43 protein-coding genes, 1 pseudogene and 1 riboswitch are annotated in these 57190 nt (G+C 59.6%); of the genes and pseudogenes, 10 read left to right on the forward strand and 34 right to left on the reverse strand.

The window, feature by feature from the left end; translation table 11 throughout:
* From CLV89_RS15665 to CLV89_RS15680, 4 genes and pseudogenes are all read left to right on the forward strand, one after another.
* A partial coding sequence (locus tag CLV89_RS15665) for an IS3 family transposase (protein WP_110684133.1) occupies nucleotides 1-509 on the forward strand: 509 nt, incomplete at its 5' end.
* A 155-nt stretch (nucleotides 510-664) separates the two neighbouring features.
* The gene (locus CLV89_RS15670; RefSeq protein WP_106164612.1) at nucleotides 665-1069 is read left to right on the forward strand and encodes a hypothetical protein; all 405 of its coding nucleotides are present in this window, start codon (nucleotides 665-667) and stop codon (nucleotides 1067-1069) included.
* Complete coding sequence (gene tnpB, locus CLV89_RS15675; RefSeq protein ID WP_106164613.1) at nucleotides 1066-1416, forward strand: IS66 family insertion sequence element accessory protein TnpB; 351 nt, start codon at nucleotides 1066-1068, stop codon at nucleotides 1414-1416. Before CLV89_RS15670 ends, tnpB begins: the two co-directional genes overlap by 4 nt.
* 472 nt (nucleotides 1417-1888) lie before the next feature.
* Nucleotides 1889-2260, forward strand: a pseudogene (locus tag CLV89_RS15680) (transposase); the annotation flags it as partial.
* A gap of 278 nt (nucleotides 2261-2538) precedes the next feature.
* On the opposite strand, the gene CLV89_RS15685 reads toward CLV89_RS15680, so the two are convergent.
* The 4 genes from CLV89_RS15685 to CLV89_RS15700 form a co-directional block, all read right to left on the reverse strand.
* On the reverse strand, nucleotides 2539-3636 hold the full coding sequence (locus CLV89_RS15685; protein WP_106164614.1) for a sensor histidine kinase: 1098 nt from the start codon (nucleotides 3634-3636) through the stop codon (nucleotides 2539-2541).
* On the reverse strand, nucleotides 3629-4096 hold the full coding sequence (locus tag CLV89_RS15690) for a response regulator (protein ID WP_106164615.1): 468 nt from the start codon (nucleotides 4094-4096) through the stop codon (nucleotides 3629-3631). The genes CLV89_RS15685 and CLV89_RS15690 overlap by 8 nt, the downstream gene beginning before the upstream one ends.
* A 2-nt stretch (nucleotides 4097-4098) precedes the next feature.
* Nucleotides 4099-6375 (reverse strand): sensor histidine kinase, encoded by a 2277-nt coding sequence (locus CLV89_RS15695; RefSeq protein ID WP_243395035.1) that lies wholly within the window; start codon nucleotides 6373-6375, stop codon nucleotides 4099-4101.
* A gap of 79 nt (nucleotides 6376-6454) precedes the next feature.
* Nucleotides 6455-7186: a response regulator gene (locus CLV89_RS15700; protein WP_106164617.1), complete on the reverse strand. Its 732-nt coding sequence runs from the start codon at nucleotides 7184-7186 to the stop codon at nucleotides 6455-6457.
* A gap of 512 nt (nucleotides 7187-7698) precedes the next feature.
* Nucleotides 7699-7904, forward strand: a riboswitch (cobalamin riboswitch).
* Between the two features lie 138 nt (nucleotides 7905-8042).
* Between CLV89_RS15700 and CLV89_RS15705 the strand changes: the two genes are divergently transcribed.
* Both CLV89_RS15705 and CLV89_RS15710 read left to right on the forward strand, forming a co-directional pair.
* Nucleotides 8043-9269, forward strand: a complete 1227-nt coding sequence (locus CLV89_RS15705; RefSeq protein ID WP_106164618.1) for an aromatic ring-hydroxylating oxygenase subunit alpha — start codon at nucleotides 8043-8045, stop codon at nucleotides 9267-9269.
* 6 nt (nucleotides 9270-9275) lie between these two features.
* Nucleotides 9276-10343 carry an FAD-binding oxidoreductase gene (locus tag CLV89_RS15710; RefSeq protein WP_106164619.1) on the forward strand — a complete coding sequence of 356 codons (1068 nt, stop codon included), beginning with the start codon at nucleotides 9276-9278 and terminating at the stop codon, nucleotides 10341-10343.
* A gap of 134 nt (nucleotides 10344-10477) precedes the next feature.
* On the opposite strand, the gene CLV89_RS15715 is transcribed toward CLV89_RS15710, so the two are convergent.
* From CLV89_RS15715 to CLV89_RS15770, 12 genes are all read right to left on the reverse strand, one after another.
* The gene (locus tag CLV89_RS15715; RefSeq protein WP_106164620.1) at nucleotides 10478-12067 is read right to left on the reverse strand and encodes a 5-guanidino-2-oxopentanoate decarboxylase; all 1590 of its coding nucleotides are present in this window, start codon (nucleotides 12065-12067) and stop codon (nucleotides 10478-10480) included.
* 30 nt (nucleotides 12068-12097) lie between these two features.
* Nucleotides 12098-12811, reverse strand: coding sequence for a TetR/AcrR family transcriptional regulator (locus CLV89_RS15720; protein ID WP_243395036.1), 714 nt, complete (start codon nucleotides 12809-12811; stop codon nucleotides 12098-12100).
* Nucleotides 12812-12909: 98 nt separating this feature from the next.
* Nucleotides 12910-13443, reverse strand: coding sequence for a biotin transporter BioY (locus CLV89_RS15725; RefSeq protein WP_106164622.1), 534 nt, complete (start codon nucleotides 13441-13443; stop codon nucleotides 12910-12912).
* A gap of 39 nt (nucleotides 13444-13482) precedes the next feature.
* Nucleotides 13483-14073 (reverse strand): energy-coupling factor transporter transmembrane component T family protein, encoded by a 591-nt coding sequence (locus tag CLV89_RS15730; protein WP_106164623.1) that lies wholly within the window; start codon nucleotides 14071-14073, stop codon nucleotides 13483-13485.
* On the reverse strand, nucleotides 14066-14746 hold the full coding sequence (locus tag CLV89_RS15735) for an energy-coupling factor ABC transporter ATP-binding protein (RefSeq protein ID WP_106164624.1): 681 nt from the start codon (nucleotides 14744-14746) through the stop codon (nucleotides 14066-14068). Before CLV89_RS15735 ends, CLV89_RS15730 begins: the two co-directional genes overlap by 8 nt.
* A gap of 88 nt (nucleotides 14747-14834) precedes the next feature.
* Entirely contained in the window at nucleotides 14835-15947 is a 1113-nt protein-coding gene (modC, locus tag CLV89_RS15740; protein ID WP_106164625.1) for a molybdenum ABC transporter ATP-binding protein, read from the reverse strand.
* The gene (modB, locus tag CLV89_RS15745) at nucleotides 15944-16651 is read right to left on the reverse strand and encodes a molybdate ABC transporter permease subunit (protein ID WP_106164626.1); all 708 of its coding nucleotides are present in this window, start codon (nucleotides 16649-16651) and stop codon (nucleotides 15944-15946) included. The genes modC and modB overlap by 4 nt, the downstream gene beginning before the upstream one ends.
* Complete coding sequence (modA, locus tag CLV89_RS15750; RefSeq protein WP_106164627.1) at nucleotides 16648-17424, reverse strand: molybdate ABC transporter substrate-binding protein; 777 nt, start codon at nucleotides 17422-17424, stop codon at nucleotides 16648-16650. The genes modB and modA overlap by 4 nt, the downstream gene beginning before the upstream one ends.
* 531 nt (nucleotides 17425-17955) lie before the next feature.
* Nucleotides 17956-18465: a hypothetical protein gene (locus CLV89_RS22410; RefSeq protein ID WP_133166730.1), complete on the reverse strand. Its 510-nt coding sequence runs from the start codon at nucleotides 18463-18465 to the stop codon at nucleotides 17956-17958.
* Between the two features lie 902 nt (nucleotides 18466-19367).
* On the reverse strand, nucleotides 19368-19787 hold the full coding sequence (locus CLV89_RS15760) for an ExbD/TolR family protein (protein WP_133166731.1): 420 nt from the start codon (nucleotides 19785-19787) through the stop codon (nucleotides 19368-19370).
* Nucleotides 19788-20243 (reverse strand): ExbD/TolR family protein, encoded by a 456-nt coding sequence (locus CLV89_RS15765; protein ID WP_106164630.1) that lies wholly within the window; start codon nucleotides 20241-20243, stop codon nucleotides 19788-19790.
* Nucleotides 20244-20256: 13 nt separating this feature from the next.
* The gene (locus CLV89_RS15770) at nucleotides 20257-20916 is read right to left on the reverse strand and encodes a MotA/TolQ/ExbB proton channel family protein (protein WP_243395037.1); all 660 of its coding nucleotides are present in this window, start codon (nucleotides 20914-20916) and stop codon (nucleotides 20257-20259) included.
* Nucleotides 20917-21813: 897 nt separating this feature from the next.
* On the opposite strand from CLV89_RS15770, the gene CLV89_RS15775 reads away from it, so the two are divergent.
* From CLV89_RS15775 to CLV89_RS15785, 3 genes are all read left to right on the forward strand, one after another.
* On the forward strand, nucleotides 21814-22281 hold the full coding sequence (locus tag CLV89_RS15775) for a DUF1036 domain-containing protein (RefSeq protein ID WP_106164631.1): 468 nt from the start codon (nucleotides 21814-21816) through the stop codon (nucleotides 22279-22281).
* Nucleotides 22271-23566 carry a hypothetical protein gene (locus CLV89_RS15780; RefSeq protein WP_133166732.1) on the forward strand — a complete coding sequence of 432 codons (1296 nt, stop codon included), beginning with the start codon at nucleotides 22271-22273 and terminating at the stop codon, nucleotides 23564-23566. The genes CLV89_RS15775 and CLV89_RS15780 overlap by 11 nt, the downstream gene beginning before the upstream one ends.
* A 392-nt stretch (nucleotides 23567-23958) precedes the next feature.
* Nucleotides 23959-25383 (forward strand): lysozyme family protein, encoded by a 1425-nt coding sequence (locus CLV89_RS15785; protein WP_133166733.1) that lies wholly within the window; start codon nucleotides 23959-23961, stop codon nucleotides 25381-25383.
* A gap of 41 nt (nucleotides 25384-25424) precedes the next feature.
* Here the strand turns inward: CLV89_RS15785 and CLV89_RS15790 are convergent, their stop codons facing one another.
* From CLV89_RS15790 to CLV89_RS15840, 11 genes are all read right to left on the reverse strand, one after another.
* Nucleotides 25425-26495 carry a hypothetical protein gene (locus CLV89_RS15790; RefSeq protein ID WP_106164634.1) on the reverse strand — a complete coding sequence of 357 codons (1071 nt, stop codon included), beginning with the start codon at nucleotides 26493-26495 and terminating at the stop codon, nucleotides 25425-25427.
* Nucleotides 26492-29149, reverse strand: a complete 2658-nt coding sequence (gene tssH, locus CLV89_RS15795; protein ID WP_106164635.1) for a type VI secretion system ATPase TssH — start codon at nucleotides 29147-29149, stop codon at nucleotides 26492-26494. The genes CLV89_RS15790 and tssH overlap by 4 nt, the downstream gene beginning before the upstream one ends.
* 27 nt (nucleotides 29150-29176) lie before the next feature.
* Complete coding sequence (gene tssG, locus CLV89_RS15800; RefSeq protein WP_106164636.1) at nucleotides 29177-30274, reverse strand: type VI secretion system baseplate subunit TssG; 1098 nt, start codon at nucleotides 30272-30274, stop codon at nucleotides 29177-29179.
* Nucleotides 30271-32196, reverse strand: a complete 1926-nt coding sequence (gene tssF / locus CLV89_RS15805) for a type VI secretion system baseplate subunit TssF (RefSeq protein WP_106164637.1) — start codon at nucleotides 32194-32196, stop codon at nucleotides 30271-30273. The genes tssG and tssF overlap by 4 nt, the downstream gene beginning before the upstream one ends.
* A complete protein-coding gene (gene tssE / locus CLV89_RS15810; protein ID WP_133166734.1) occupies nucleotides 32193-32840 on the reverse strand; it encodes a type VI secretion system baseplate subunit TssE in 648 nt (215 codons plus the stop codon). Before tssE ends, tssF begins: the two co-directional genes overlap by 4 nt.
* Before the next feature lie 65 nt (nucleotides 32841-32905).
* On the reverse strand, nucleotides 32906-33403 hold the full coding sequence (locus CLV89_RS15815) for an Hcp family type VI secretion system effector (RefSeq protein ID WP_106164639.1): 498 nt from the start codon (nucleotides 33401-33403) through the stop codon (nucleotides 32906-32908).
* Nucleotides 33404-33459: 56 nt separating this feature from the next.
* A complete protein-coding gene (gene tssC / locus CLV89_RS15820; protein ID WP_106164640.1) occupies nucleotides 33460-34953 on the reverse strand; it encodes a type VI secretion system contractile sheath large subunit in 1494 nt (497 codons plus the stop codon).
* A 15-nt stretch (nucleotides 34954-34968) separates the two neighbouring features.
* Nucleotides 34969-35493 (reverse strand): type VI secretion system contractile sheath small subunit, encoded by a 525-nt coding sequence (gene tssB, locus CLV89_RS15825; protein ID WP_106164641.1) that lies wholly within the window; start codon nucleotides 35491-35493, stop codon nucleotides 34969-34971.
* A gap of 118 nt (nucleotides 35494-35611) precedes the next feature.
* Nucleotides 35612-36958 carry a type VI secretion system protein TssA gene (locus CLV89_RS15830; protein ID WP_106164642.1) on the reverse strand — a complete coding sequence of 449 codons (1347 nt, stop codon included), beginning with the start codon at nucleotides 36956-36958 and terminating at the stop codon, nucleotides 35612-35614.
* An 18-nt stretch (nucleotides 36959-36976) separates the two neighbouring features.
* A complete protein-coding gene (tagH, locus tag CLV89_RS15835) occupies nucleotides 36977-38311 on the reverse strand; it encodes a type VI secretion system-associated FHA domain protein TagH (protein ID WP_106164643.1) in 1335 nt (444 codons plus the stop codon).
* A gap of 44 nt (nucleotides 38312-38355) precedes the next feature.
* On the reverse strand, nucleotides 38356-38979 hold the full coding sequence (locus CLV89_RS15840; RefSeq protein ID WP_243395038.1) for a DUF6931 family protein: 624 nt from the start codon (nucleotides 38977-38979) through the stop codon (nucleotides 38356-38358).
* Nucleotides 38980-39208: 229 nt separating this feature from the next.
* Between CLV89_RS15840 and CLV89_RS22660 the strand changes: the two genes are divergently transcribed.
* Complete coding sequence (locus tag CLV89_RS22660) at nucleotides 39209-39781, forward strand: invasion associated locus B family protein (RefSeq protein ID WP_243395045.1); 573 nt, start codon at nucleotides 39209-39211, stop codon at nucleotides 39779-39781.
* Between the two features lie 121 nt (nucleotides 39782-39902).
* Here CLV89_RS22660 and CLV89_RS15850 read toward each other — a convergent pair whose 3' ends face one another.
* The 7 genes from CLV89_RS15850 to CLV89_RS15880 form a co-directional block, all read right to left on the reverse strand.
* Nucleotides 39903-41804: a serine/threonine protein kinase gene (locus tag CLV89_RS15850; RefSeq protein ID WP_106164646.1), complete on the reverse strand. Its 1902-nt coding sequence runs from the start codon at nucleotides 41802-41804 to the stop codon at nucleotides 39903-39905.
* Nucleotides 41801-42586 carry a PP2C family protein-serine/threonine phosphatase gene (locus tag CLV89_RS15855; RefSeq protein WP_106164647.1) on the reverse strand — a complete coding sequence of 262 codons (786 nt, stop codon included), beginning with the start codon at nucleotides 42584-42586 and terminating at the stop codon, nucleotides 41801-41803. Before CLV89_RS15855 ends, CLV89_RS15850 begins: the two co-directional genes overlap by 4 nt.
* Nucleotides 42583-43311 carry a type VI secretion system-associated protein TagF gene (gene tagF / locus CLV89_RS15860; protein ID WP_106164648.1) on the reverse strand — a complete coding sequence of 243 codons (729 nt, stop codon included), beginning with the start codon at nucleotides 43309-43311 and terminating at the stop codon, nucleotides 42583-42585. The genes CLV89_RS15855 and tagF overlap by 4 nt, the downstream gene beginning before the upstream one ends.
* A 3-nt stretch (nucleotides 43312-43314) precedes the next feature.
* Nucleotides 43315-46914, reverse strand: coding sequence for a type VI secretion system membrane subunit TssM (gene tssM / locus CLV89_RS15865; protein WP_106164649.1), 3600 nt, complete (start codon nucleotides 46912-46914; stop codon nucleotides 43315-43317).
* Between the two features lie 64 nt (nucleotides 46915-46978).
* The gene (gene icmH, locus CLV89_RS15870; RefSeq protein ID WP_243395039.1) at nucleotides 46979-48658 is read right to left on the reverse strand and encodes a type IVB secretion system protein IcmH/DotU; all 1680 of its coding nucleotides are present in this window, start codon (nucleotides 48656-48658) and stop codon (nucleotides 46979-46981) included.
* Nucleotides 48658-49989, reverse strand: coding sequence for a type VI secretion system baseplate subunit TssK (gene tssK, locus CLV89_RS15875; protein WP_106164650.1), 1332 nt, complete (start codon nucleotides 49987-49989; stop codon nucleotides 48658-48660). Before tssK ends, icmH begins: the two co-directional genes overlap by 1 nt.
* Before the next feature lie 152 nt (nucleotides 49990-50141).
* Nucleotides 50142-57167, reverse strand: a complete 7026-nt coding sequence (locus CLV89_RS15880; protein WP_207796952.1) for a hypothetical protein — start codon at nucleotides 57165-57167, stop codon at nucleotides 50142-50144.
* Between the last annotated feature and the right edge of the window lie 23 nt (nucleotides 57168-57190).

A 57190-nucleotide genomic window follows, 5' to 3' on the forward strand; every position in this document is an offset into this window, starting at 1 on the left:
AAGGACCCAACCAGCGATGGTCCTTGGACTTCGTCTCAGACAGCCTCTCGGACGGTCGCCGCTTCCGTGTGCTTTGCGTCATCGACGACTTCAGCCGGGAATGCCTGGCAACGGTCGTGGACACTTCCCTGTCCGGGCAGCGCGTTGGTCGTGAGCTCGACAACATCGCCCGGGTGCGTGGCTATCCCTGCATGGTGGTCAGCGACAACGGAACGGAGCTGACATCGAACGCCATCCTGAGATGGCAGGAGGACCGGAAGGTCGAGTGGCACTACATCGCACCAGGCAAACCCATGCAGAACGGCTTCGTGGAAAGCTTCAACGGCCGTCTGCGCGACGAGTGCCTCAACGAGCATTTGTTCGCCAACTTGCGCCACGCCCGGGATCTGATCTCTGCTTGGCGCGACGACTACAATCACCACCGCCCACACATGAGCCTCGACGGGCTTACACCGTGGGAGTATCACCAACGGTCAATAGTGGACCAAAAACTGAACAGAGCGAACTAAAGAACGCGGACTCCACGGGGAGCAGGTCATTAGCAGACCTCCGAAGACGACATACAAGACGACCAACTGGAAGAGCGTAAGCGGTGTAAACACCCCATGTTTCAATAAAATAAAGGGTTTGCGATACTGGCGCCACCTAATGCAAGGAGGTGGCAATGCTGGATGGAATGGCTCCGGAAGAGGCGAAAGTTTGGGGGATCAGGGTCCCGGTGTCCTCGTCCGGGCGGCGTAAATGGCCTGATGAACTGCGCTCGATGGCCGTGCAGAAGGTCTTGGCGGGCGCTGGGATCCGGGAGACAGTCGAGGAGATCGGTGCCAACAAATCCTTGGTGGCGCTCTGGGTCAAGAAGGCAGAGCCGCAAGCGGATGGGCCCGCTTTTGTAGAAGTCATTACTCCTAGGACCTCAGCGGCAACCCAGCCACCGATGCCTGTCGCTGCCTCGCGGGAGAATGACGCCTCCTGCAAGATCAGCGTCGGCTCCGCAACGATCGAGATACCCCAAGGCTATCCCGCCGATCACCTTGTGGAGATTTTGCGGGCTGTGAGGGCAGCGCAATGATTTCTCCAGCCAGCAATTTCAGAATTTATCTGGCCTCGCAGCCTGTAGATTTCAGAAAAGGATTGGACGGGCTTGCTGCCTGTGTCGCGAACAATTTCCAGCTCGACCCCTATTCCGGTGCGATTTACGTGTTTCGGTCCCGGCGCGCTGATCGTCTGAAGATCCTTGTCTGGGATGGCTCCGGTCTAGTCCTGATCATTAAACGGCTGCAGGGCAAGCAGTTCACCTGTCCAAAGCCTCAAACCGGCCCGGTTACATTGACCAAAGTTCAGTTCGACGCGCTTTTTGACGGCATTGATTGGACCAAAGTGGTGGCCTCACCCAGCCGCAAACCCGTGTTTCTGTAGTTCAACAAACATTGCAACGACGGGATGACCGGAGCGCGACCATTCGTCGGCTCCGTGACGTCCAGACTCGCGAGAGTTCGATCTTTGAAGAACTCCGTGTGCTACATTCGGAAAATGAAAAATGACCAAGATCAAGTTTATCGATGCCCGCTTTCCCGACGGAGACCTGGACGAGATGGGTATAAAGCGCCGTTTCGAGGGACACCTTCGAAAGCTCAGAGCTCTGCGCGATGGGGTGAAGCCCCAGGCACCAGGTGATTTCGCGGACGCGCTTCGCTGGGAAGGTGATTTGAGCGAGGTGCGGATTTCCAGCGATGACCGACACAAGATCCTTCGCAGGGCGCAGTACCTTGTGCAGCGTCGAGACGCTTTGTCTGGGACCAGCTATCTCTCCAGTGACGGCAAGCGCAAATTGGCATTGCTGCGCAATGGGGTAGAACTCGTCGAGATCAAAACCGAACACTGCGCCGATGAGATCGCCACCGTCACCGCCGACGGTGCCTATGACACCAGCGCTTGCCATGATGCCATCGCGGCCCGCGGCGCGGCGGCGGTCATTCCGCCGAGGCGGACTGCGAGGCGTTGGAAGCCGGACACGGCTGGAGCCCGGGCGCGAAACGAGATCCTGCGAGCATCGAAGCACTTGGGTCGGGCGCTGTGGCGAAACTGGAGCGGGTATCACCGCCGTAGCAGGGTGGAGACGAAAATGAACTGCGTGAAGCTGCTCGGCCAGAGGTTAATATCACGGGACTTCGACCGCCAGGTCGCCGAAGTTCAGATCCGTGCGGCGGTCATGAACCGCTTCACCGCCCTCGGCATCCCTGTCACCGTGGCCCTAGGATAAGTGTCTCCGGGGAAAGGGGAACTCTGGCTGTTAGCTGATTTGTGCGACAGCGCCTATGAAAAGGCCTGAAGTCTTATCCCCCTAGGAGGCTCTATCGCATAAATCCCGCACGCGATCTTTGCGCAACAAAGCGCCGGGAAGCGGGAAGTGCGCTCACATAACGATTTGTGCAACAAATCTGTCGCGAGGTGGTGTAATATAAATTGAGCTCGATAAGTGACGTTTGCAGCTGGAGTTTCGGACAAAGGCAACCCGCTACACCGAGGGTGCGTCAAAAATCACCTGTCGTGCGCTGCATTCCTGTAATTATTACGCAAATTGAGAGTGAAATTGATTCTTGTGCCTCTCGATACATCGGGGTCACACCATATTGCGCCGTCGTGGCGTTTCGCGATCTTGGCACATGTTGCCAACCCCAGACCGCTCCCCGGAAGGTCGCTGCTGCGCTGAAGACGCTTGAAGGGCTCGAAAATCCGGGTGCGATATTCCTCCGGCACGCCCATCCCGTTGTCCCTGATCGAGAATTGTACGCCGGAGCCGTGCGCCTGCGTCGAGACAACGATATGAGGAGGCGGGTCACTGCGGTACTTGATCGAATTGCCGATCAGGTTTTGCAGAAGCTGCGAGATGTCTGGCGGGAAACAGAAAACTTCGGGTTCCTGCAAATCCAGTTCGATACTGGCGTCGGAACTGGCAATATCCTGCGCGACGGCCATACAGGCGGCTTCGACCAGGCTTTCAGTTGGCACTAGCTCAGGAGTGCCCTCGCTGTGCGGGTTTATATGGCTCGCCAAACGCTCAATCAGATCAGACATCTTGGTTACGGAACGTTTCATGAGGTCGAATTCTCGTTTTACCTCGTCGAGATCTCCGGCTTCAAAATCCTCAATGATCTGATCGCTCAGGAACTTGATGGCGCGAATTGGTGCCCGCAAATCATGAACGAGAACATCGGAGAACTGCTGGAGCTCCTTCTGGTGTTCTTCGATGCGCCACCGCATGCGAGCAATCTGCAGTCCGTTGCCGATCATTCGATGCAAGGCGCCTGGCGTGATCGCCGATTTTGCTATGTAGTCAGCGGCACCGCTCAGAATTGCGCTCTTGGCAATGTCTTCGTCGCCCTGTCCTGTCATTATAAAAATAGCGCAATGGGGCCAGCGCCGAAAGAAGACCGACATGAGATCCAGGCCGGATTCCCCTGGCAGCAGGTAATCCAGGAAGATTACCTCAACCTCTTCGTCAGCGAGAGTTCGGGCTTCATCACCGTTTTCAGCTTCCAGTATCATCACGGTAGGGTATAGCGCCGCGAGGTGTCGCCGGATCAGCTTGCGATCACCACTGTCGTCATCAACGATAAGTATGCTCTTTTCAACCATGTGGTGAGCTCCGCGTCTCTATCACCGGCAGCTCTACGATCCGCCAAAAGTTGTCCATCACCGCCATGAGTTCGATAAACATATAGCCTGCGCGAGATTTTAAGATGTAGCCGGCAACGTGATTGGAATAGGCGGCAGTGATGTCCCGCTCGTCGTCGGATGTCGTTAGAACGAAAAAGAGGGTCCTTTGGAGGCGGGGGTCGTCTCTCAGCGCTTCCAGAAGTTCCAAACCGGACATGCAGGGCATGTTGATATCGCTCAAGACAACGAACTGAACGGGGGGATCCTGATCGCCTTCCCCCTTGAGGAAGGCGAGGGCCTCTTCACCGTTCCTGAAACGTTGAATCTTGTTCGCGATGCGCGCTTTTGAAAAGGCTCGGCGAATGGCCTTGGCATCTCCATCATCGTCTTCGACGAGAATAATCTGAACGTCACGGGAGTCGGAGTGGTGGGATTGCATAGCTACGCTGCCTGATCCTGTTGAGGTTTTTCGAACGGCCAGAAGAATTCGAAGATGGTACCGCGTTCGCCATCAGATAATATTTTGATATCTCCGCCGGCTACCTCGATGTACTTTTTTACAAATGCGAGGCCCATGCCGCTGCTTTCAAGCTGATCTCTGGATTTCAAGGTCTGAAATACCTTGAAAATTCGCTGATGGTAGACGGGTTCTATACCTGGGCCGTCATCTTCGACGCGGAAACGCCAACCTGCCCCGCATTGCTCCACATTGACAGTTATTTGCCCGACATTGCGATCATGGTGCTTGATACCGTTTCCGATGAGGTTGACGAAGATCGTTTCCAGGGGAAACTTCCGCATATGCAGGTCAAGAAATCCATCGGAGAAAGAAATGCTCATGCCTTCAGGTACTTCAAGCAATTGTAGAAGTTCCTCCGCCATGGTCTTGCCGGGTATTCTGGTCTCCGGTTCCGCGACTCTGCCAATCCTTGAGTGTTGCAGCAGGTCATTCAACAAGCGTTCCATCCTGCTGGTGCGACTTTTCAGCAGGTTCATGCTCTCGCGCGTGTCATCCGTCAAATAGGGTTCCAGATCTTCTTCGAGCCAGACCACCGCGTTGCTGATAACCCTGAGTGGGGCCTTCAGGTCATGCGAAGCGACATAGGCGAATTGATCGAGTTCGGCGTTGGATCTCTGCAAGGCCGCGATCAACGCCTCTGAGCGTTCGGTGGCGGCTGCCCGTCTCGTCACATCCCTAATCATGGCGACAAAGCGCCCCTCACCTGCATATGTGGCGTGCTGCAATGTCAGATTGAGCACGATGCGGGAGCCATCTGATCGAGTCATCGTGAGTTCGCGCATTCCAGCCTCCTCGGCGGCATGCGCATGTGCAGCATCTTCGAGCAACCCTTGCGTAGCCTCTGCGTCAAAACCCAAAAGTTCCAAGAGGCGTGCGCCGCGTAATTCCGGTTCAGAGTTCCCGAGGATACGGCTGGCGGCGGGGTTTGCATCTTCGATGCGCCCGTCCTCGGATAAGGTCAGGATACCTTCAGAGATATTGCTCAGAACCATGTCGAGGCGCTGTGTTTCGCGGATCAAATCATTGGTCAGGCGTGTGAAATTCTGCGCTATGTCGGAGATTTCATCGTTGCCGCGGTACCTGTTGCTCAGTGGGTGAAGAGTCTGGCTGCTCTCGTTGATCTCAGACAGCAACACTTGCAGGGGGCAGAGCAATTTTGCAGAGAAGAGGTACCCGAGACCCGAGGCAAGGATGGTCAGCCAGAGCGCGTTGCCAACGTTCCGCCAAAGCTCATCCCGTGCCGCAGAGTACAAGTCATGCAGGTCGACCGTGGTTGCGATTCTGAACGTAAATGGGACCTTCTCATTTCCGGTGTCGACCCGGCTGATGTACACGCCAATTTGGTCTTCAAAGTGAACCAATCTACGTTCTGGAAAACTGGCAAGTTGTTCTAAACTTATCGTGTCTGGTTTGCCTTCGATATTGGCGTAGAAGTTTCTGTCGCCATCAGCGACAGGAATGCCCGCGATTTCAGAATTTTCAACCGAATAAAAGGTTCGTCCCAAGTCTTCGGAGCTGGAAGGGACAGTAAGCAGACTCGCAATATCTGCGTTTACCACGATCGCCCCGAGCAGGTTTCCGTGTTCGTCAACAACGCGTTTCATCGACCGCAGCATCGGAGGCCCCGATACCCTTTGGTGCTCCCGGTTGCGGGTAACGTTCGAAAACAGAATGTCTGAAGTGGGATCGGCCTGCAGAGCTTTGATATATGGTTCTTCGCCCTTGGACTGAAGGTCGTCTTGAGGAACGACTTGGACATCTCCATTGTCTTGATCTACGCGGGCGAATTCAGACCAGTTGTTTTCTGCCAGGATCAGCCGAATCTGACTGTATCCACTGCGATTGCCGATGATGCTGATGAAAAGCGTTTCAAGCCGAGCGCGCCAATCGGCGAGTGTTGACCCATCCAGCGGATCGCGGTTGTCGATCGCTTCGCGGGTCCGGATGATTCCCGAAATTGGCGGGAAGCCAACGATCATCTCCGAATCCTGGCGCATTTTTGTCAGCGTATCAACGATGTAGCGCGTGTGTGTTTCGTGATTGCGCAATATCAGCTCTTCTGCGTGAGCGTGAATACGTTGAATGGTGTTTTGATAATTGATGGCGAAGAAGACACTGAAAGACGCTCCGGAAACAAGGCATACCACCAGCGCGACTTTTAGCTTTATCGAGATCCACCTTGGCGACACGATAGTCACCTCTCCGGATAAGGAATTCAAACCTGCGCTACAGTAAAACCGCTGCGCCTAACTCATGTGTATGCCGGGGCGGGTACCCCTACTGAAGGCGTTTTCGCAACTCGGTGACCGTAAGGCGACGACCCTCGCCCACGACGCTTTCAAGATCGTCCATAAAGGCGACCAGATCCTTTGCACCGCGTTCAAACATCGACAGGTTCGAGAGCAGCGTCGGGTCGATGGCATCATCGCTGCGCGCTTGCATCTTGACCGCTCGCACGCCCATCATGCTTCGGCGCAGTAGCTCGCGCATTTCTGGCCCACAGCTCACCATGAAACGTTCGAAAATCGACTTTAGCTCTGACTCTGACGCGCGCGCATCCGTGAGCGCCCCGTAAAGCGCACGTCGTTCGATGGCCGACGTCACCGATTTTATCAGCGCATCAACCGTGAGCTCGTCCTTGACGATATAGTCGGCACACCCTCTGCGCATGGCTTCGACTGCAACATGGTAGTCGACCGAGGACGTGAGCATGATCGGAACCGCGCCGACCTGATCTTCGTGCGACAGCAGGATGCCGAGCGCGTCGAGACCTGTATCCATGCCCAGATCGTGGTCGATGAAGACCAGATCGAACGCGTCCACATCGAGGCATTCACGCATTTCAGCCAAGTTTGCAGCTTCGGTAAAATCCACCATGAGCCCGGCTTTGCGACAGATCTTCAGCAATCGCATACGATCAATTTCGTCATCATCAATGGACAGGACGTTCAGGAGAACCGGTTTCGCTCCGGACATCAGTGCGTAGTCTTGTACGTTCATTTTTGACATGTTTTGACCTTTTACTCACAACAAGTTGCGGTTGAAGCCGTACTGCTCCTTGCACCGCACCTGAATGTTATCCCCAAAGATAACGTGTTTTCAAAAGAAAGACTTGTCGAATTGAATTAATGAACTCCTGCTTAAATGCGGAAAGCCGTCTCATTTAATTCGCCAAACCATCGCATATGTTGCTTTTATTGGAGCGTTTGCGCCCACTTGATGATGGTAAAACGGACGAAAGCACGTCTCGATGTTCTGAACACCGACATCAGGTGCGGCATGGATACGCGGTGCGCCCTTACCATCTGCGGCATGCGGTCAGGACCATCGAAGATCCCTGTGCGACCCCCGTGTTCGCCACGCCAAATGCATCGGCGCGTATTGAGTGCTCCGTTGCGGTCATGTCCGTCTTGGGGGGCAGTGTGGACGACGCCGAGCAAGAATTGTGGCGTGGGCGTCGCGCTTGTCTCGAACTCAATAAACAATGTCGCAATTCGCGGATCTGGTTTTTCGAATCTCGGTACAACTCAGTCTCAAGAGGTGCTGCGCGGAGCGATCCGTGTGGAGAATTTGGGAAGCCGGTGAAACTCCGGCGCTGCCCCCGCAACGGTCATGGAACCCGTGCGCGCGACATCAGCCACTGGGTGGAGGACCCCGGGAAGGCGTTGCGCTCCGACCAATTGGTCAGTTCCTGAGCCCGGAAACCAGCCTCAACAGATATCGTCAACCGCGGGCGGCGGTTTGGGCATCTTGCAGGGCGCGGCTTCCTCCGCCGCGGCCTAACGGGTTCCCTGTGCCGTCCGAACAACCAACCAACCGCAGTCGCGCCGCACATGTCGGACGCAGGCGGCAGGGGAGTCAGGAAATGAGCAGCAATATCAATGCGCTGATCGCAAACCACCAGCCAGGACACGGGCTGGCGCAGGCATTTTACAACAATGCTGATGTGTTCCAGACCGATCTGCAGGAGATTTTCTACAAGGAGTGGCTGTTTGCCATTCCCGCCTGCGAGCTGGAAAAATCAGGCAGCTACGTCACCCAGCAGATTGGCACGTACAACGTGATCATCGTGCGCGGTTCCGACGACGTAATCCGTGCGTTTCACAACTCCTGCCGTCACCGGGGATCGGTGATCTGCAAGGCGAAGAAGGGCAACAACCCAAAGCTGGTCTGCCCCTATCACCAGTGGACCTATGAGCTGGATGGCCGCCTGCTGTGGGCCCGAGACATGGGACCGGATTTTGATGCCAGCAAACACGGTTTGAAGACAGTGCACTGTCGTGAACTTGCCGGGCTCGTCTACATTTGCCTTGCGGATGAGGCGCCGGACTTTGAGCATTTTGCAGAGATCACACGCCCCTACCTAGAGGTGCACGACCTGTCGAATGCCAAGGTGGCATATGAGAGCTCGATCGTCGAGCAGGGCAACTGGAAACTGGTCTGGGAAAACAACCGTGAGTGTTATCACTGTGGCGGCAACCACCCGTCGCTGTGCCGGACATTCCCGGATGATCCATCGATCACCGGTATCGAAGGCGGCGAAACGCCCGCAACTCTGCAGGCGCATTTCAACCGTTGCGAGCAGGCAGGGATGCCGGCGGAATTCTATCTGAACGCTGATGGTCAGTTCCGCGTGGCTCGCATGCCGCTGAAAGAGGGCGCCGAGAGCTATACGCTCAACGGTAAGACCGCTGTGCGCCGCTGGTTGGGGCGGGCGCCGTTCGCCGATGCCGGATCGCTGTTGAAGTTCCACTACCCGACCACCTGGAACCACTTCCTGTCGGACCATTCCATTGTGTTCCGGGTCACTCCGATCAGTGCGACCGAAACCGAAGTCACCACCAAATGGCTGGTCCATAAGGATGCTGTTGAAGGGGTGGACTATGACCTCAACCGACTGACCGAGGTCTGGATCGCAACCAACGACGAAGACCGCGAAGTGGTCGAGTACAATCAGATGGGCATCAATTCACCTGCCTACGAGCCCGGTCCCTATTCCCAGGTTCAGGAAAGCGGCGTGCTGCAGTTCGTGCAGTGGTACCTCGATACCCTCAAGCGCAATTGCGCCCCTCAGACCTTGGCGGCGGAGTAACAGAACATGCCGAAAATCAGTGAACGCACAATCTGGAAAGATACTGAGATGCTGGAATGCGTCTCCATCATTCCAGAGATGGAGAACACCGCCTCATTCACCTTCAAGGCGCCATCCGGGGCGTTGTTCGACTTTGATCCCGGTCAGTTCATGACGTTGGAAATCCCGGTTCCGGGTGGTCCGTTGCACCGGACATACACAATCTCCTCGTCGCCGTCGCGGCCACGCAATGTCACGATTACAGCCAAGGCCCAGTCCAACAGTATCGGCACCCGCTGGATGCTCGACAACCTGCGCCCCGGCAGCCGGATCAAGGCGATCGGTCCCGCCGGCCTGTTTACCAATGCAAACAGTTCAGCAAAGAAGTTCCTCTTTATTTCTGCGGGCTCCGGCATCACCCCGATGATGTCGATGACCACCAATATGTGGGATGATGGCGATAATCTGGACATCGTGTTTGTGAACTGTGCCAAACGCCCGTCGGAGATCATATTCCGTCAGCGACTGGAGCAGATGGCGAGCCGCTCAGAAAAGCTGGACCTGAAGTTTGTAGTTGAAGAGCCGGACCTCTATCGGCCCTGGACCGGATATCAGGGTGTGTTCAATCAGCTGATGCTGGGCCTGATGGCCCCGGATTATCTTGAGCGCGAGGTCTATTGCTGCGGGCCGGAGCCTTTCATGCAGGCGGTGCGGGATGCGTTGGCCGGTCTCGGTTTCGATATGGACAACTACCATCAGGAGAGTTTCCACGCGCCGGTTGCAAATGAAGCCGAACAGCCTGATCTTGATGATGTTGTTCTCGATGACGAGACCTCGGCAGAAATCACCTTCGCAACATCCGGGGTGACCGCCAAAGTTGCGGAAACGGACACGGTTCTGGCCGCAGCGCGAGCCAACGGGCTGAACATTCCGTCCGGCTGCACATTCGGGGTCTGCGGCACCTGCAAAGTAAAGAAAACCGCTGGCGATGTGCACATGGTCCACAATGGCGGCATTTCGGATGACGACATCGAGGCCGGCTATATTCTGGCGTGTTGCTCCAACCCGATCGGCAAGGTTTCTGTCGAAATCTGAGCCTGCGGACGGTCAAGAGAATCCCCCGTCGCGCCTAGGTGCAGGGCGCGACGGGATTTATGACGCGGGAAACAGCCAGCTCACAGCCGAGCGCGAAAGCCGCATTGGGCGCGACGCAGTCGCCGCAGACGTTCTCAAGCGGTTGGCGAAGAGTGGCCCTGCATGTCGATTTCAAGAAGCAGAGGGCCCTCAAGCGGCAGGATCTGCGTCAGTGCATCACGCAAGTCGTCTGGAGATGTGCGCTTGAAACCAAGGCGATAAGACGCAGCGACGGCCTCAAAGTCCGGTGCGCCCGGATGGCAACCTGTGGCGGTGATGCCTGCACCTTCCATAGCATTTGCGATCTCGAGAAAGGCGTTGTTATTCCAGACAACAAAGAGGATCGGCAGGTTCTCATCGCTTGCCACGCCAAGTTCCGGAAGGGTGAATTGCGCGCCACCATCTCCCATCATCGCCACGATTGGAGCAGTGGGATCCGCCAGGGCCGCACCGATGGCTGCGGGAATCGCGTATCCCAGCGCGCCAAATCCGGTGGCGCCATTGAACCAACCGCCAGGGCGATCATGATCATAGGCCAGATTGGCAGCATATATTGCTTGGGTTGAATCCCCCACCATAATGGAGCCGGGCAGGGCGTCTCGGAGTGTCTCCACCTGGCCAATAAGCGCACCGTAGCTTGGCGCAAGGGCCTCGACTTCGGCCAAAGCTTCGGCACGGGTTTTGTGGGCACGCTCCGCGCCGTCGCCGGGCACGCGCGCTGGAATTGTGCTGGCAAGCTGCGTCAAACAAGGGCCCACATCGCCCACCGCAGTAGCCTCTGCCGGATGACGGGCGAGCTGTTCTGCGCAGATGTCGATGCGGAGCAGGGACGCCATGTCGGGATAGGTCCCGGTGGCATACATATCGTAGTCCGTCGGGCCGAGCTCGGTTCCAAGGGCTAGCACGCAGTCGGCCTCCTCGATCAGGTTGCGGACGGTTTGCAACGAGGGGCTTGCCGCCACCGTAAGCGCATGACCGTGCATCAAGCCGCGCGCGTTCACGGTCTGGATGACCGGGGCGTCGAGCTTCTCGGCAAGTTCGGCCAGGGCTGCGTCCGCGGTACGGCAGCCCCCGCCAGCGAGGATCACAGGGCGTTCGCTTTGCGCAAGCCGTTGCACGATGGCGGAGAGGTCAGGCACAGCGGCTGTCGTGGGAGCAGAGATTTTGAGCGCATCTGGCCCTTCAAGGTCCATGACATCGGTTGGAACCTCGATATGAACCGGGGCAGGGCGCCCGCTCAGTGCATCGAATGTACGATCCAGCGCGCCTTCGAGGTCATTGGCGGCGCAAACCTGTTCGGCATGTTTTGCAACAGTTTGGGAGAGCTTAAGCTGATCAGGCAGTTCATGCAGCAGTCCCAGCCCCTTGCCAAGGCTATCGCGCCGGTTGACGCCGGTCACCACGACCATCGGAATACTGTCGGCCCTCGCCTGAGCCATTGGGGTCAGCGTATTGACGAGACCGGGCCCGGTGATGACAAAAACCACGCCGGGCTTGCCCGAAATGCGCGCGTATCCGTCCGCCATGAACCCGGCGCCCTGTTCGTGGCGGGGGGTGATGTGCCGGATGTCGGCGCCCTCGATCCCGCGATAAAGCTCGATCGTATGGACGCCGGGAATGCCAAACACAACGTCGACACCGCGATCCACAAGGTTCTGTGCTAAGGCTTGGCCGATCGTTTGCATGAGTTCTTCCTTGTCGTAGTGGTGCTTGGTTCAGTCTGTTGGAGAGAGACCAAGAATTGCAAAAAGTGTCGTTTCGGCGACGTCGGTCAGCCGGTGCGCGGGCAGCATCTCAGGCAGCATCGACCCTTCAAGCCAGAGACCGTCGAGGACCGCGTTGCAGGCGATGGCCTTTTCTTCCACGGTTTTGGGGTCTGCAGGCGCGCCTTGTGCTCGCAGGGCCTCGGTGATCAGAGGTTCCAGCGCATCACGGAAGCCGAGATAGGTGTCGATGTGAATTTGCTTCATGCGCGCGTCATGCGGGACCATCTGGATAAAGCCGGCCCAAATCTGCAACCCTTCACCGCTTGCAACGGGCGCTGAGAGCGTGTCGCGGACACATTGGCGCACACGGTCTGCAATCGGACGCGACACATCAGTCGCCGACGAAAGAGACAAATGCGCCATTTTGCGCATATGGTAGGAATACGCCGCGTACATCAGATCTTCTTTGGTACGGAAGTGATGACGGATCAGGCTGAAGGCAACGCCAGCTTCGGCCGAGATTTCGCGAACGGTCGCCGCAGAAACGCCTTTACGGGCAATGACCCGCAAGGTCGCCTCGATCAGCTGCTCGCGACGATGTTCGGGGCTTTCCCGGCGAAACTTCGGTTTACTGTCTGACATATCATGCCCTGCTGTTTGTTGCACAATCGTGCAGCAAACATGGGAGATCAAGTATAATTTTAGTTTTGTGTCCGGATGCACGTCCAGGCAGGGGATCTTCACCCCCTGCCTGACGTATATCTCGTAATATGAATTATGTTAACTATATGCCTGCGCGATGCGAGCGCGCTTTGGCACCACTACAGATTTGGAATGGCCTTGCGCACCTCGCGCAGGATCAGGCTGGCGAGCACGGCTTTGATGACATCGCCCGGCAGGAAGGCCGCGGATGCGGCAAGCGCCTGCCAGACCGAGAGTTCGGCGATGACAGCCAACCAAGGCACCCCAAACAAGTACACGACGCCAACGCCGCCCAGGAGCATGAACAATATCGACGGGAAGAGCGGTGGGCGACCTGCATATCTGTCGAACAAATAGCCAATCATAAAGGCCCCGACCGGAAAGCCGATGAGAAACCCGCCGGAGGCTCCGAAAAAGACGCCTAGTCCGCCACGACCGCCGGCCAGAAGTGGCAATCCGACCGCCAGGAGCGCGAGAAACAGAATGATTGCCAAACCGCCCCGCTTGGCCCCCAAGAAGGCACCTGCCAGCATCACCCCCATGGATTGGGCGGTGATTGGCACGCCCATCGGTAGGGTGATTTGAGGTATGACACCAAGCGCGGCTGTCAGCGCAGCGAACAGGGCGATCAGTACGATGTCCTTCGTGGTCATGAATGGGGCTCCTAACTTCATGATTAGACGTATTTTTCGTCAGAATCCGCGCGCGTCTATGGCATCCGAAATGTCTTCGGACATCTTCAAAGTACGCACGATAGCGGGAATTGTGAGGGCGAGGATATTGCGCTCAAGGCCGCGTGCGTATTGCGCTTCGCGTACCTCTCGAACGACAGATGCCAGGACTGGAATAAACCGCAACGTCAGCGAAATCGCCAAGCTGATCCCGCGCGTCCGCAGGCCGAGGCGGCTGAGTGGACGCAGGCCAGCCTCTATGCCGTCTATCATCTCGCTGGATCGCGTCGTGAGCGTGAGCAGACCTGCCAACATCAGTAGGACTGCAAATCGTATGATGACGAACAGGCCCACCCACCAGCTGTTGAACAAGGCCTGCGCGATCATAATCAGCACAAAAATCCAAATCACAGGTCGGATTTGCGCCCACGCGCGTCTGAGCGGCAGGCCTGCGGCGGCGAAAAGGGCAAGTGTGACGGCAAGAAATGCTATCGAGAACAGTATGTTATCTACCGCAAAAAGAAGACTTCCGGATATGGCCAGGCCAAGAATTTTCCATCCAGGCTTCATGGTATGCAGGCGCGAGTTCCCCTCCGAATACAGGTCAAGCATCCAGCATTGCCTCGACATAGCGGTTCAGTGCCGCATTCGGGACATCGTCTGCCAACACTCGACCGTTTTCGAAAACAAGCACGCGATCAAAATCTTTCACGAGATCAAGGTCATGCGTGACAACGATGGCGGCTTGCTCAAGCGCGTCGATGGCATTGCTAATGCGCAGCTTGTTGCGCAGGTCAAGCAATGTGGTCGGCTCGTCCAAGACAACATAGTCCGGTTTCATCACCAATACGCCAGCAATGGCGAGAAGCTGCTTCTGCCCTCCACTTAGATTATGCGCTGGGTGTTTGGAGTGCGCGCTCAACCCGTATCGCTGCAGAATGTCACGCGCCATCTCGGTGCGTGTGTCCGGCGGAATTCCGAGATTCTTCAGGCCAAAGGCCACGTCTTCTTCAACGATCGGAAAGACGATTTGGTTGTCGGGGTTCTGAAAGACGAACCCAACCTTGCGGCGAATGTCTCGCGCCTGCTTTCGGGTGTCGAGCCCGTCGACTCGGACACTCCCCTCTGTGGGTGTGCGCAGCCCATTCAGTAGACGAGCAAAGCTGCTCTTGCCGCTGCCATTGCTACCGACGATCGCGATACGCTGTTCTGACAGCGACAGCGAAATATTCCGAAGCACCGGACGGTCATCCAAAGTCAGGCTAACGTTCTGGATTTCGATCATGTGGCGCGCGTCCCATTTGTCCGGCACGATGCTCGGCTGCTGATCTGCGCTATACGGGATGAAGGCGGACTTGAAAAGTATAGATTATCTATGAAATTCCATCTGGCGTGCGCTGTTGAGCTCCGCCGATATCCTGCTGGGCGATCGCGACAGACTTCATAATCGCATAGGCCTCTACGCCCGGTTGCAGGCCAAGCGCCGAGACGGAGCGCTGGGTGACACGTGCCAAGATCGGACCGGCGGCGGTTGCAAGCGTGACCAGTGCGCCGGGCCCGTCCCCAGCCCGGATTGCCGATATCGTTCCGGACAAGACGTTGAGCGCCGAAAGCCCGACTGGTGGCGTGACAGAAAGAATGATCTCATGCGCAGAGATCCGCAGCCGCAATGACGCACCAATTGGCTTATTCACTTTTGGCACGAACAGCTGAATTCCGTTGGACTGCAACTCGCTCAACCCGTCGGCGTGATGACTGACCAACTTGGCCACGATGATTGAGCCGACGCTGCGAACGCCTGTCGGGACCACGCGGGGGTCAGACAGAACCTCGGCGGCGGAACCAAGGTGCGTGACCTGACCGCTATCGAGAACCACAACGGTTGTCGCAAGCCGCGCGACCTCGGCTGCAGAGTGGCTGACATACAGGACAGGAAGTTTCAATTCATCTCGGATGCGTTCAAAATATGGGAGTATTTCGAGCTTTCGGGTCTGATCCAGGGCGGTGAGCGGTTCATCCGCAAGCAGAAGTTCAGGGGCTGCCAAGAGCGCGCGTCCAATGGACACACGCTGCTTCTCGCCACCGGATAGATATGCCGGCATGCGGTGCAGAAGCTTCTCCAGCCCGAGAAGATCAACGATCTGTTCGACCTCCCTGCCCTTGCGCAGCTTTGGCGCAAAGCGTTGACCGTAAAGCAAATTCTTTTGCACGCTCATATGCGGAAAAAGGCGGGCGTCTTGAAATATATACCCCAGCCGCCGCTTGCGCGGCGGGAGTGCAATCTTGCGGTCAGAGTCGAACAGGACACGCTCGCCGATCTTGATACGTCCATGGTCTGGCCGGATCAGACCCGCCACGGCGTTGATGAGGGTTGATTTTCCAGAACCGGACCGCCCGAACAGCACTGTTAGCCCGCTTGGCGCCGCAAACTTCGCCTGTAGCTGGAACGCCCCCTGCCGGACAGAGAGATCAATTTCAAAACTCATGCGTGTCTCAGTTTCTGTGCCAATCGGCGGCTTAAGACTTCTGACACGATCAGGGCGGCGAAGGAAATCACGATGGAGATCACCACCAACCGCAGGGCCGAGGCTTCACCGCCCGGCACCTGCAGGAAAGCATAGATGGCGGATGGCAGGGTCTGCGTTTCACCGGGAATATTGGCGACGAAGGTGATCGTCGCGCCGAACTCTCCCATCGCCTTGGCAAAGGCCAAGACGGCTCCGGCGATGACGCCAGGCAGGGCCAGCGGCAGTGTTACCGTAAGAAATACCATCACCGGATGGGCGCCGAGTGTGGCTGCCGCATGCTCTAGCCCGGGGTCGACAAGCTCGAAGGAAAGGCGCAGCGCGCGCACCATGAGCGGAAACCCCATGAGCCCTGCGGCAAGAGACGCGCCTGTCCAACGGAAGGCGACACTGAGACCGACAGGGTCCAGCAATCGACCGATCGGCCCATATGGTCCAAAGGCCAAGAGCAGCAGATAGCCTGTCACCACTGGCGGTAGAATGAGCGGCAGATGCACAAGCCCATTCAGGAGGTGTTTGCCGGGAAATTGCCACCGCGCAAGGGCGTAAGCAACTGCGATGCCAAACGGCAAGCTGATCACCATCGCCCAAAACGCCACTTTGAGTGACAGGCGCACGGCCAGCCACTCCTCTGGCCCGAGCCAATAAGGGACGGTTCCACTCAACGGTGTTCCACCGGGGTGAACCCTTGCGCCTCAAACACCTGGTCTGCGGTTTGGGATGTCAGAAACTCGATGAACGCACGGCTTCTATCATTGGTGTTGATTGCGGCGACGGGATAGATAATCGGCGGATGCATGCTGTCTGGTATGGGAAATGCGACGGTCACGCGGTTCTCGGCACGGGCATCTGTTTGATAAACGATCCCGTATGGGGCGGCACCGCTGGCGACAAGTGCAAGCGCAGAACGCACATTGTCCGTCTGAGCGACTTGAGCTTGTAGATCTTGCCAAATATTGGCGGAATTCAGTGCAGACTTGCCGTAAATTCCCGCGGGTACGGCGTTGGTCTGAGCCATCGCCAGTTTGCCGGTGCCGAGGGCCGTTTGCAGATCAGCCAAGCTGCTCAGCGCCGGTTTGTCCCGCGCTGCGATCACACTCAAACTGTTGCGTAGCAAATCCAGACGTGTCGTCTCGTCGATACGCCCTTGCCGCGCCAGGTCATCCATCCATCCGACGTTTGCCGAAATGAAGACGTCAGCCGGCGCGCCGGCGCCAATCTGGCGCGCAAGGAGCGATGAACCTCCATAAGAAATTGAAACTTCGGTCGCGGTGTCCGTTTCGTACATTGCCGCGATCTCATCCAGTGCGGTCTTCAAACTCGCAGCCGCAAACACTCTTAGCGGTTCAGCTGTCGCGACACTGGGCAAAACAATCATCGGGATGAGGCATAAAACCCGCATCCAGCGCACCAAGTTTTTGGGTTTGAAAGGTGTCATACGCGCGACCGTTTAGTGTTTGCTCGCGAGACTCTAGGGAGAGGTTCCAGTCGGCGCAACACCCAGGCAGTACGCATTGTCCTGCCCCCCACTGATCCCGCATTCATCAAGAGCACGGCCCATGAATACGTTAGAGGTAAGGCCAATGGAATGTGCGGAGGTCCAGCAGATTGCCACCGGTTGGCTGTGGTTCTATGAAAACTGACTCTCGAGAATGGGCAGCGGCGGGAGGACACCCGATCGAAAACTGAAGCGGGGTCCGTTAGAATCTAAGACTAGGCACCGCAAGAACGGAACGATTACCCTTTGATAGCCTCGGGTGCAGCAAACACATAAATGCAATTGGATTTTCCGATGCCGATCTCAAGAGCACTACGCCTCTCATCATGGGGCAAATGTCAGCTTGTCTTCTTAGCGGTGATTTGATGACGAGGAAGCCTTGCGACATCATTCTGCGCTTCTGAGCTCCGCAGAAGATCGGGGTTTTTCCCAGTGGCCCAACCTGATCGGGCTGCCTTGGAACGGTGCCGTTCATTGCAGTACGAACCCTGTCAAGGCCATCGCAATATCCGGTCCGAGCTGGTCCTGGGCGCGCTGGAGTGTCTCATGGGCAAGTCCGCCTATGCCACTGCGCAGATCGTCAAAGGGGGTCGATGAGGCGAGCGCCAGAATCAGCTGTGATGTATCGCGCCTTGGGCCAGCACGGGTGACCGGCACTGCGAAATCTACGCGATTGTCACCAAACCGGCTGAATCGCTGAAGGTCCTGAACAACGCCATTGTTATCAATGACCAGCAGCATGACATAACGCCCACCGGTGCCGCGCACACCTCCGCGCAGCCAGCCACTGGAGGCGGGCGCCGGGTTCTCAAGCCCCAGTCCGAGCCGTGTTGCAGGATAATTCGGCCCCTTGGCCACGAGATCAAGTCCGGCACATTGGCGTGGATCGATCAACTGGCGCGTCTGCACGAGATCCGCGTCTTCGGGTCCGAGAAGCGCTTTGGCGTAGTCTTGCATCACCCGCTCAGATGCGCCGATCATCTCAAGCCCCAGGCCACCCGTAGACGTTCGGCGAGGCAAGGCCACAAGGCAATCAGGATGAGCCTGCTCGCGAATACGCCTGATCAAGTCGCCTGCTGCCAAATCAACCGCACGGGCCACGGTGGCGCGCGTCTCAGTGTCGTTGCCTTCACCCTCGGGGAGGCTGGCTGTGTCACCGGCCTCTGATGCGTCGGTCGACGCATGGTCGCTTTCGCCGGCATTGGGTGTCGTGTCCCCGTCAAGGGAAGGGGCTTCGGGCGGTGGGGCCGGCCAGTCAGGGCTTTGGTCTTCTGCCGCAGCACCTGGCGGTTGCAAGATGGCGAGCTGAGGTCCGCTGCGTGGTGCGCCGCCTGTGCTTTGCCCTCGATCAAGCGGAATGATGGGGGAGCTCGCCTCTGGTGTTTGAGTGGACGCAAGCGGGAGCGGCGCCGCACTCACCGGAGGTTGGGCAAGATCAAGGGAAGTGGGGGCGTCGGGAACGACCGGGGCGTCGGGAGGTGTTATCTCTGCAACGTCCCGTCCCAGCTGCGGAACCGACGCCAGGCGCGCGGGCTGCCTGTCCGGAGCGGGAAGCAATGGGGCCCGTTGGTCTGTATCCGATGGAAGGTCGGGCACTTCAGGGGATGGGGCCGACACCCCTTCGGGCTGGTCATCTGGCGCGTCGGTGCCGGGGGTGTCTGCCGCATTTGCGATGCCCTCTGACACTTGCGTCCCCGCGAGGCTATCGGTGTCAAGGCGCTGCAACGACACGGTAAAGCTGATTTCTGGCGGTGTGGCGGCTGGATCTGGATGCCAGGCCATAACGCCAATGCCTGCCGCTGCGACCAGGGCATGCGCAGAAAACGCAATGAGGGCAACGCCCCACCAATCTCGCGCAGACTCTTGGGCAAATGGAAGCGCGCTCATGGCATCGCACTCTGCGTATCGCGCTGACGGATCGTGACAAGCACAACTTCGATATCCTGAAACACCGGATCTGCCAGAAGCGACGTCAGCTGCCGTCCCGGTGCGGTGCGATCCATCAGGAGATACACCCGGTCAAGCTCTGCAAGTCGGACGCCAAGCTCTGCCTCTGGGAACGGATCCCCATCAAGGGACATCTTATCATCCAGATCAATTTGCAACATTGGCGTCGGCAGTTGGGATATCGGCAAAGCTCGCGTTTGCGACAACCTGATTTCCGTCGGTGCAGACTGGTTCCACAATGCGTTCGTGGCCAGAAAGAACATGATCAGCAACAGGACGACATTGACGATGGCCAATGCCATATCGGGCCTGACGCGCTTTGGCGAAGGGGGCAGCAAAGAGTGTTGTTTGGTCACTCATCCCTCCTGCGGCGAAATGCCAAGCTGTACGGTCTCAACCCCGGCGGCGTTCAGGGCGGCCATAACAGAGACAATGTCCTGAATGCGCGCAGCCGCTTCGGGTATCAGAACCACCGAGACCGGGTCCGCGCGGCTCGAAAGCCCCGCACTCAGTGTCTCAAGTTCTGAGAACTCAAAGTGCTGTGCGTTGAAACTCAACCCGCCTGCGGTGATCCGCCAGAGCACGCGATCTTCAAGTGACCCGGCAGCACTTGCGGGCTCTGAACCGTTCCCCGCGCCATGCGCTTCGGGGCCCGCCGGCACCTGTCCGAAGCCGAGAAGCGAATACGGGGTCAATCCCGACGACAGCATGAAGAAGATCAGCAACTGAAACATCGTATCGGCGAGCGGGATTAACGAAAATCGCCGGGTTCGCCGAGCGGGCGGCAGAAGCGTGGCGCGATGGCGCGGCATTTCAAAGCTCCCGTTACGCCGCGTCTGCGATGCTGCCCGCGCGCCCGAAGATTGCCGCGGAAATCATGGTCTCGGCCAGGACACGTTCGCGTTCGATGCGCGCTTCGAACCAGGAGGTAATGAAATCGGCAACAAGCGCCAGGACAAGGCCGGCCGCTGTGGTTGTCAGGGCCGTCCAGATCCCCTGCGCGAGGCTGGCCGGATCAGCGGCGCCCTGTACGGCAGAGAGTTCGGCGAACGCGTCAATCATCCCCAAAACCGTGCCAAGAAGGCCGAGCATCGGGGCGGAGGAAACACAGATTTCGAGGAACCGCATATAGCGCCCCATCTGTGCAAGCTCGACGAGCGCGGTCTGGCGGCCCAACTCCTCTGCATATTCGCTTTCTCCGGGGCGGGCCTGCACGCCTGACATCACGGCCGTGAGAATGCGTCCAAGAACGGAATTTTGCGCGCGGGCCCGTTCCATCGCGTCCTGCGAGTGTCCCGCTAGCCAAAGTTTGAGCGCAGCTTCGGCGCCATCCCGCCCCCCGGTGCGCAGTTTTCGAAACTGGCCGATCTTGCGCAAGGTCACTGCAATCATGGCAATCGACAGAAGGCCCAGGGAGATGAAGATTGGCAGCGAAATAGGAGAAATAATATCCGACATTGCAAAGTCACCGATCAGAAAATTCATAAAATCACCGTCCTGAAGTCCCTTGGACGATAAGGGCAACATATGCACCAATTCATGTATGGCGCATCGACTTTTTTACAGGAGATGCGTGTAAAGATGCATCTGCAGATCGCTCTACCGATAGACCCCGATCAGATAGTCCGTGGCATGTGTCTTGGGCTCTGCGTCGCCCACGACCCATTGCGGTTGAGGCGTGCTGGATGCATGAGAGCTGGTCTCCAACGGCACAACCGGAAGCCTATCGCGCGCAATCGGACGCGGGTAAGTCATCGAGGCCGTGTGGTCGTCCGGTAACGGCACTGATAGCGGCACTGAGTCGCTGCGCACTGACATGGTGCCCGTGGGCAAGAGATCTTTGGTCGCCGGAGCCGGCGCAGTGTCTTGAACGGGCGCGATGCTGCTACGTGTGCTGCGTCTGAAGAGTGGTTTTACCCCTTCAGAAACTGTTGCATCCGCTGGCTGCGGCGCCCGTTTCACAACGGAAGAGCCATGGTAGGCAGCAAAACCCACCCCCCCTGCAACACAGAGGACGCAAAGACTGGCTGTGATAGCGACGACCTTAAACATACCGCCAAGTATATCGCCTATGACGTGTAAGAGACAGGGGAAATCGCCTCTGTGAGCATCACCCGCGATTATTCGCGCAATGCTCACGCTATGCTTGGCATGCCGCCCGGCGTTCCGCTTTCGATGTTCTGAAACACCACCGCCTGCTGCATCCTTAGGTTTAACTCCCGTCCGACATCACGACGTCTTTATTTTTGGTGGCGTCAGTATCTCAAACCTCTTATTTCATCAGGATATAAGGTCATTGCGCCGCGTAGTTTGTTACTTTTGGCAAAAACAGGCGGTCACACTGAGATTTCAAACGCGCATTGTCCGAAGGAGGTGCCTGACATGTTCTCTGCCTTCGCAGCCCGGTTCGTTCTGGCCACCAGGGCCTTGTGTCTGGGCGCAATGGTTGTCTTCGCGGACGCGCAAGTAGCGGTTGCAGAGGAGAGCCCAGGGTTTCATCTGTGCAACAAGACGCCGGATGTGATCAACGTTGCGCTTGGCCGGTACAAAGATGGCACTTTTGTCAGCAACGGGTGGTGGGTTATCGCGCCCGAGCAATGCGCGGACCTGATCAACCGTGCGCTGAGTGCGCGATTCCTCTATGTGTTGGCGACGGACCCCTTTGGGCAGGTTATCCTTGATGGCGCCACTCCGATCTGCGTCAAGCCGGAGTATTTTGAGATCAGAGGCGATAGTGAGTGTCTGACCCGCGGCTACCTCCAAGGGAACTCCCGTGAAATTGACACCGGCACTGCCGATGGTTTCACGCTCTCAGTCTATCCCGACGGTGCTGTTACCGATGAGATGTAGTCCTTTGCTTCAGGTGCTGACTTTTCTGCGTGCGCGGGGGGCGTCACCCTGTGGCGCGCTGCTTCTTCTGGCCTGCACTTTCTGGGCGGCACCCGCAGATGCGCAATGGAGCGGGCTTATCTATACGACAGAAGAGGGAACCGACACCCAAGAGAGCGCAGAAAGCGCCGCTGAAGACGTCGCACGCTTGGGGCTCTCGGAGGTGCGCTATGTGCAAGACATTGCGCCATACACACGTCGCCAGGCGCTCGAGGAGATGGCCGTGCGGGCACCGGGCGGGCTGGTCATCCTGCGTATCGGTGCGGCATCGGGTGCCGGGGAGGGCGATCTTGAAGACCTGATCGAACAGGCCGGGGCCGCTGGGATGTCCCCTGTGGTCGTTCTTCTGGCCCATTGTGCCTCGGCAGATCCGGGGCCGTTGCGCCAACCGGTCGCCGCCCAGTATTCGCTCGTCGCCTCCATATCGCCTTCAGAAACCTGTCCGGCCGGCCCCGATCCGGTGCTTCAGGCCTTGGCACGCGGGGCGGAGCGCGTCGAAGAGGGGCAAGTGCAACCCCTCTCTGATGTGTTGGCTGGCCTATGGCAGCAGGGCTTGGCTCTGCCAGATCGCGCGGTTTCATCAGCGCGGCCTGCACAGCTGACAATTTCGGCGCCATCACGCGATGAAGGGTTTGAACAGATCTTGCCTGCAGTTTTTCGCTACGTTCCTCCACCAACAGCGGACCTGAGCGAGATTCCGAGTGAGACGCTCGTTGCCATTCCGCCTGCGCCGGGCGCGCCGCAGCCTTCCGTCATTCTTGGCCTAATCGGACCAGACTACAACAGCCCCGATGCCCAAGACGCTCCAGACGATTATAGAGATCTCGCGGCCAGAACCGCGCTCAGGCGGCAAAACCCGATCACGTTTGCCAGTTTGGTGTCCGAGGGCGCCTTTGACCCGCCAGCAGAAGAGACAGCCCGCGCGATTCAGACAGAACTTGCAAGAATGGGGTGTTACCGTGCTGGCATTGACGGCATCTGGGGCAATGGGTCGCGCGGTGCCGTAACCGCATATTTCAACGAGCGCTCCGATGACGCGCGGGCCGTGACGACAGAGCCAGACACCGCACTCTATCGGCAGATCATCTTGGCCGCCGATGTTGCCTGCCCTGCCCCACGCGCCCGCGTGACCTCAACGCCGTCGGCTCCGGCTCCGACCCAGCGTGCGCCGTCAAGCCAGCCCTCTGCTCCTGCATCGGAGCGCCAGATCCGGACCATCACGCCATCGCTTGGAGTGTTCAGGTGAGCAACAGAACGGATCCCGACCTTCGGATTGATCCGGCGTTCAGTGCAGCAGGGCGCCGTGCCCGCGCGCGGCGTCGGCGGCGTATTTTTCTCCGTGCGGGGGCGGCTCTTGGGCTTTTCGTAGGTATTGGACTTGCCGCCGGAGTGATATGGCAGTGGCGCTCGACCCCCAATGCTGGGCCAAGTCAGGTGACGCGCGCGCCGGAGCCCGCGCCTGTTTCACCCTCCCAGATCGCGCCGCCACCGGATCCGTTTCGCGCCCTCGTCAACTTGCCTCGTGATCCGCTTCGGCTGAGGTTGGCGCAACCGGAGCTTCAGGAGGATCAGAGCCTTCCGGGACCCGCCGATTTCGCGCCGGAGCGGGCGGGCCCACTGCGACCGGATCGGCTGAGATTGATCAATGCGGACCTGTCACATCAGTCCTCAAAACTCGCGCTTCATGCCGCGTCGCGACTTGAGGATTTTGCTCTCTACCAGGCTCAGCGCAGCCGAGCATTAAGCGGAGCGCAGGCCGCCACCCCAGCGCGTGACCACAAGATCTACACGCGGGCGCCGGGCCAGAGCTACGCCCTTGCCGAAGATCAGATCTTGTGGCTTGCCACGCCGCGTTCAGGGGTTGAGGTCCTGACCGAAAACGGGGTGTCCCAAGAAGAGGCACAAGCGGCAATCCGGGCCCTGCAACCGCTGCTGCCAGAGCCAACGGAGGACAACGACACAGCCCCCCTGACGCTGCCGCAAAACAGCATCCTGGCCTTGCGGTTTGCGAGAGGATCTGAACACACCTCCGCTCTTGCACAGCTCACGCTTTATACGGATGACCTGTACTGTTGCAGTCTTGCCCGCGACGCTGCTGGGCAGTGGGTGCGCGCTGCCGACCCCTGGGGGCAAGAGGACCTTGCCGTGCGGGCGCGCGCCGCAAGGCGCGATTTGCCGCCGCCCCAAAGCTATCTTGATGCGCTATACACAAGCGCCCTTCAAAGTGGCCTTTCGGACCATGCGGCGGGTAATCTTGTGGTGATGGTCGCACAGCGTTTCGCGCTTGATCGCAAAGTTGGGGCCGGCGATCACATCACTCTGCTCTTGGCGGGACATGACGCCACAGAGGAAGAAGATGACCTGGCACAGGTGCTTTTTGTTGGCCTTGGCGGACCTGCCGGACGAGAACAGAGCTGCTATGTCATGGCAGGGCCAGACGGCAAGTATCTTTGCGCGGGCACGATGTTTACTCCGCGCGCTTCAACGGATGATAGCGCCACCGACGACGAGGCGGTTCGCAACCTGGTGTCCAGGATTGTCCACGTTGAAAGTGGCGGAAGATCTGATGCGAAGAACCCGCTCTCAAGCGCGCTCGGGCCGGGCCAATTCATTATCTCTACCTGGCTGCACATGATCAAAACCTACCACCCCGAGCTGATGCAGAACCTGAGTCGGCAGGAGGTCCTGGATCTGCGCATGGACCCTGCGCTGTCGGTCGAGATGGTGTTCAACCTAACCCGGCAGAACCGAGCCTATCTGGTGAAGAAAGGATTTGGCGTGACCAGTGGGCGTCTGTATCTGGCGCATTTCTTGGGGCCGGAGGGCGCGGTGCGCGCATTGGGAACAGATCCCGACCTGTCGGTCGAGGCGACGCTCGGCTCCCAAGTCGTTGATGCAAATCCATTTCTAAGGGGCAAATCCGTTGCCGACCTTATCGCTTGGGCAGAAACCAAGATGACCGGCAAGGCCCCGACCCAAGCAGCGATTTCGCTGCCTGGAAGCGCGGCCTATACGCGGGACGTTGATCTGATACTCGACACGGCCGGGCTGACGGATGGCTAGGTTCAACACCTATCCATCCTAGATCTTCAGCTGCGCGCCTTTCAGATCCGGCTCAACACGTGCCGCATGATATAGGCCTCGGCTTCGTCACGCGGGCTGCGCAGGGCACCGACGGGACTGTCATTTGCCATCCCGCGGCCCGCCATCCTCACCCCACCGGCAGCCATGGCGTTTGCACGTTGCGACGCGGGAGAGACTTTCAGGCTTTCCCCTACAAGCTTGCCGCCCATTTGCGAGATCAACGGCCAGGCGCGGTTTGACATCTGCTGCCCGTGACTATCGACGATGCGGATCGCACCGCGCAACCGTTGCCCCATCCAGCGTGTATTGGCCGCTGCGACATTGCCGATCCCGAACCCCATCAGCTGATTGGTCAATGCCGCGCCAAAGGCTTTGTCGAGATCGGCATCATTCACATAGACCCCTTCAAACGTCTCAGCTCCGGTGTCGATGGCAAGGCTCATTGCGGTTGTGACGGTGGTGCTTGCGCCAGCAGCGCCGGCCGCGAGCGAGATCTGTTTGGTGCCAAGGGGCAGCATGAACAGGGCGCCTTTGACGGCGGCTTTGCTGACCGACCCGGTGTCCTGATAGGTCGCTGTCGCCTGAAGCCCGACGCCGGTCCCCGAAGCCACGGCGAGCGTCAGGCCGCCGGTCGAAACCGTGGCAATGACACCCAGCGTCAAGATGGATCCATCACGCACGCCCTTGGTGATCTTGATCGCGGTTTCCGCATGGTCGATTGCAGCCTGATTGATATCCTGTGCGCGGCGATAGACCGATTGGTTGGCCGTCGTCAGCCGATTGACATCACGACGCAGGCCAAAAAGATAGGACTGCGCGTCATCGGCAGCACCGAGCATCAGCGTGGCAAAACGCCGGCCTGTGACGGCTTCGACCTCAGCTTTGCGTTGCAACATCCGGTTCACGTCGGTGTCGACCTGCGCCAGCTCGTTTGCCAGATATAGCTTTTGTATCAGGCTCTCGCGCGTGGTCACCACGCGGGTTGTCTCGTTCATCGCCTTGAGACGGGCGTAGTGACCGATCAGCCGCAGCGCGGCGCCCTCATCATAACTCCAACGTTGCCCGGAATCGTCTGTAAATTGCTTTCTCATTGTTCGGCCTCGTCAAACCAATAGGTGAAATTACGTTCCTCGACCCCGATGCGTACGCGTGAAAACTGGTCGCCTGCGACCATGCGTGCGAGGATCTCTCGTGAAAGGCGGGGTAGAATTGTGTTGGTGATAATATTGTCGATCATGCGCCCCCCGGAATCCGGATCGTGACACTGCGAGAAAATATGATCGATCACCGCCTCATCATAGGTCAGCCCCGCATCATGGGCCGACGCGATACGTGTGGCCACCGCACCAAGTTTCAGCTTTGCAATGCCACCGAGCACATCCGCGGCCAGCGGCAGGTAGGGGATGGTCACGATCCGTCCCAGAAGAGCGGGCGGGAAGACGTCAAGCTGGAACGGCCGCAGCGCATGCGTCACCTCGTCAAGATCCGGCATCTGCCTGCCCTGATCCGCCATATCCATAATGACGTCGGTGCCGACGTTTGATGTCATCAGGATGAGCGTGTTGCGGAAATTGATCTCACGCCCGTTGCCGTCCTCCATGACGCCCTTGTCAAACACTTGGAAAAACAGCTCGTGCACATCAGGGTGTGCCTTTTCGATCTCGTCCAGCAGTACGACCGAATAGGGCTTGCGCCGCACAGCCTCGGTCAGCCGGCCGCCCTCGCCGTAGCCCACGTATCCCGGGGGGGCGCCCTTCAGCAGGCTGACCGTATGGGCTTCCTGAAACTCAGACATGTTGATGGTGATCATATTCTGAGCACCGCCATAGAGCACCTCTGCGAGCGCAAGCGCGGTCTCGGTCTTGCCCACGCCAGAGGGACCGGCGAGCATAAAGACACCCAGCGGTTTGTCGGGGTTCGCCAGCCCGGCCCGCGCGGTCTCGATCCGTCGTGCGATCGCCGAAAGCGCATGATCCTGACCGATGACCCGCTCTGAAAGAGCCTCCGACAGACCCAGCACCGCCTCGAGCTGATCCCGCACCATACGACCGGTCGGAATGCCCGTCCAATCGGACACCACCTGCGCCACCGTCTGCGCATCAACATGCGCAAACACCATGCGGTTTTCCGTTTCGCCGTTTTCAAGCGTAGCCAGCTTGGTGAGCATGGCCTCGCGCATCTCGTCGCGCGAGATTTCATCGTCTTCTTCCGCGTTGTCCGAGGCAAGTGATGCGCGCAAGTCTATGATCTGATCGACCAGCCCTTTTTGAACCTCATATTCACTTTGCAACGCGACGCGTTCGGCCTCGGCGGCCTCCTGCTCCGCCGTGGCTTCCTGGATGCGTGCATCCGCGTCTTCGCCGAGATCGCCCGAGGCCACTTTGGCGGCAATCTCGGTCGTCAGGGCGGCGATCTTCGCTTCAAGATTGGCAATGCGCGCCGGGAGAGAGGATTGCGATACCGCCACCCGCGCGCAGGCCGTATCCAGAAGCGACACCGCCTTGTCAGGCAGCTGGCGCGACGGGATGTAGCGTTGAGACAGCTCGACCGCCGCGACAAGTGCCTCGTCGGAGATACGCACAGTGTGATGGCTTTGCATCGGCCCAAGGATCCCGCGCAACATGGTGCAACAGGTCGCAACATCAGGCTCCTCGACGCTGACCGGCTGGAAACGCCGCGTCAACGCGGGATCTTTTTCGAAGTACTGACGATATTCGGACCAGGTGGTTGCAGCGATCGTACGCAATGTGCCCCGCGCCAAGGCAGGTTTCAGCAGATTTGCGGCGTCGCCCGTCCCGGCCTGACCGCCCGCACCGATGAGCGTATGGGCCTCATCAATGAAGAGAATGATCGGGTCCGGGGAGGATTGAACCTCGTCAATCACCGATTTGAGGCGCTGTTCGAACTCACCCTTCATCGACGCCCCAGCCTGCATCGCTTGGATATCAAGCATATAGAGCACGGTTCCCTCAAGCGCGGGCGGCACGTCTCCCGCCGCAAGCGCCTGCGCAAACCCTTCCACCACAGCGGTTTTGCCAACCCCTGCCTCGCCGGTCAGGATCGGGTTGTTCTGACGCCGCCGCAAAAGCGTATCAATGATCTGGCGGATTTCCTCATCCCGACCGACAACCGGGTCGAGCCGCCCGGACTTTGCCTCTGCGGTCAGATCCTGAGCGAAACGGCCAAGCGCGGTTTGACCTGTTGCGCCGGGGGCCGTGCTGTCGCGCGCCGCACCAAGCCCTGCGCCATCCATCGGGCGCATATCGTCCTCATCAGACCCGGCCCAGAGGGTACGGGCATCCTGTGCAAGCTGATCGGCGCTGATTTTTCCGAAAACCGCCGAAAGGGCGCATAGTTGCCGGCGCAACCCCGCGTCCGACACCAAGGCCGTCAACACATGGCCAGTGCGGATCTGCGCTTCGCCATAAAACAGCGTTGCATAGGTCCAGGCGTGATTAAGCGCATCGGCAAGATATTCCGAAATCCCGGGAATGGTGGTGACATTGCGATCCATCCCACTCACGACCTGATCGAGATCCTTGAGAACGCGCCCGCGATCAAGATCAAGCGCTGTCAGAGTAAGCGAGACATCACTTTTCTGCTCCGACAGCAGCGCAAACAACCAATGCGCCAAATCTACATGGCGATGGCCTTCGGAACGGGCATGACGCATGCCTTGCAAGAACGCCTCATAGCCAAGGCGATTCATCTTTCCGGCGTAGGACTCAATTGTGATCTCGGTCATAAAAAGGCTTTCGGTTAATCGTCGTATTCAGTGTGGGCGCGGTGTTTGCATCATGTCGTCGTCGTCATCGGATAAAAGCGCGAAGCGGCAGCCCCGCACCATCTGCCCCCGCTTCTCCGCATCGGGGGCGATACAGGCCATCCAACCAAGCTGCGTTGTCTCGCCCAGCACGGCGGGTGCCAGCTTTGGCTCTGGCAACCAAAGCGCCACATCGACTTCAAATGTCCGGCCAAGATACCAAAGACAGAGATCCGACAGCTCCTGGTGGCCCTCCGCCCCTGGCAAGGAACGATGATACTGTTCCATGTCCGGCAGATGCAGGTGAATGCAGATCTTCGACGTGATCGTACGCACTTGCGCGCCCAGATGAATATCCGCTCCCAAGCGAGAACAGCCCAATCCCATCCGAGTTTGCGCGCCGTCCTCCAGGCGTAGCCAGGTCGGCACCATTTCCTCGATTTGAACGCCAATACCTGCGCCGAAGCAAAGCTCCAGCATCTGCCGCAGTTTGACCGGGCTCTTGACCCGCCCCGCCGACAGCGGCGCCAGCCACGCCCTGGTGAGCGCAGGCACGTCGCTAGTCTTGGCCCCCTCCGGGGTGCCGGTGCCGCTAAAGGCCTGCAACCAGATGCTAAATCGGTCATCCCTATGGTCAAACTGCGTTATCGGGCGCGCATTCGACCAGACGCGAAAGAACAGCTCTTGAAAGCGCGCTGCAAAAATATCGGCAAAGGCGGTGAAACTGTCATCTCCACTCTCAAACCACCGGGCGACCTCTTCAGTCCAACTGAGCGGTAGCGCCCCAAATGCCCCGAAGAACCCCATAAACTGCGCGCGCACCGAGGGGATCGACCCCGCGCCTCTGGTTTTCCGCAGGCCCACCCGCGCCAGATCTTGCAGCGGAAAGGAGAGGAACGGATCCTGCCCAAGCCGCACCAGTGATTGCGCGAGCCGGGCATTCCGTCCGATGCGCGGGCTCCCGTCTGGCGCCTCACGTTCAATGCGGCGCAAAAGCGCAAGAAACCCATGCCCTTGCGCCGCTGCGGCTTCCCGCTCGCGGATGTCAGACCAGCCCGGCTCTGCAGAGGCCTTCGGGGGTGAGCGATCAGCCGTCTCGACAGTCATAACAGGGGTCCCTGCCCCGTTCGTGCCGGCCAGGTCTTGATATGGCCGCGCTGGCGGGTTTCGATCACCACCTGCGTAAAGCTGTTTACGGCCGCATATTCGGACAGGAACCGATCTAGGACCGCGCCGATGACGATCACGCCTGAGCTTTCATAGTCCTCCTCGTTAAACGTCAACGTCACTTCCAGCCCGCGCGCCGCGTGAAAGCCATCTGCCATCTCGATCGTGCGGGTGATCGGACGGCTTCGGACGCCAATCAGCCCCCCAACGGCTGCGCGGGCCATAGAATCGCTGTGATCCGCAAACAACGACAACATCTCGCGCAGCGCACCGGCGGAGTTGTCGCCGCCGCGTCCTTCAAGCCCGAGCTGATTGAGCGACAGATAAGAGATCAATCTCCAATAGGCGTGCCCCTCCTGTCCACGCGGGCCAACGGCGGCCGTGTCTTGACCCATCGGATAGCGAGGGGGCGTCGGAGCCACCCGCACCGCAAAGCCAATACCCTGATCGTCGTTGAGGTAGAAATCATTCCTGTCTTCGGAAAGCGGCAGCTGTTCTGGCAAGTGGCGATTTGAGGCCAGCGTACGGAGGTGCAGCCGCTGGATCTCTTCCCCTCCGGGCGGCTCGTACAGCGAAAGATAGGTCTCCGTTCCGCGATATTGCGAGCGCGGCACGCCGTACCGGCGTTCGCGCGCACTCAAGCGCCGTAGCCGATGTCGTGCCGTGTAAAAATAGCTCTGGCGCGGATCCGGGCCATCCTTGGCAAGCGCATAGAGTGGACGGACTTCAGCCCGAGTCTGAAGCGAGGAAAAATGCGCCTGCACGTCCAAAATATCATGGATTTCATAGTGGGTGACTGGTGTCGAATTGGGCATCACCACGAACTCGGAATGCTTGTGATCGACACGCACGGTCGCGGCGCTTTCCTCAAACAGATTGATCGCAGGCACGCAGCGCAAGGCCATGTGGTCCGGTCCCAGACGCGTTGCGAGGGTCTCGTCCGCTTGCGCGAACTCAAACACAACCTGGAACTCCGAGCCGGGCATCGCCTTGATGTAGCGTTGCAGCCCTTCAAGCCGTACCGCCAGGAACTTGCGCGGAAAAATGAAAAACTCCCGCAGCAACGCGTAACCGTCAAACAGCCGCGTATGATTGGGCAAGAGCCGCTCGTCCCTGTCAAACCCGCCTTGTGTCAGTGCTGACGGGGGCAGATGAACAAAAACGGGGTCCCCTTGCGGCGACAACCAACGCAAGGAAATGCGAGTGGTGCCCGCAATGAGTTGTTCATAGAGCGCGGTCGCCTCTGCCATTGGCCCGGTCAGATGGATATCCAGCCGGTCCAGAGCGAGGTCACGGATGCGCGCGCCATCCATCTTGCCCGACGGGCCGACGCGCGCAAAATCCACCGCCAGCCCTGCGCGCGCGCCCGGTGCCACATCCTGACCAAGCGCCCCCAAAGGTCCCGGCGCGGCAAAATATTGCAGTCCCGTCAACTCAAGCGGCCAAATCGTAAGCGGACCGGCAAGCGAAAAGCGGCAAGAAATCCTCTTGTCTGCATCCCGAAAGCGCGCGTCCATATAGGCCCCGCGCGGGATCGCCAAACCGTCGACAATTGCGTCGGTATCATCTGGTATCTCCGCCTGCGCGAGCATGACCGACGGAATAGGTGCCAGGGCCTGCGGCAGGAGTTGATCAATCAACGCCTCGGTAAAGGTCGAGAATTCCTCATCAATTTTGAGCTGGACGCGCGCCGCCATAAAGGCGGTGCCCTCCAGAAGGCCGGCGACTGCAGGATCGAGATTGTCGGCCAAAAGCCCGCCCAGACGGTCGGCGAGCCCGGGGTAGTCCGCCGCGAATTCCGCCGTGCGCTCTCTAAGCAAAGCAAGCTCGCGATTGTAGCTATCGCGGAAGGCGCGTTTCATGCGTTCACCCTCAGCGTTGACATGCGCATCTTGCCCGCACCGAAATCAACCTCAGCGTCGAAATCAACGGGGACATCAACCGGATCTCCGGCGATCTCGGCCTCAACTGCGATCTTGATGCGACGATGGCTGTCAGCCTCAGCCTCCAGCACACTGACATGCAGTGTTTCCGGGACGATGCGCGGTTCGTGGCGCAGCAGGCTTTTTTGGATAGAGGAGATGAGATCTTGTCGTTGGAGCTGCGTCAACGAAACGCTTGAAAGATCACGAAACCCGTAGTTGACGACAGATCCCGCCACATGTGGCGCGTCCGAGAGATCACACACCGCATCAAGGCGGATCGTGTTCAAAAGCGCATCGAGATCAATGGCAAGATGAGCACGGAGCTGGTCGGCGGTCACGCCTTCGCGGCGCGGGCGCGAACGCCTCGTAATCGCCACTTCGTCGTTTGGATCGGAAAAGTTGCGGCGCCGCGCATCGTGTTCTTCGAACGAAGAGCGAAAGACCTGGAATATCGACACCTTCGCACGGTCATGGGCGTTAGCGTGCTGAAGCTCGGATGCGCCATTTGCCGGGGTCCTGGTCGCCATCATTCTCTTCTGGTCAATATGCTGAATTGGGGACGCGCACATCGACGCGACCACATCATGTGAATACCGAAGCCGGGAACCGGCTTCGGTAAAATTTCATTCTGGAAAAAAGACCGAGGTCACGCAGACCATTCGATGTTTTCAGCGATTTCCCAGCCAGCGGAGCTTTCGGGACCGGCGCCACCATCTTCTTCCTGCAGCGTGTACGTCACTTGGAACGCGCGGAAATTCAGGGTCAGGGTTTCCTGAACACGGTCGAGACCGTCTTTCATGCCGCCCGTGGTATAGCTGGAGATCATGACGTCTTTGATGTCGATTTTCAGGTAATCGACAGGTGCAACGCCACCCGATTTACGGACCACAAGCTGACCGCCGGTGATGTGCTCACCTGAGCAGCAGCGCTTGACGAGGTCGTGCGTGGCCGCATCAACATACTTGGTGATGGTGATGTCTTGAACATCTACCTTACCGCCGCCACCACCATGGCCCTGATGGGTCGTGCCGGATTGGCTCAGCCCCCAGTTCCAGGAAAGGACATCAATCCAATCTTTGTGTTTATCATCATGGGATTCACCCCGGATGTTGTTTTCAAGTTTCAAAAAGCAATCAATTGCCATCGCGCGGTCTCCTGATTTTCAGCGCTTTAATACTCCTCCTGCTTTACGCAAGGAGGTTACTTACCAGTCGGCAAACGGGACACCAGTGACATACCAATATCCACACCTTCCAACTGGAAATGAGGTTGAAGGTAGAACTTACCCTGATAATATCCAGGGTTGAGCTCGTCTTCAACAATCTCAACTCTAGCGGCAGCCAAAGGTTTGCGGGCTTTTTCCATTTCACTCGCGCTTTCGGCGTTCCCGGCAACGTATTTGTTGATCCAGGTTTGCAACTGCTTTTGCAGCTGTTGCCGATCCGGGCTTTGCCCAATCTTGTCGCGAACCATTACTTTCAAATAATGACTGAAGCGCGACACCGCAAAGATGTAGGGAATGCGCGACGAAAGATTATCCGACTGCGTCGCCTGATCATCGACGTATTTCTTTGGCCGATAGAGCGATTGAGCCCCGATAAATGCCGCTTTATCCGTATGTTGACGATGAATGAGCCCCATAAGCCCGGCCTTTGACAACTCCCCTTCGCGGCGGTCGGTAACCGACACCTCGGTGGGGCACTTCATGTCTTTCATCCCGTCTCCGGTATCAAAGAGATGGGTTGGCAGGTTGGCCACTTCGCCGCCGGACGTGACACCACGAATGCGCACCGTCCAGCCATGCTCCTTGAAGGCGCGGTTGACGTTGGTTGCCATCGCGTGGGCCGCGTTCATCCATGCATATTTCTGGCCATCATGGCCGTCGGTCTCTTCAACGAAGTTGAATTCTTCGACAACCGAATTGGAATTCGGGCCATAAGGTTCACGGGCCAAAACGCGCGGCGCCACCAAACCAACAAAACGAGAGGTCTCACTGTCACGCAGGCTATTCCACTGCGCATATTCCGGCGTTTCGAAAATTTCCGACAGATCTGGCGGAATTGAGATTTCATTCCAGTTGTCCAGACCCAGAAGTTCCGGAGATGTGCCCGAAATGAAAGGCGCCAGAGCCGCTTCGGATATTTTCCCCATCCCCTTAAGCAGATTCACATCAGGTGAGGAATGGTCAAAATAGTAATCGCCAATCAGAACGCCAAATGGCTTTCCGCCCAGAGTACCGAGATTTTGCTCGTAGACGATATTAAACAGGGGTGACTTGTCCCATTTCGCACCGGAATAGCGACGCATCATCGCCTGCAATTCGGATTTCGAAATGTTGAGAACTTTCACCTGAAGCGATGCGTCGGTTTCGGAATTATTGACGGTATGCGCCAATCCGCGCCAGCTCGCCTCAAGTTTCTGAAACTCGTCAGCATGCATGATTTCATTGACCTGATCGCTGAGCTTTTCATCAAGCTTTGCAATCATCGCATCAAGCGTATCAATTACGTCTTCAGAGACAAGATCCTGAGAAATGAGAGCTTCACGCGCGAGCGCCCCCACGGCGCTGTCCACCTCTTTGGCGGCAACATCGCTGCGTGGTTTGATTGTCTGCTTCAGGATATCGGAAAATTCAGATAATTCATCGAGCCCCGCCGGAGCTTGATCTGTCTGAGTTTGCGCTTGATCATTCATGGGTTCAATCGCCTCTTACTCTTCATCGCTATTTTCAGATACACGCTCAGCGCGATCTGCCAGAGCAGCAAGCAGCTCTGGATCCTCAAGCAGGCGTTTAATATGTTCTTGCGCTTTGGGCTTGGTGCTCATGTAGCGCTGCAAGTTCGCCAGCTGCTCGCGCGCCTCCAAAAGCTTGCGCAACGCAGGCACTTGGCGGGCAATCGCAGCCGGTTCGAGATCATCCATAGACCGAAGTTGAAGATCGACCCCAATTCGCGCATCGGAACTGTCGTCGAGCTTGTTTGCAACCATAAAGGTCGTGCCAGGTTGAACCGAGGCCATATACTTGTCAAGTGTTGCGCTCGTGACATCACTGAACGTCCGGTCCTCGACTTCCGGTTTCTCAACACCCGGATTATTGCCTGAGAGATCAGACATCACACCAGCGACAAAAGGCAACTCGACCATTTTCTCGCTGTCATATGGATCTTCATATTGGATCTGCACGCGTGGCGGGCGATTTCGCTTGATGAACCCGGATCCCGAATCTGATGCCATGGAAAATCAACTCCTGATAAATCTTCATTCGCCTATAGAAGCAACGCTTTCACACGGGATATGTCAATTCATGACCGCGCACGCGAGGGGAACATTCAGTGAAATTTCCCGAATTTTTTCATGGGGCGCTCTTGTCGGCGTCGCCCAAGAGGTCCGTCAATATGGATTCGAACTCCTGGTCGACATAACGCCTTGCCCGCGAAAGCAAAAGCGGCACCGGGCTGGATTTCTCGGCATGGCGAAAATACGCCTCTACACCCAAAAGCACATCGGCGGCTTCTTGCCCACTTGGAATGGGTGAAACTTTAGGTGAGCGGGATCGTGAGTCCCGTGTTGGATCAGTCGGCTGCGTGGTGCTGAGAGTTTCCAGCCGATTGTAGTCAATGACGAAGCCGCTGGCGGGTCCAAAATCGATCTTTGCCTCTGCTGCGCGGCCCGGCAGAAGCGTTGTGATCGCCTCAACCAGAGTTTTTCCGATCAAGAGTCGGGCCTGAGTAACAAGCAACAGCGCTGCCGAAGACGGCTCCTCGCGCCGGTAGTAATGCTCTACTTGCTCCAACAATGCGCGCGCGTGGTCATGGCTTTCCACCTTGGGGGCATTTACGGCAGCAGGCATCATGGGCGCGCCCGCTTCCGATGGCGCTGTCGCCGAGGGGTCTGCCGCGCCTCCAGCTGCCCCGCCGCCCTGTGGGGCGTCCTTGACAAGATCGGGCCTCGCCTTCTTCACGGCGGCGATCATTTCAGTCAGCACATCGTTCAGGGGATCAAGCTTTGGGGTCTGCCCCCCAGTGCTGCGCTGCGACGCGACATGGATACGTTCAAGCGCCGCCTGAATGCGGCCAATCGCCTCGAGTACGAATGAAATCCGCGCCCCGTTGGCAGGATCACGCAAAAGCCCGTAGAGCGTGTCCGCCTCCAGATCCTGCTCCTTTTGAAGCGGCTTTAGGTGCCCCTCGGCAACCTTGATCCGGCGCAGGCTGACATCTCCCGAAGCGCTCAGCGGCAAAAAGGTCAGCGGTTGCAACAAGGCCATCTGCGAAGCCAAGTCATTGATCGCCTCGCGCCGCTCGCGTGCGGCACTTTCAATTTGGGGATGCAAATCCGGTCCAAAAACTTCCAGACACCCAGCAATCATTTCGAATGTATCGGCCAGATCACCGATCTCGCCGGCGAGCGCCTGCCATTTTGCGCGCAGCACCAGAAGGCGGAGATCCCTCGACCGCGACAGAAGCGAATCGATCTGAGTGATCTCGGCCTGGAGATTCACATCTGCGACGGGGTCAAATACCTTGTCAGGCTGTTGTTCGCTGCCCGGAAGTTCCGTGCCGGGCGTAAAATAACGCTCGGGCAAACGCCCTTCGGCATCAAAGTAATATTCGCCGTAGGTGTCGTCCCAACTTGCATCGAGATCGGGGCCGCAGGGGGCATCCGCGCTGATTGGGATCAGAATATCATCAACTATCATCGTACCGTCTTGTCCTAATCAGGTTGCGCTGTTCTCATCATCGCCATGTGCCTGCTGATAGGCCCGTGCAAAGGCCTCCAGAAAGACGCTGAGCATTCCGTTGTCGCCACGGGCCACGCGGGCGTCCCAAAGGGCGACATAGGCCTCCCAGGCGCGGCCGCGTTTGGATCCGGGCATCAGTTTTCCGGTCGGCAGTTGCTCTTCGATCTCCTCGGGCGATAGCCCTTCCAGCACCGCCGCGAGCGCAGGCTGGAGCGCGGCAAAGATCGCCTGCTGATGCTGCTGGATATCCCGCAGCGCGGCTTCGAAGCCATCTGCCCCAGTCTGGAAGCCGTCTCGGGGCTTCAGATACATTGCCTCCAACGCAGAGCTGGTATCCTGCATGAATTTCAAGGGGTTGTTCCCATCGGCGTTTCGCATCGTGCGCTCACCCGCGCGCGTGAACTGTTTCATATGCGAGCGTTCGCGCAAGATCGCCATGACCAAGTCAGCATTGACCCGGCTGCTTTCCCCCAGCATCCGTGCGAGTGCCACAGGATCCACATCCGACACATTTTCAGGGTCAAGCCCCGCCCCCTCGCAAAAGGCGCGCAAGACCGCCACCCCCTGCCCGTCCTCCGCCTCCCGCGCAGGCGGCGCTTCTGGGGCAAAGGGGCGCGGCTCGGCAGGCATCGCGCTGCTGGTCGCAACGGGCTGTCCGGTGTCGCCTCCCCCTCCTGGAATGGGCAGAGGCGGTATCGCGTTGGCGCCAGCAGGCAACTGATCCTGCGGTGCCGCCTCAGGCGTCAGGCTTGGCCAGTCCACTGGCGCAGGCGCGGGCACATCCGTCACGAATTGTGGCGGGAGCGGCGCAGGCGCGGGATCTGGCATCGCGACAAAGCCATCCAAAGGTGGGGCGACACTCGATTGATATGCTGGCGGGCTCGCATTTGGTACGGCAGGCGCCACCCCGCCAAGCGCAGAAAATCCCCAAGGGTCATCCTCTTCGTCTTCGACAGGAATTGGACTGGGTTGTGCGCCAGCGGATGGAGCGTTGTGCGCCGCGTCCTCAACAACAATCACATAGGGGCCAACCAGAATTCGCTCTCCCGGCTGCAACGGGTGCGGCGCGGACAAACGATGCGGAACACCCTGTAGATAGGTCCCGTTCGTTGACATGTCGATCAACCAATAGCGCCCCTGGTCAGGACGCACCGTGAAATGATGGCCTGAAATATGCAGCGCCGGATCCGGCAGCATCCAATCCATCGTGCTGCGCCGCCCCACGGTGAACTCGCGCCCATCAAGCAACAGCGAGATCGGCCCGCCATTTTCCAGGCGATCCGTGTTTTCGATGCGCAACATCAGATGCATGAGTTAATTCGCTTCATCCCAGTCATTAAAAGACAGCCCGCCATTCATTCCGGCACGAAGAGGCGTGCAGCCAGATCAATTGTCCGCGCAAGCAACATGGGGCGCGCATTCAGATCATGGATCGCAAGCGCCGACAGAACCGCTGTATTGAGCGCTTGCGGCATACGATGCGGGGCAACCGGGGCCGGGTCGTTTGGGGCGATCGGCCCTCCGGACCATCCCACCGCAAGCCCCAGGTAGACAGCTGGGCCACGTACCGGCGCGTACAACGCCGCTTGCATGGCGCGATAGCGGTTGGCGTTGTCAGGCGAGCGGATCCAGTCAGCCGAAAGACCAAGCATGGCGCGCGTTGTTGCATCAGCATCTACGAGCGTCAACCGCAGCACTTCATAGGCCCACCAGATTGCAACCTGGGGGACGGCAGCAAAGGCCGCGAAGGCAACGGCATCTTCAGGCGTCGTAGACCCGCGCAACCGGTGTAGAAAGGCCAGCCCTGATTCCTCATCGAGAGGACGAAGCCGGGTCAGCCGCGCCAAATACAGATCGTTCTGATACAACTCTGACGGGCTTTCATACCGCAGGCGCCGAACGGGCGGGCGGGTCTTTTCCGACAGCTGCCCTGGCTCCATCCGAATGTCCTCCATGGCAAAATTACTTTTGGCACGCATGCCTCAATCCACGATCAGAAATAGAAGCTGGCTCAAGGGGACGCAAGAGGCGCTGCGTTCCTGCGTAAGAGCGCGCCGCGGGAAAAAAGCTTTGCCAATCGGCGTTGTGGCGGGGTCTTGCGCAGTCAACACCTGCAAAATATGTGTTCTCGGGGCTGCATCCAATTCAATTTTAGGATGCAGAGCTGCCCACAACTTTGTAAGTGAAGTCAGAGGTCCTTCCGTGCAAATGGAGGAGGCCAATTCATATAGACCGACAGGATTCGCCATGAATATTTTACATAAAACACTTCCCAGTCTGGCGCTTGTGATGGCGTTGGCAGCTCCTGCGGCCGCGCAGGACGTCGCGGCATCGGACACCAGCAACGATGGCCCGGATATGACGACTTCGGTCTATCGGGATTGGACATTGCGCTGCCAAAAAGCGGAGACGGGTCCGGCGCCCCTTTGCGAAATCACGCAGTCGCTTCAGCAGCAGGAAAACAAACAATTTATCGCACGCCTCGTCGTGGGAACCCCTCAGGAAACCGATGAAACCCACTTGCTCGCTCAGCTTCCTGCTGGTGTCTGGTTGCAAGCGGCCCCGAAACTGCGCCTCGAAGGCGGGTTGGACATTGATTTGACCTATACGCGATGCCAACAGGTTTGCGCGGCAACCACATCCCTGAGCGAAGCTGAACTTGACGCGTTGCGTGCATCGACCTCCCCTGCGACGCTTGTCTTCCGCATTCAGGCCGAGCAGGATCTGGAATTCCCGATTTCGCTGCAGGGTTTTGATCAGGCGCTTGCCGCGACGCATTGACCACAGCGAAAAAACACGTTCCCGCCGAAGGCCAGAGCACCGGCTGGTGCTTTTTTCGGCGGGGACGGAAACCTGGATGTGACACCTGACATTCAGGAAGACACATCTGCCATCACGATTTCTATTCGTTGTTTTCAGGCGCGGTCTCGCTCCCGGACGGCTGCAAGACGATACCGGAGACACGCACTGCCGCTTCGCCGCCGGTCTCGCGGATTTCCCGTTCGATCTGCTCCAGCGCCGCGCCGAGATCGCTGCCATCCTGCAAAAGCGCCGTTCCAACAAGCGCCTTGGGCGTCGCGATCGACAACACCAGCTGCGTCTGTGTTGGTGCACCGCGCGGCGACGACAGCCCAAAGGCCAGAGCGCGTTGCTGGATCTGCTCGCCAAGATTATACACGCGCCCCTCGGCGTCGATAAGAGCGGTCCAGATCTGTGCGTCGCGCGCACCCGCAAGCCGGCCCTTCACGGTTTGGCCAGAGACTATCTCCGTCGTGGTGACCATCAGATCGAGGTCCGGACCGGGTCGCGCTTGGAAAAGCTTTGCAAAATCAAGCGCGGCGCATTGTGCCGGACTGACCTGGAAGGCCAATGTCCCTGGCACGATACCGAACTCGGCCTCGTATGCGGAACTTAGCTCCGGCATGGTGTCCGGTTCCTGGGTCATGACCGAAATCATGCCAGCCCGCGGTCCGGTTGCGATGCGGTGGGCATAGGAACACCCCGCCTCAGCATAGCGCGCCAGAAACGCCTCTCGCCCCACCTCTTGGCGCGGCGGCAAGCTGTCCACGGCCGCGCCGACAGCCGGTCGATTGGCAGACGGCGCAATCCAACCCTCCTGCCAACCATACCAGCCCGCGCCGCCAAGTATCACGACAAACACCAGAACCATTGCGAACAACAACCGGACGGGCATCGGATCTCGGGGCGCCAGGTCGGCAGGTGCGACTGGTGTCGCAGCCGCCGGGCCGGGCGGCAACACGCCGTCCAACCCCGGTGGACGCGTGAGCCCCGGCACCGCGGGCGCAGGGCGACGCGGGCGCGGCTTCTCGGCAATCATCTCTCGCAAGGCCGCCATATCCGCCGGGCGATCTGCAGGATCAGGTGCCAACATCTGCGCAAGAATGGGACGCATCTTCTGCGGCAGGTCATGAAGGTCGGGCACCCTTGCCCGAGCGTCGATCGCCCCCTTGATCGATGCGCCCATGGCGAGCGGTTTTCCTCGAAGTGCCGCGATGATCAGGAGAGCAAGACCATAGATATCAGCCCGAGGTCCCGCCTCGCCACCGAACAGCCCCAACTGCTCGGGCGCCACATACTTCAACTTGCCGGCAAACTGGTTATCAATCCGCGGATTCGCGAGAATATCAGAGCGCGCGATACCGAAATCGATCAGCTGCGCATCACTTATGCGCCCTGCCGGCAACATGACATTGTCCGGCGAGAGATCCCGGTGCACCACCCCCAGATCATGCGCAGCCCCGAGACCCTCCGCCAGGCGGTACATAAGCTCATACGCGGCGCTGACACTAAGGCCACGGTCCGTACTCACGTAATCCGCCAGGGTCAGCCCGTCGATGAACTCCATCACGAGGAAATAGCGATCAAGCTGCACATCGCGCACATAATTATAATATCGCACAATGGCCGGGTGGGTCAGTTGGCGCAGGGTGCGCGCTTCGCGCTTGAACAGGAGTGATGTCTGCGGATCACGCATGAGATCTGGCAGCACCACCTTGATCGCAACCGGATCGCCAGTGCCGATTTCCACGCCTCGATAAACCGAGCCCATCCCCCCGGACTTCAGCACCCCCGTCACACGGTAGTTGTTGTTGATAAGCGTTCCGACGGGGAGATCGGTATCCTCTTCTGTCGTCCTAGACGCTGCGACGGGTGCGAATTGGGTCGCCTCGTGCTCCTGGTCGGCGGAAGAGAGATCTATGCGCGTGCGGTCCTCATCCTTGGTCCCTTCAGGGTTCGCCTCTTCGGGGCTGTAGAGACGCGTTTTATCACCCTCGTCGCTCATTCCGACCGCACCGAAGGACGGGTGACTTCGTCAAAAAAGTCCGGCGAGCAGGCCACCACGATGATGGTGACGTTGTCGCGCGCGCCGCGCGCCAGAACCTCGGCGATCAAGGCGTCACAAGCGTCCTGTGGCGGGCGCTCTGCCAAAATCGCAGCAATCTCCGCATCTTCGAGATGTTCGCACAACCCGTCCGAGCACAGCAAGAACCGATCCCCCGGCAACAGCTCCCCCGACACAATATCGCATTGCGGTCGGGGCGTCACACCGATGGCTCGGGTGATAACATTCTTGCGCGGGAAGTCCTTCGCCTCATCCTCGGAAATCTGGCCCGCATCAATCAGCGCCCGCAGCTCACTATGGTCACGGCTTTGCTGCACAAGTTGGCCACCCCGCATCAGGTAGGCGCGGCTATCCCCTGACCAAACGACGGACCACTCCGCCTCCTGCGCAAGAAGCGCGACAACAGTGGACCCGATGGTCGCCCGGGAGTCCTGCGCCTCGGCGCGGCGACGTATCGCATCATTTGCGCGGATCAAGCGATCCATCAAGCGGGCCTGAAGATCCGCATGCGACACGGGCACGCCGATCGAGTCGAGCTCCTCTGCAATCGCGGCAGAGGCAAAATCCCCCGCCGCGTGGCCCCCCATGCCATCTGCGACCGCCCAAATTCCAAAATCCGGCCGCGCAATCAGGCTGTCTTCGTTGATCTCCCGGCGACACCCGCGATCTGTGGCAAGGCCGGTCTCAAACGCGAAGACTCCATTTCGGAAGTGTGCAATCATCTGCTTTCCCCCTCCGTTGCGTCGTTGCCCGCAGCACCGTCATCCTCCACGGCGTTCTCGGGCTCAGCCACCATGCCGCCAAGGAGCCAACCCAGCGCTGCCGCATCCGGCAACCCAGGACCGGCGAGCCATTGTGCGGCATAGCCCGGCCCGCCCGCGACCCAGAAATGGCTGCGCAGCAGCGTGGCGCGATCCGCTTCGACAGGGCATGCAGCATGCAACAGCGCCTCGAGCTTGCCTTCGGGGTGATGCGCCGAAACCCAGGGACCTTGGCTCACTTTGGCGCTTTCGCCCGGCACGGCAACCTCAAGCCCCTCCAACAGCGCTCGCCCCCCTGCTCCCGGGGTGGCCCGGTCCAAATGGCTGGAAAACGCAACAAGAAGGTCCTGATCCTCCTGTTGCGTCGGCGGGGCGACATCTGCACCTTCGGCCAGCAACAAGAGGGGATACCGCCGCCCGACCTGATCACGTGAAGGGCGCAAGACCCCCGCGAGCGTGGCGCCGAATACGCCGCGACCGATCCAGAACCGCAGCTCACGCGCCTGGTCCCAGAAGGCCGGCCAGTCATTGCCTAGCTCATCGCGCAAATCAGGCAGGACCTGATCGAGCCAGCCGCTCAGCCCATCGGCAACAGCCTCACCAAGCCCGGCACGGAGAAAATCCCCATACCCTGGGTGTTTTCCAATCAAGCCGATACGCGCCGCGTCAAGAGGGTCCTGATCCATGGCTCACTCCACTGAAACGGGGCAGGAGAACTGCGAAAGCTCGGGCATCAGGAAAGGCACTGTCGTGCTGTCAAATTCCATACGATAGGTGATCGAGCGGCCCCCCACCTCTTGGGTGACATTCGCAACATTCCCGTTCGTCCGAACCCGCGCCGACCGCAAGAAGCTCATGATATCCCAGCGGCCCTGCGAAAAGCGCAGTGTTGACTCGCGGTTGCGCTCCTCCGGGAACAGGCTCAGCGACACGCCAGAGGCCGGCCCGGGCCAGACCATCTGCGCCGCCGTTGAATTCGGCTGCGTGCGCAATGCGTTGCCATTGAGCGACAAGACCGCAAGTTCCACCGAGGGGGACGAGCTTTCATGGGTCACGGATATCTCCACCTCTGGCTCCGGTGCGCCCGAGGCGAAGAAGGCCAGGCGGATGGCTTCTGCCGCGCTGAAGGAGCGCAACAAGGCCGGCGACAAACGCTGCCCGATCGCGCTTTCTGGCGCCGGTTCAAGCCCGTTCGGCCCGCGCACCACATGCGGTTGCAAATAGGTGCTGAAGTAGTGATCCATACGCCCGCCCGGACCGAAGAACTGGCCAAAGATCTTGGGCGCGACCTGACGACCGTTCCGCCCGAACGGAAAGTAAGGCCCGATATTCTGCTGGCAGAAGGCGGCCACATCATCGTTCAACGCGCGTTGGATCTCGCCGAGTGTGGCATCCTGGGCCACGACCGAGAACTCACTTTGCACCTTGTTGAGCATCGCCGCCAAGGGCGTTGGAAGCCCCGAGTTATTCGACGTCAGGGTGGCCAATGTCTGCCGCAGTATCGTTTCATCCGCGGGCGTAGGCGCCATGGCAGCCGTGCGACGATTTTCACGCAACGCCTGAAGGTTCGAGAGAATCCCGTCGATCGGCCGTTTACTCACGTCGCCTTCCAGAAGCCGATGCCAAATCGCGAAATCGCTCGTGATACGGTCCACCTGCGCGCGTTGCGAGATATCGTCGGGCGCTGGTGCGCCGCCTCCTGCGGCAGCCTCGGGACGCTCCTGTTCCTTGCCCTTGGCGCGCAGCTGATCCATCACGACGCGTTGGAACACGCCGGATCCGGCATAGACGCGCGAGAACGCCGCATCACCAAGAGCATTGCCGATACCATCCCCGCCACCGGCAAGTGCGGCAGCGGCCGCCGAGGCATCCATATTGTCGATTTCTTCATACAGACGGCTGAGCCGGGTTTGACGATCCACCTCCTGGACGAGACGCAGCAGCGGTGAATCCACTGACGATGACGCGACGCCGAGCGTATCATAGCGCGGCGGGTCCGCAGACATGCGCGCCATGGTGAGACGCGAAAGCACGGTGTTCCACGCGTCGGCGAACGCCTGACGGTACATCCGGTGGAGATCCCGCAGCAAAGACCCCAACTGGCGATCATAATCCACCCTGTTGGCCGCATCTCCCAGGACCCAGCGGTCCTCTTCTAGGCGGGTGCGGGCGCTGCTCAACTCTTCAAGGAAGAAGCCCCAGTAGCCCTCAAATGTATAGAGCCCCGAAACGCCCAAATCGTTGAGATCACTGCCGTCATTTGTCGCAAGAACCTGGTCCACCTGACCGCCGATTGCCGAGGCCAGCTCCACCCTGGCCAGACCCGCGTTGAGCGCCCGGTCCTGGATCGCCGCCCAGGCTTGCTCATCAAGCGGGAGTGTCACAATGGCATCCCGCGCCTGACGCACGATTGCCGGGTCGATGCCGATGATATCTGTGCGCGTGTCGTCCAGCTCAAGCATCGCGCTGAGGTGTTCATTCAACTGGTCGCGGGTCGCGGTTTCACCAAGCGCACGATACTGGCGCCGCCAGAGCGCATCGAAATACCCTTCGATCGCGCCACCATCCGCCGCGCGCGCAGGCCCCTGACCGCCAAGCAGCAGATAGACCTTGAGCGCACGATAAACGCCAGCCGTATCATCATCCGCAATCAGCTGCGGAATGGTGTTTTCCATCCACAGCACCAGACGCGGGCGCAGCATGCGCTCCAACCCGTCCGAATAGGTTCGCCGCGCAGCCTGATGCAGCTCCTCATACCGCGAAAGGCCCATGTCCGCGATATATTCCGGCGCATCTGTGCCCTCAAACCCGGCAGTCACGTTCCGCAATCGCGCAAGCTCTGACAGCACGGTGGACGGGTCCGGATCCGCAATAACCGTCCGCGACAGCTCTTCCCGCGCGATGTCGGAATAGGCCGCAATGTCTTCCTCTGCGTCCTTCATCAGATCCGCGTTCTTCCAAAACGCGTAGCCAAAGCTTGTCATCAAAGAGAGCGCGACTACCGCGATCACGCTCAGACCACCTGTATGCAAAATCTGACGCCGCCGCACCGCACGCCGGTCAAACCCAACCCAGTCGCGCTCTGCAAAGATCACCTTGCGCAAGAGATCATGCAGAAAGTAGCTTTTGCCCTTGCCGGACATGAAGGCGGGACGGAAGCTGGCAGCGGCATCGCTATCCCGTGCCATCGCGCCCAGAACCTGATCAATGGGCGTCCCTTCTTGGGTGCCCGACGTGAAATAGAAGCCACGCAAGATGGCATTGGACTTATAGCGGGTCGGCTCAAAGACATGCCGCAGGAACTCCGCCATGTTTTCCCGCATCAAGGCGATCTGCCCCGGAAAGCCGAAGATAGCGATCCGTGCCGCCGGGTCCGGCTCTGCCGTCATCCGGTCGACCAGCGCATCGGACAGCTGCGTCATCAGCCCGTCAAAGGCCTCGGGCACCTGCTCGTGGGTCCGCGTCTTGCGATCACGCGTGGGGAAGGTGTGTCCCCAGACCAGACGCCGCCGTGACTGGCTAAAGGCGCCAAAGTACTCCCGAAACCCCGAGATCAGATCGGCTTTGGTAAAGATGGCATAGACCGGAACGTCAATGCGCAGTGTCTCGTGCAGCTCGGCCAGCCGGGCGCGCACAGTTTCGGCGTGGCGCTGGATACTTTCATCCGTGCCGCGCATGATGTCCTCGATCGAAAAGGCCAAAATGACGCCGTTCACCGGCTGATCCGGGCGGCCTTTTTTCAGAATATCAAGGAACGCCGCCCAGGACGCCTTGTCTGCGGCACCGTCACTGTCATGGGTCGTGTACCGCCCTGCGGTATCAATCAGAACCGCGTCTTCCGCGAACCACCAATCGCAATTTCGGGTCCCGCCAAATTCGGCAGCACGATCAGTCGCGCCATCCTGACCCGGAAACTCAATGCCGGCGTTCGCCAGAGCCGTCGTCTTGCCCGCACCGGGTGGGCCGATGATGATATACCAGGGCAGATCATAGAGAAAATTGCGTCCCCCGCTCTGGCGCAGTTTCGCCAGGGCGTCCTGCATCCCTTCCGACAGAACCTTCCCGTCGCTGACCGGTGCTGCGACCAGACTGTCCTCGAGGGCCTGCGCTTTCTTGCGACGCGCCCGCACACGCAAATACCAGATCAGCCCGATCAATGCATAAAGCACCACGATCACGGTGCCACGCAAGACCGGCCCCGAGATCGCAGCGATCCCTGTCAGCGGGAACCCGAACCAGATCAAAGGCGCCAAGACGATCAGCGCAAAGGCGATCAAAAACCAACGCATCCAGACAGAACTGAGGGCTTTGCCAATGAGTGCAAAGAATCTTCTTAAACGGCTAAACACTGTCTTATTCCTCTCGCGGGATCAAAATTTCGACCCGACGATTTTGTGCACGCCCCTGCGCAGTGGCGTTGTCTGCCACTGGTTCTGACGCGCCTTTGCCTTCGACGTCGATCCGTTCGGGGTCTGAAATCATCTGTGACAGCCACGTCGCAACGGTTTGCGCGCGCGCTTCCGAGAGCTCCTGATTGGTTTTGAACCGCCCCGCCCCCGACATCGGCACGGTGTCCGTATGCCCCACCACGCGGACCTGCCCTTGTTCACGATCAAGCATTTGCGCGACTGGCGTCAAAAGCTCATCCGCCGCGTCCTGTTCCGCCAATGCTTCACGCCCGGAGGAGAAGCGCAGGGCTTCGCCGACCCGCACCAAAACCCAGTCGGTGCTTTGATCGACGACCACCTGGCCGGCCTCGATCGGCAGCGCAAGAGAGGTGCGGATACGCTCCATCTGCGACGTCTCCGGCGCCTTGTAGGGCTCCAGCACGGGCTCGGTGCGTTCGATCGTGATCGCGGGCAGCTGTTGGTGCAGCGCGAGAAACATATCGCCGATGTCTGCGGACCGGCGGGTCAGAAGAACCGAGAACGTGCCAAACAGGACCACCACCATTGATACCGCAATCAGCCCCACCACCCAGACCGGTGTCACGGTCCGGCGGCGCCGCGGGTTCATCGGCATCGCCTCCCATTGGGGCGAGACATCATCATCGGGGCGGGGATTGACCCGGCGCAGGGTTTCATAGATCGCCCTGCGGATCCGTGCGATCTCAACTCCGCCATTGGGCAGAGTGCGATATTGCCCCTCGAACCCCAGCTCCAGGCAGCACAACATCAGCTCCAGGAGCGGATAGCTCTGTCCGGGCGCTTTCATGGCGTGATCCACCTTCTGGAAAAAGCCAACACCAGAGGAGCGCTCTCCGAAGAAACGAGCAACCATGGAATACTGCAGCCACATCCCGCGATCCGCGCCGGGCAGGTTTTGAACAATGTCATCCGCCGTGGCCGAGAGCGCATATTTCGCGTCTCTCACCTGCTCTTGCGGTAGATTCAGCGCCAATGCGCGGGCTTCAAAATCATTGATCGCGCGCGCGACGTGGTCAAGCAGGGGACCGGACTCCATTTCCACCAGCCCCGTCCGCAGCCGCCCGAGCAGGATCAACAACCCCGTCGATTCCGCCAACAGCGGGTTTGACGCGGCACCGCCCTTGCTCGCATCTGCGGCACGCAAGGCATCGGCAAGGGCGATCTTTGGCGCGGCCTCGCGGCCCTGCGGATCCGGCGCGGGCCGGTTCAGCTCGGGGAAGATCCCTTCCTCAGGGCTGGATGCACCGGTTTGCGGTTGATACCAGCCCGCAGGCTGACCCGACGGATACCCCTGCCCCGCGCCATGGCCCGACGGCCCCTGCTGCGGCAAGAATGGGTTCGGCCCAGGCGGATGTTGCCCCGGATAGCCCGCCGCAGACGGCGCCTGAGGTCCAGGCTGCGCGGCGGGAGGTGTGCCCTGCCCCGAAGCCGGATTAAGCGCGCCCCCGAGCCATGTATCCTCGTCATTTGGCGGATGTCGCGGCGCTTGACCTACAGGCGCAGGGCTGGCGGGCGCTTGCCCCGCCGGTTTGCCCTCGCCGCTGGACTTGCGCGGCGGGAAGGCAGGCATCGGTTGGCCAAAAACGGTCTTGTCATCATCCGACATCAAGCACTCTCCGGCACCGCCCACAGCTCAAGCTTCATATCGGGCCAATTGCCCGCAAAATGCAGCCCGATCGCGGGGGCTGAGGAAAAATCGCCCCAGAGCTGCGTGGATTTATCGAGTAGGAAATAGACATTGGTCGAAACCACACGGATTTGACGTGGCGGGTTCGGCAGGTGAACCAAGCCGACACCCGGCAGGTTGTTGTTGATGATCGTTTTCATCTGCGTGGAGGGGCCGACCTTGCAAAGCTGCGGAAACTGGGTTTGCACCTGGCCGAGTGGCAAGCCCGAGCTGACCTCCAACACAAAGGTCGCCTGTGAAAAGAGGGAGCGGTCATTGACAAGCGCCGCGTAGGAGTTGGCGCGCACCTCCTGCAAGGGCAGGCGAATGGCGCGTCCGACCTCTCGCGCCAGAAGCCGCTGAATGGTTGCGACCACCGGCTGGAAACTGGCCTGAGGGTCGCTGTGCGAATAGTCCTCATACGCGCGCGTATGGCGCTCCCCCTGGTCAAACGTCGAAAGCTCCCCGGCGAGGCCAATGAGTTTCTCATAGAGGCGCTCGGGGTGCACATTGGCCATGGATTGAAGATGACGCAACACTGGCAGTTCGCGGTTGAGCACCATCAGCATCAGATAGTCGCTGGACTGCATCCCCCCGCCCGAACTCGGATCCGATGCATAGCGAGAAAGCGTCTCGAGCTTGGCTTCCATCCAGCCGACCACACGGCTGAGATAGCCATCAAACGCCGGGTGAACCGGCAACCGCAACGCGGCAGGCGGAACCCGGTCGTCCAGGGTCACGATCCCGTCGCGAAGATCGAGAATGCGCCCGATCTTCAGATTCTGATATCCCGGCCGCGGCGTCTTACGCAGGCTGAGCTCGAGACGGGGGTCGGCAATTTCCACAACCTGCTCGGAGCGGCTGGCAGAGATGTTACTGGCCACCGTGTCCGAGGCCAGCACATAGCGGGTCGCGCTGTCTTGCGCGGCGGGTGCGATGTCCTGCCCGTTTATCGTCGCATCTGGAAGCGTCAGCCAAATGTCCAGACCCGCGCCATCATCCGGGACCTCGACCGGCAGCGGCAACGGGGCCACTGACGGCGCATCGAAGGGCGTGCCATCCGGCATAATTCCGCTCACTTCGTTCAGTCCGATCTGGCCCAGCTGCGCCTTGTCGCGATCAAAGCGCAGGCTGGACAGCCCCCAGGGGTATGGGCTCAGCACCGCAGTGCGGGTGCGAGACAGATATTCATGATACCGATCGGCCTGCTGTAGGTGATGGGGCTGCAGGAAAAGCCCTTCTTTCCAGGCAACTTTACTGAAGAGTGACATGAATGGATCTTCGCTCCGAGCAATATGTGCAACTGACGCGTGCATAAATCCGACAGGCGCGCGCCCTAATTCATCCTGTTGTAAGAGGTGACCTCGTTGGGTCAACCCCTCCCCATTGTGCAACGCGCGCCCTCAAAAGAGCGCGCGTGTTTTCAGAACTGTAGCCGCATCTGCGCTGTGACGCCCCAACCATCGAGTTGATCTCCAAAGCGGCCATCAACACGAATGGAGGTATCCAGCTGACGCGCGGACAAGAAGGCCGAGCCAGGGTCCAAGATACGGGTGTAGTTCAACCCAAGGCTAAGTTCGCCATACTCACTCAGCAGGTCGTTGCTCGCATCAAGCGGCGCGCCAAGCTTATTGCCCGCTGCATCAAGCTGATAATAGCTCGCACCGGCAACATCGGCGAAATCGCGATAATAGCTCAGCGTGCCGAAGTAATTGAGCGCGGCAAGACCCGACGGGCGCACAGTGCTCCGGGACAGGGTCAACGAGGCAAAGCCAACCTTGTTGGTGATCGGATCAAACTCCAGCACGCCGTCGTCATCAGGATCAGACTTGTCATTGGAGAAATAGACACTGTCCGCCGTTGTCCGACTATAGGCAAAGCCAAGCGTGGGGATGAAATTGATGCCCTCGCCAAGACCCGTCAGCGGGATGGCATAGCCAAGCGAGCCGGAGATCGTTGAGCCCGAGCTGTCATAGCTTTGGTCATCGGCACCGAGGCGCTCTCCGAACGGACCTGCGGCGGCGCGGTTTTGCAGATCATAGCTGGTGCGGTCCGTCCGCGCCTGCAGATCCGCCACCCAACGCCCTTTCGAGGCACCGAGATAAACACCGCCATAGATCTGGTCGAATTCGATATCGTTGCGGCTGGTCACAATGGACTCGTTTAGCGTGGCCGTCTGCGTATCGAAGAAAAAGACGGGCTGCGTGATCGTACCGCGGTTGACGCCGCCAATCACACCGTAGCTCAGGTTCCAACCGCCGATAACGCCCTTAAAGCAGCTATTGTCAAAGCCGAACTGCAAACCGCCATAGGTGGCATCCACAACGGATTCAAACTGTCCGAGCTGAGTTTCAGCCGACCCGGAGGCAGAAACCCGCCCCCCGGTCGCCCTTGCCCAAGCGCCATTGCCACACAGATCGTCCCCTTCACCGGCGGCAGCAAGGCCTGAAATATAAGGACTTGTGGGTCGGTTGATCACGGACCCCATCAAGGATTGCGCCACCGTCAGACCGCTCGCCAGACCTGCGAAGGCCGGATTGGCACCGGACACCAGAGAGACCTGCCCGCCTGACGTATCATTGGACAACGCATATAGAATGGCGCCTGTCGACGGGAGGCCGGTGGAGCTGACACTCAGCCCTCCATTGGATCCATAGCTCAACACCGAAAGCGGCGCGTCCAGCGCTGGCTGATCCGCGCCAGAAAGGTTGTTGAACGCAAAGACCACATTCCCCGAGACCGCGCCCGAGACAGAAATCTGGTCCACACCCTGCGCCCCGGTTGTCGCCAAATCGATATCCACCGCAACCACACCTGAAAGGTCCGCGTTGCCATCAATTGTTAGCCGGGTCGAGATGTCATCATCCGCCAGGGACAGCACGCCATCGGAGGTGTTGGTGAAGTTCCCGCTGATCGAAGAGGTGCCCAGGGCCTGCATCTGGCCCATGTTGCGCAGCGTGCCAGCAGCCACACCCGCATCCGTCAAGGCGAGGGTTCCAAAATTCTCCATATCCGCGGCAGCAAACGTCCCACCAACAATGCCAAACGCGGCATCTGTTGCATCGGCACTGCCATTGCGGAACGTGTCGCCAACAGTCAAATCGCCGGCAACGCTGAATGTACCGAAGTTTGCGGTCTCACCCGTAATCCCAGCCGCAGCGCCCGAAGCCACAGCGACAACACCGCCCTCCGCATTGTTGAGACCGCCGGAAATCTGGCCAGCAAGCGCCGCATTGCCACTGTTGTCGAGATCCCCTGCAAGCGTTCCGGAGCGAAGCTCCAACATCGCTGTATTCTCCAGGTCCGCTGCAAGCGTCCCACCGTCAAACAAGAGGTTGGCGGTGTTCTCATAGAGACCCGACGCAAGCGTGAAGGTGCCGTCTTGCAAGGTGACCAACACGTCGGAGCTCACCTGGCTGACAGCGCCGCCGAGTGAAAGATCGCCAGACACCGTCAGCGCCGCACTATCGCCGAGCGTGAGGTTCCCCGAGATATCCCCCGATGCCGATGACACCGATGCTCCGGAAAGAGCTAGGGTTCCAAGAGACGCGCCCTCGGCAACAAAGGTCCCATCCGTAATCGAGACCTGATCCGCCGTGCCGCTCAGGCTGAGCGTGCCAGCGCTCGTCACATCGGCCACGGTTCCCGCGATGCCCAATGTACCGTCGCTTTCAACCGTGCTGGACCCGGTGACCGTCGCATCTTCGCCCACCACAACAACAGCGTTAGAAATCGAGAGCGTCCCAGAGACAGAGCCACCCTCCAAACTTCCGGTCCCCCCGGTGAAGGTCAGCGCAGCGCTCGCCCCCGCGGTTTGGGTGAAGCTCCCCCCGGACTGCGTGACATTGCCGAGGGTGCCGCTGTTGATCGTGCTGCCTGCGGTTTGGGTCAGGTCGGCTGTGAGGGTGCCGGTGTTCTCAAAGCTGCCCGTGTTTGCCAGACCTCCGGCAACGCTCAGCGTGCCAGCGTTGGACAGGCTGCCGCTGTTGCTCAGCTCGTCCAGCCCCAGGCGCGCGCCGGAGTTGATCGCGACCGTGCCCGCGTTGCGCAGGTCCGTCTGCGTGGCAGACACAACGGTCCCCGCGCCAAGGATAAACTCACCGTCTTGCAGGTTGTTGAAAACATTGGCCGAACCGTCACCGATGGTGACCGTGTCACCGCTGGCGCCCGCCGTCACGATCTGCCCGGCGTTGTTGATCGCCGTATCCGTATCGCCAAGGTTCGCCGCGATCGTGCCCGATCCGTCAAACCGGATCAGCCCACCGTCGGCATTGTTGATGGCGCCCGCATCCAGAACCGAAGCCCCGTCCGCCAGCGTGAGTGTTCCGCTGTTATCAAGCGTGTTGCCCAGCCCCTCCAGCGTCCCGCCGGCGCCAATGGCCAGCGTGCCGCTGTTGTGAATGCTCTGCGCCGTCAGTTCAGCACCCGCGCCGATGGTCAGCGCATTGCTGTTGCGCAGCACCCCAAGCCCCGTCAGCCCGGCGCCAGCCTCGATCTCAAAGCTGCCCGCGTTGGTGATATCAACGCCATTGCCCGCGATCTGAGCCGTCACCCGCGTGGTGGAACCCGCCAGAGTCGTCACGTCCTGTGCCGCCGTAAGATCACGGCCCAGCTCAAGCGTGCCTGCGTTCTCGACCTCCGCGTCGAAAATCACATCGCTCACCACCGCATCTGCCGCAAGCCGGACCACGTCAGCCCCAACGCTGAACGATCCGACGCTGCCGTCGATGGTGCCGTTGATCGTCAGCACCCCGGTGACCGAAAGCGCAGCCCCGCTCTGGGTCGCGATGATCACGCCATCATTGGTCACGTCTCCCGCAACCGAAGTGGTGCCCGAGAGCTCGAGCCGGCCCTCCTCCGCGATCAGCACATCATCGCCGAAGCTGCCGCCCTGCGAGACCAGAACCGCATCCGCGCCCACCGAGGTCGCACCACTGATCGTGCCCGAGGTCGTCACCGTGCCCCCGGTCAGTGTCACATCCCCGGTCACCGTCCCACTGTTTGTCAACGCACCACCCGAGACCGCAACCGCCCCCGAAATCGCGCCCGTGTTCGTCACAGACCCACCCGACAGGTCCAGACCACCGCTCAGCTGCTCTGTGTTCAGGCTGCCCCCGGTCACGGTCGCGCCCCCGGTGATGGTGCCCGTATTTGTGACAGTGCCGCCAGATAGATCCAAGCCGGCAAGGCTTCCTGCGGTGTTCAACACCCCGTCCGATACCGCGGTCTGGCCAAGCACAGAGCCGCTATTGGTCACCCAACCTTGCGCGTCTGACAGAGTCAGCGTGCCGCTGATCGCACCGGCATTGGTCAGCGTCCCCCCCGTTACCGACACCTGGCCAATCACCCCGGTGCCCCCATTCGTGAAGGTCCCGCCGGACAGTGCCAGCGCCCCGGTCACCGTCCCGCTGTTCGATCCGGTGCCCCCGGACTGCGTGACATTGCCGAGGGTGCCGCTGTTGATCGTGCTGCCTACGGTTTGGGTCAGGTCGGCTGTGAGGGTGCCTGTGTTCTCAAAGTTGCCCGTGTTTGCCAGACCACCGGCGACGCTCAGCGTGCCAGCGTTGGACAGGCTGCCGCTGTTGCTCAGCTCGTCCAGCCCGAGGCGCGCGCCGGAGTTGATCTCGACCGTGCCCGCGTTGCGCAGATCCGTCTGCGTGGCAGACACAACGGTCCCCGCGCCGAGGATAAACTCACCGTCTTGCAGGTTGTTGAAAACATTGGCCGAACCGTCACCGATGGTGACCGTGTCACCGCTGGCGCCTGCCGTCACGATCTGCCCGGCGTTGTTGATCGCCGTATCCGTATCGCCAAGGTTCGCCGCGATCGTGCCCGATCCGTCAAACCGGATCAGCCCGCCGTCGGCATTGTTGATGGCGCCCGCGTCCAGAACCGAAGCCCCGTCCGCCAGCGTGAGTGTTCCGCTGTTATCAAGCGTGTTGCCCAGCCCCTCCAGCGTCCCGCCGGCGCCAATGGCCAGCGTACCGCTGTTGTGAATGCTCTGCGCCGTCAGTTCAGCACCCGCGCCGATGGTCAGCGCATTGCTGTTGCGCAGCACCCCAAGCCCCGTCAGCCCGGTGCCAGCCTCGATCTCAAAGCTGCCCGCGTTGGTGATATCAACGCCATTGCCCGCGATCTGAGCTGTCACGCGCGTGGTGGAACCCGCCAGAGTCGTCACGTCCTGTGCCGCCGTAAGATCACGGCCAAGCTCGAGCGTGCCTGCGTTCTCGACCTCTGCGTCAAAAATCACATCGCTCACCACCGCATCTGCTGCAAGCCGGACCACGTCAGCCCCAACGCTGAACGTCCCGACGCTGCCGTCGATGGTGCCGTTGATCGTCAGCACCCCGGTGACCGAAAGCGCAGCCCCGCTCTGGGTCGCGATGATCACGCCATCATTCGTCACGTCTCCCGCAACCGAAGTGGTGCCCGAGAGCTCGAGCCGGCCCTCCTCCGCGATCAGCACATCATCGCTGAAGCTGCCGCCCTGCGAGACCAGAACCGCATCCGCGCCCACCGAGGTCGCACCGCTGATCGTGCCCGAGGTCGTCACCGTGCCCCCGGTCAGTGTCACATCACCGGTCACCGTCCCACTGTTTGTCAACGCGCCACCCGAGACCGCAACCGCCCCCGAAATCGCGCCCGTGTTCGTCACAGATCCACCCGACAGCGTGATCGCGTCTGTCACGGTCAGAGTGCCACTATTGGTCACCTCGCCATCGGACTGAAGCGACGCCAGCGTCAGCGCCGCACCCGTGCCAATGTTGACACCGCCCGAATTTGACAGATCGAGACCGGTACCAGAAAGCGTATCGCCCGCCGCAACATCCAGCACACCCTCGGCCTCAATGTTCAGACCGCTTGCGGCCGAAATCAAAACCGTGCCGCCGCCCGCCGCGGTCAGCAGCCTGCCGTCTTCGGCAATCACGAACCGGTCCGCTCCGGTCAGGGAGGCGCCGGCGGCAAGTGTGGCGGTTCCGCCAATGCTCAAGTCCGCCGCGCTAAAGGCCGCATTTTGCCCCAAGTCCAGACGACCAGCACCCGCGTACTGAGCTAGGCCAGTCAAACCCGTGTCATCTGCGAGCACCAGCGTCCCGTCATTGCTCAGGCTTTGATCCGTGCCGGAAATCTCCGCGGTAACGGTAACCTCGCCCGTATCAACGATAGTCAGGCTGTGGGTCAGATCGCTCGAAAGCTCCAGCGACCCTGCAACCCGCAGCGCCGCATCAAGGCTCACATTGCCGGTGATACTGGACCCGGTCACGACCTCGATCTCATCGGCGGTGACCACCAGCCCCGAGGTTCCGCCGACCAAATCACCGATGTTGACAAAGCGCCCGCCCGTCACCGTCAATGTTGTCGCAACACTGTCGGAGGAGGCAAGACGGCCCAGGTTGGTCACGTCACCGCTGCTGGTGATTGCCCCTGACAGCGTCGCGCTGGCATTCTCGGAAATCATCAACCCCGCGAAACTGCCGCCATTTGTGGTGAGGCTGGCCGTATCAGACAGGGTGACAAGACCGCTTGTCGTCCCGTTCTGGATCAGCGAACCGTCCCCGGCCATCGTCAGCGCATTGACGATTGTACCGGTGTTGGTGACACGCCCCGCACTGGTGAACGCGCCGGTCACGGTCAACGTCCCGTCATTGGTCAGGTTTCCGGCGTTCTGCAGATCGCCAGTGATCGATGTCATCCCAGAGAAATTTGCCTCCGCAGCAGCAGCAGGCAAATCTTCACCGTTGATGGTCACATCGCCGTCAAATGTCCCATTGTTGGCACTCAGCACCGTGCCCGCCTCGGCGAGGGTCATGCCTCGGATGGTCGCGGTGTTGCTGAACGTACCATCGCGCACTGTCACATCACCGGTGATCGTGCCGGCATTGCTGAGGGTGCCGCCATCGACCGTGATGGAGGAGTTCGCATCCATCGTTGTGCTCAGCGTCAGCGTCCCCGAGGAGACCGTCACGCCCTCAAGCCCATCAAAGGCTCCGCCAAAGGTCACATCACCAGTGGTCTCAAGCGCAAGCGCCTCCTCCGTCCCATCAAAGGTTCCGTTGAATCCGCCCGCCCCGGTCGAGGCGATCACAAGATCCGTCGTGCCATCTAGCCCGTCCAGCTCAGAGGTGAAAATGCGCCCGTCACCCGACAGGGCTGAAATGGTCGTATCTTCCCCGGCCAGATCAAACGCAGCGCCAGCCGCAATGCTAAGCGGCGCATCCGCAAGCAGCGCAACCGCCCCGCTTGACCCCAACGCCACCGTGCCCGCGTCAATCGACAGGGTCGCGCCCGCGCCGCTTGTCACATTCCCCGACGCCAGCGTCAGAACACCGGAGCTTGCCGACAGCGACAGATCGCCGTCCAGCGACAGATCACCGGTCAGCTGTGTCGTGCCGTCGCTGCTGATCTGCGCACTCACGCCCGTCGCAACCGAGAGATCATTGCCCAGCACCGCAACATCCGCGAGGCTCAGCA

It is taken from the genome of Tritonibacter scottomollicae (assembly GCF_003003215.1).
GTDB classification, from domain to species: Bacteria; Pseudomonadota; Alphaproteobacteria; order Rhodobacterales; family Rhodobacteraceae; genus Epibacterium; species Epibacterium scottomollicae.

Bases quoted from the DNA above. Each gene is read 5' to 3' on its own strand.
- CLV89_RS15670 (WP_106164612.1), top strand. From the start codon at position 665: ATGCTGGATGGAATGGCTCCGGAAGAGGCGAAAGTTTGGGGGATCAGG.
- tnpB (WP_106164613.1), top strand. From the start codon at position 1,066: ATGATTTCTCCAGCCAGCAATTTCAGAATTTATCTGGCCTCGCAGCCT.
- CLV89_RS15685 (WP_106164614.1), bottom strand. From the start codon at position 3,636: ATGGTTGAAAAGAGCATACTTATCGTTGATGACGACAGTGGTGATCGC.
- CLV89_RS15690 (WP_106164615.1), bottom strand. From the start codon at position 4,096: ATGCAATCCCACCACTCCGACTCCCGTGACGTTCAGATTATTCTCGTC.
- CLV89_RS15700 (WP_106164617.1), bottom strand. From the start codon at position 7,186: ATGTCAAAAATGAACGTACAAGACTACGCACTGATGTCCGGAGCGAAA.
- CLV89_RS15705 (WP_106164618.1), top strand. From the start codon at position 8,043: ATGAGCAGCAATATCAATGCGCTGATCGCAAACCACCAGCCAGGACAC.
- CLV89_RS15710 (WP_106164619.1), top strand. From the start codon at position 9,276: ATGCCGAAAATCAGTGAACGCACAATCTGGAAAGATACTGAGATGCTG.
- CLV89_RS15715 (WP_106164620.1), bottom strand. From the start codon at position 12,067: ATGCAAACGATCGGCCAAGCCTTAGCACAGAACCTTGTGGATCGCGGT.
- CLV89_RS15725 (WP_106164622.1), bottom strand. From the start codon at position 13,443: ATGACCACGAAGGACATCGTACTGATCGCCCTGTTCGCTGCGCTGACA.
- CLV89_RS15730 (WP_106164623.1), bottom strand. From the start codon at position 14,073: ATGCTTGACCTGTATTCGGAGGGGAACTCGCGCCTGCATACCATGAAG.
- CLV89_RS15735 (WP_106164624.1), bottom strand. From the start codon at position 14,746: ATGATCGAAATCCAGAACGTTAGCCTGACTTTGGATGACCGTCCGGTG.
- modC (WP_106164625.1), bottom strand. From the start codon at position 15,947: ATGAGTTTTGAAATTGATCTCTCTGTCCGGCAGGGGGCGTTCCAGCTA.
- modA (WP_106164627.1), bottom strand. From the start codon at position 17,424: ATGACACCTTTCAAACCCAAAAACTTGGTGCGCTGGATGCGGGTTTTA.
- CLV89_RS22410 (WP_133166730.1), bottom strand. From the start codon at position 18,465: ATGATCGGCGCATCTGAGCGGGTGATGCAAGACTACGCCAAAGCGCTT.
- CLV89_RS15765 (WP_106164630.1), bottom strand. From the start codon at position 20,243: ATGCCGCGCCATCGCGCCACGCTTCTGCCGCCCGCTCGGCGAACCCGG.
- CLV89_RS15770 (WP_243395037.1), bottom strand. From the start codon at position 20,916: ATGAATTTTCTGATCGGTGACTTTGCAATGTCGGATATTATTTCTCCT.
- CLV89_RS15775 (WP_106164631.1), top strand. From the start codon at position 21,814: ATGTTCTCTGCCTTCGCAGCCCGGTTCGTTCTGGCCACCAGGGCCTTG.
- CLV89_RS15780 (WP_133166732.1), top strand. From the start codon at position 22,271: ATGAGATGTAGTCCTTTGCTTCAGGTGCTGACTTTTCTGCGTGCGCGG.
- CLV89_RS15790 (WP_106164634.1), bottom strand. From the start codon at position 26,495: ATGAGAAAGCAATTTACAGACGATTCCGGGCAACGTTGGAGTTATGAT.
- tssH (WP_106164635.1), bottom strand. From the start codon at position 29,149: ATGACCGAGATCACAATTGAGTCCTACGCCGGAAAGATGAATCGCCTT.
- tssG (WP_106164636.1), bottom strand. From the start codon at position 30,274: ATGACTGTCGAGACGGCTGATCGCTCACCCCCGAAGGCCTCTGCAGAG.
- tssF (WP_106164637.1), bottom strand. From the start codon at position 32,196: ATGAAACGCGCCTTCCGCGATAGCTACAATCGCGAGCTTGCTTTGCTT.
- CLV89_RS15815 (WP_106164639.1), bottom strand. From the start codon at position 33,403: ATGGCAATTGATTGCTTTTTGAAACTTGAAAACAACATCCGGGGTGAA.
- tssC (WP_106164640.1), bottom strand. From the start codon at position 34,953: ATGAATGATCAAGCGCAAACTCAGACAGATCAAGCTCCGGCGGGGCTC.
- tssB (WP_106164641.1), bottom strand. From the start codon at position 35,493: ATGGCATCAGATTCGGGATCCGGGTTCATCAAGCGAAATCGCCCGCCA.
- CLV89_RS15830 (WP_106164642.1), bottom strand. From the start codon at position 36,958: ATGATAGTTGATGATATTCTGATCCCAATCAGCGCGGATGCCCCCTGC.
- tagH (WP_106164643.1), bottom strand. From the start codon at position 38,311: ATGCATCTGATGTTGCGCATCGAAAACACGGATCGCCTGGAAAATGGC.
- CLV89_RS15840 (WP_243395038.1), bottom strand. From the start codon at position 38,979: ATGCGTGCCAAAAGTAATTTTGCCATGGAGGACATTCGGATGGAGCCA.
- CLV89_RS22660 (WP_243395045.1), top strand. From the start codon at position 39,209: ATGGAGGAGGCCAATTCATATAGACCGACAGGATTCGCCATGAATATT.
- CLV89_RS15850 (WP_106164646.1), bottom strand. From the start codon at position 41,804: ATGAGCGACGAGGGTGATAAAACGCGTCTCTACAGCCCCGAAGAGGCG.
- CLV89_RS15855 (WP_106164647.1), bottom strand. From the start codon at position 42,586: ATGATTGCACACTTCCGAAATGGAGTCTTCGCGTTTGAGACCGGCCTT.
- tagF (WP_106164648.1), bottom strand. From the start codon at position 43,311: ATGGATCAGGACCCTCTTGACGCGGCGCGTATCGGCTTGATTGGAAAA.
- tssM (WP_106164649.1), bottom strand. From the start codon at position 46,914: ATGCGTTGGTTTTTGATCGCCTTTGCGCTGATCGTCTTGGCGCCTTTG.
- icmH (WP_243395039.1), bottom strand. From the start codon at position 48,658: ATGTCGGATGATGACAAGACCGTTTTTGGCCAACCGATGCCTGCCTTC.
- tssK (WP_106164650.1), bottom strand. From the start codon at position 49,989: ATGTCACTCTTCAGTAAAGTTGCCTGGAAAGAAGGGCTTTTCCTGCAG.